At 70.0% G+C, this 56098-nt stretch carries 50 protein-coding genes and 1 pseudogene (2 of these 51 only partly in view); 34 read left to right on the forward strand and 17 right to left on the reverse strand.

The window, feature by feature from the left end:
• The 5 genes from typA to ACIQRL_RS19860 form a co-directional block, all read left to right on the forward strand.
• A protein-coding gene (typA, locus tag ACIQRL_RS19840) for a translational GTPase TypA (RefSeq protein WP_328553651.1) crosses the window boundary here: on the forward strand, nt 1-1852 show its 3' portion. The gene continues 62 nt to the left of window position 1, outside the view; only the last 1852 of its 1914 coding nucleotides appear in the window; its start codon lies beyond the left edge, outside the window; the stop codon is at nt 1850-1852.
• Nucleotides 1853-2610: 758 nt separating this feature from the next.
• A complete protein-coding gene (locus ACIQRL_RS19845; RefSeq protein WP_401332917.1) occupies nt 2611-3645 on the forward strand; it encodes an ABC transporter permease in 1035 nt (344 codons plus the stop codon).
• Nucleotides 3646-3793: 148 nt separating this feature from the next.
• Nucleotides 3794-5599, forward strand: a complete 1806-nt coding sequence (locus ACIQRL_RS19850; protein ID WP_401332919.1) for an ABC transporter substrate-binding protein — start codon at nt 3794-3796, stop codon at nt 5597-5599.
• A gap of 95 nt (nt 5600-5694) precedes the next feature.
• Nucleotides 5695-6675 (forward strand): ABC transporter permease, encoded by a 981-nt coding sequence (locus ACIQRL_RS19855; RefSeq protein WP_401332921.1) that lies wholly within the window; start codon nt 5695-5697, stop codon nt 6673-6675.
• Nucleotides 6676-6684: 9 nt separating this feature from the next.
• Nucleotides 6685-7746: an ABC transporter ATP-binding protein gene (locus tag ACIQRL_RS19860; protein WP_401332923.1), complete on the forward strand. Its 1062-nt coding sequence runs from the start codon at nt 6685-6687 to the stop codon at nt 7744-7746.
• A 30-nt stretch (nt 7747-7776) separates the two neighbouring features.
• On the opposite strand, the gene ACIQRL_RS19865 is transcribed toward ACIQRL_RS19860, so the two are convergent.
• Nucleotides 7777-8988, reverse strand: coding sequence for an RNA-guided endonuclease InsQ/TnpB family protein (locus ACIQRL_RS19865; RefSeq protein ID WP_401332925.1), 1212 nt, complete (start codon nt 8986-8988; stop codon nt 7777-7779).
• Between the two features lie 218 nt (nt 8989-9206).
• On the opposite strand from ACIQRL_RS19865, the gene ACIQRL_RS19870 reads away from it, so the two are divergent.
• Complete coding sequence (locus ACIQRL_RS19870) at nt 9207-10331, forward strand: ABC transporter ATP-binding protein (protein WP_401333384.1); 1125 nt, start codon at nt 9207-9209, stop codon at nt 10329-10331.
• 348 nt (nt 10332-10679) lie between these two features.
• Here the strand turns inward: ACIQRL_RS19870 and ACIQRL_RS19875 are convergent, their stop codons facing one another.
• Nucleotides 10680-11414: a class I SAM-dependent methyltransferase gene (locus tag ACIQRL_RS19875; RefSeq protein WP_401332927.1), complete on the reverse strand. Its 735-nt coding sequence runs from the start codon at nt 11412-11414 to the stop codon at nt 10680-10682.
• A gap of 149 nt (nt 11415-11563) precedes the next feature.
• On the opposite strand from ACIQRL_RS19875, the gene ACIQRL_RS19880 reads away from it, so the two are divergent.
• A complete protein-coding gene (locus ACIQRL_RS19880; RefSeq protein ID WP_401332929.1) occupies nt 11564-12001 on the forward strand; it encodes a VOC family protein in 438 nt (145 codons plus the stop codon).
• Here the strand turns inward: ACIQRL_RS19880 and ACIQRL_RS19885 are convergent.
• A complete protein-coding gene (locus ACIQRL_RS19885; protein ID WP_401332931.1) occupies nt 11991-13028 on the reverse strand; it encodes an amidohydrolase family protein in 1038 nt (345 codons plus the stop codon). The two genes, ACIQRL_RS19880 and ACIQRL_RS19885, sit on opposite strands and share 11 nt — an antisense overlap.
• Before the next feature lie 136 nt (nt 13029-13164).
• Between ACIQRL_RS19885 and ACIQRL_RS19890 the strand changes: the two genes are divergently transcribed.
• Both ACIQRL_RS19890 and ACIQRL_RS19895 read left to right on the forward strand, forming a co-directional pair.
• Nucleotides 13165-13677 carry a DinB family protein gene (locus ACIQRL_RS19890; protein WP_401332933.1) on the forward strand — a complete coding sequence of 171 codons (513 nt, stop codon included), beginning with the start codon at nt 13165-13167 and terminating at the stop codon, nt 13675-13677.
• Nucleotides 13678-13679: 2 nt separating this feature from the next.
• Complete coding sequence (locus tag ACIQRL_RS19895; RefSeq protein ID WP_401332934.1) at nt 13680-14078, forward strand: VOC family protein; 399 nt, start codon at nt 13680-13682, stop codon at nt 14076-14078.
• 160 nt (nt 14079-14238) lie between these two features.
• Here ACIQRL_RS19895 and ACIQRL_RS19900 read toward each other — a convergent pair whose 3' ends face one another.
• From ACIQRL_RS19900 to ACIQRL_RS19920, 5 genes are all read right to left on the reverse strand, one after another.
• Nucleotides 14239-15285 (reverse strand): ABC transporter ATP-binding protein, encoded by a 1047-nt coding sequence (locus ACIQRL_RS19900; RefSeq protein ID WP_401332935.1) that lies wholly within the window; start codon nt 15283-15285, stop codon nt 14239-14241.
• Between the two features lie 26 nt (nt 15286-15311).
• Nucleotides 15312-16349, reverse strand: coding sequence for an ABC transporter ATP-binding protein (locus tag ACIQRL_RS19905; RefSeq protein WP_401332936.1), 1038 nt, complete (start codon nt 16347-16349; stop codon nt 15312-15314).
• A gap of 72 nt (nt 16350-16421) precedes the next feature.
• Nucleotides 16422-17402, reverse strand: coding sequence for an ABC transporter permease (locus ACIQRL_RS19910; protein WP_401332938.1), 981 nt, complete (start codon nt 17400-17402; stop codon nt 16422-16424).
• Nucleotides 17403-17506: 104 nt separating this feature from the next.
• Entirely contained in the window at nt 17507-19267 is a 1761-nt protein-coding gene (locus ACIQRL_RS19915) for an ABC transporter substrate-binding protein (RefSeq protein ID WP_401332940.1), read from the reverse strand.
• 79 nt (nt 19268-19346) lie between these two features.
• On the reverse strand, nt 19347-20375 hold the full coding sequence (locus ACIQRL_RS19920) for an ABC transporter permease (RefSeq protein WP_401332942.1): 1029 nt from the start codon (nt 20373-20375) through the stop codon (nt 19347-19349).
• 526 nt (nt 20376-20901) lie between these two features.
• Here ACIQRL_RS19920 and ACIQRL_RS19925 point away from each other — a divergent pair.
• Genes ACIQRL_RS19925 through ACIQRL_RS19945 form a run of 5 tightly spaced genes read left to right on the forward strand, consistent with a single transcriptional unit; the run spans nt 20902 to nt 26554 of the window.
• Nucleotides 20902-22527 carry an ABC transporter substrate-binding protein gene (locus ACIQRL_RS19925; RefSeq protein ID WP_401332944.1) on the forward strand — a complete coding sequence of 542 codons (1626 nt, stop codon included), beginning with the start codon at nt 20902-20904 and terminating at the stop codon, nt 22525-22527.
• Between the two features lie 54 nt (nt 22528-22581).
• The gene (locus ACIQRL_RS19930) at nt 22582-23505 is read left to right on the forward strand and encodes an ABC transporter permease (RefSeq protein ID WP_401332946.1); all 924 of its coding nucleotides are present in this window, start codon (nt 22582-22584) and stop codon (nt 23503-23505) included.
• Nucleotides 23498-24520 (forward strand): ABC transporter permease, encoded by a 1023-nt coding sequence (locus ACIQRL_RS19935; protein ID WP_401332948.1) that lies wholly within the window; start codon nt 23498-23500, stop codon nt 24518-24520. The genes ACIQRL_RS19930 and ACIQRL_RS19935 overlap by 8 nt, the downstream gene beginning before the upstream one ends.
• A gap of 5 nt (nt 24521-24525) precedes the next feature.
• Nucleotides 24526-25512, forward strand: coding sequence for an ABC transporter ATP-binding protein (locus tag ACIQRL_RS19940; protein WP_401332950.1), 987 nt, complete (start codon nt 24526-24528; stop codon nt 25510-25512).
• Complete coding sequence (locus tag ACIQRL_RS19945) at nt 25493-26554, forward strand: ABC transporter ATP-binding protein (RefSeq protein ID WP_401332952.1); 1062 nt, start codon at nt 25493-25495, stop codon at nt 26552-26554. Before ACIQRL_RS19940 ends, ACIQRL_RS19945 begins: the two co-directional genes overlap by 20 nt.
• A 149-nt stretch (nt 26555-26703) precedes the next feature.
• Here the strand turns inward: ACIQRL_RS19945 and ACIQRL_RS19950 are convergent, their stop codons facing one another.
• A complete protein-coding gene (locus tag ACIQRL_RS19950; RefSeq protein ID WP_401332954.1) occupies nt 26704-28833 on the reverse strand; it encodes a prolyl oligopeptidase family serine peptidase in 2130 nt (709 codons plus the stop codon).
• 186 nt (nt 28834-29019) lie between these two features.
• Here ACIQRL_RS19950 and ACIQRL_RS19955 point away from each other — a divergent pair, with 186 nt between their 5' ends.
• The 8 genes from ACIQRL_RS19955 (at nt 29020) to ACIQRL_RS19990 (ending at nt 36805) form a co-directional block, all read left to right on the forward strand.
• Nucleotides 29020-29214, forward strand: a complete 195-nt coding sequence (locus ACIQRL_RS19955) for a hypothetical protein (protein ID WP_401332955.1) — start codon at nt 29020-29022, stop codon at nt 29212-29214.
• 79 nt (nt 29215-29293) lie between these two features.
• Complete coding sequence (mshB, locus tag ACIQRL_RS19960; RefSeq protein ID WP_401332957.1) at nt 29294-30205, forward strand: N-acetyl-1-D-myo-inositol-2-amino-2-deoxy-alpha-D-glucopyranoside deacetylase; 912 nt, start codon at nt 29294-29296, stop codon at nt 30203-30205.
• A 76-nt stretch (nt 30206-30281) separates the two neighbouring features.
• Nucleotides 30282-30704, forward strand: a complete 423-nt coding sequence (locus ACIQRL_RS19965; protein WP_401332959.1) for a DUF6113 family protein — start codon at nt 30282-30284, stop codon at nt 30702-30704.
• A 160-nt stretch (nt 30705-30864) separates the two neighbouring features.
• Nucleotides 30865-33039, forward strand: a complete 2175-nt coding sequence (locus tag ACIQRL_RS19970; protein ID WP_401332961.1) for a hypothetical protein — start codon at nt 30865-30867, stop codon at nt 33037-33039.
• A gap of 190 nt (nt 33040-33229) precedes the next feature.
• Nucleotides 33230-34228 carry an ABC transporter ATP-binding protein gene (locus ACIQRL_RS19975; protein WP_401332963.1) on the forward strand — a complete coding sequence of 333 codons (999 nt, stop codon included), beginning with the start codon at nt 33230-33232 and terminating at the stop codon, nt 34226-34228.
• Nucleotides 34225-34965, forward strand: a complete 741-nt coding sequence (locus tag ACIQRL_RS19980) for an ABC transporter permease (RefSeq protein WP_401332964.1) — start codon at nt 34225-34227, stop codon at nt 34963-34965. Before ACIQRL_RS19975 ends, ACIQRL_RS19980 begins: the two co-directional genes overlap by 4 nt.
• Nucleotides 34966-34970: 5 nt before the next feature.
• A complete protein-coding gene (locus tag ACIQRL_RS19985; protein WP_401333387.1) occupies nt 34971-36194 on the forward strand; it encodes a sensor histidine kinase in 1224 nt (407 codons plus the stop codon).
• A complete protein-coding gene (locus tag ACIQRL_RS19990) occupies nt 36191-36805 on the forward strand; it encodes a response regulator (RefSeq protein ID WP_401332966.1) in 615 nt (204 codons plus the stop codon). The genes ACIQRL_RS19985 and ACIQRL_RS19990 overlap by 4 nt, the downstream gene beginning before the upstream one ends.
• Before the next feature lie 21 nt (nt 36806-36826).
• Here the strand turns inward: ACIQRL_RS19990 and ACIQRL_RS19995 are convergent, their stop codons facing one another.
• Complete coding sequence (locus ACIQRL_RS19995) at nt 36827-37678, reverse strand: tetratricopeptide repeat protein (protein ID WP_401332968.1); 852 nt, start codon at nt 37676-37678, stop codon at nt 36827-36829.
• 326 nt (nt 37679-38004) lie between these two features.
• A pseudogene (locus tag ACIQRL_RS20000) lies at nt 38005-39051 on the reverse strand (GNAT family N-acetyltransferase); the annotation flags it as partial.
• 140 nt (nt 39052-39191) lie between these two features.
• Here ACIQRL_RS20000 and fdxA point away from each other — a divergent pair.
• Nucleotides 39192-39512 carry a ferredoxin gene (fdxA, locus tag ACIQRL_RS20005; RefSeq protein WP_127831304.1) on the forward strand — a complete coding sequence of 107 codons (321 nt, stop codon included), beginning with the start codon at nt 39192-39194 and terminating at the stop codon, nt 39510-39512.
• 163 nt (nt 39513-39675) lie between these two features.
• Complete coding sequence (locus tag ACIQRL_RS20010; RefSeq protein ID WP_401332970.1) at nt 39676-40770, forward strand: bifunctional succinyldiaminopimelate transaminase/glutamate-prephenate aminotransferase; 1095 nt, start codon at nt 39676-39678, stop codon at nt 40768-40770.
• A 175-nt stretch (nt 40771-40945) separates the two neighbouring features.
• On the opposite strand, the gene ACIQRL_RS20015 is transcribed toward ACIQRL_RS20010, so the two are convergent.
• Together ACIQRL_RS20015 and ACIQRL_RS20020 are read right to left on the reverse strand one after the other, a co-directional pair.
• Nucleotides 40946-41347, reverse strand: coding sequence for an ATP-binding protein (locus ACIQRL_RS20015; protein ID WP_401332972.1), 402 nt, complete (start codon nt 41345-41347; stop codon nt 40946-40948).
• Nucleotides 41348-41710: 363 nt separating this feature from the next.
• Nucleotides 41711-42700, reverse strand: coding sequence for a heavy metal transporter (locus tag ACIQRL_RS20020; RefSeq protein ID WP_401332974.1), 990 nt, complete (start codon nt 42698-42700; stop codon nt 41711-41713).
• A gap of 129 nt (nt 42701-42829) precedes the next feature.
• Here ACIQRL_RS20020 and dapE point away from each other — a divergent pair, with 129 nt between their 5' ends.
• Together dapE and ACIQRL_RS20030 are read left to right on the forward strand one after the other, a co-directional pair.
• A complete protein-coding gene (dapE, locus tag ACIQRL_RS20025) occupies nt 42830-43909 on the forward strand; it encodes a succinyl-diaminopimelate desuccinylase (protein ID WP_401332976.1) in 1080 nt (359 codons plus the stop codon).
• Between the two features lie 148 nt (nt 43910-44057).
• Complete coding sequence (locus ACIQRL_RS20030; RefSeq protein WP_401332978.1) at nt 44058-44819, forward strand: TIGR00730 family Rossman fold protein; 762 nt, start codon at nt 44058-44060, stop codon at nt 44817-44819.
• Between the two features lie 126 nt (nt 44820-44945).
• Here the strand turns inward: ACIQRL_RS20030 and folP are convergent, their stop codons facing one another.
• Entirely contained in the window at nt 44946-45806 is an 861-nt protein-coding gene (gene folP / locus ACIQRL_RS20035; RefSeq protein WP_401332979.1) for a dihydropteroate synthase, read from the reverse strand.
• Nucleotides 45807-45979: 173 nt separating this feature from the next.
• Between folP and ACIQRL_RS20040 the strand changes: the two genes are divergently transcribed.
• Nucleotides 45980-46330: a DivIVA domain-containing protein gene (locus tag ACIQRL_RS20040; protein ID WP_401332980.1), complete on the forward strand. Its 351-nt coding sequence runs from the start codon at nt 45980-45982 to the stop codon at nt 46328-46330.
• The gene (locus ACIQRL_RS20045; RefSeq protein ID WP_401332981.1) at nt 46327-46908 is read left to right on the forward strand and encodes a DNA-3-methyladenine glycosylase I; all 582 of its coding nucleotides are present in this window, start codon (nt 46327-46329) and stop codon (nt 46906-46908) included. The genes ACIQRL_RS20040 and ACIQRL_RS20045 overlap by 4 nt, the downstream gene beginning before the upstream one ends.
• Nucleotides 46909-47051: 143 nt before the next feature.
• Here ACIQRL_RS20045 and ACIQRL_RS20050 read toward each other — a convergent pair whose 3' ends face one another.
• Nucleotides 47052-47855, reverse strand: coding sequence for an enoyl-CoA hydratase/isomerase family protein (locus ACIQRL_RS20050; protein ID WP_401332982.1), 804 nt, complete (start codon nt 47853-47855; stop codon nt 47052-47054).
• Nucleotides 47856-48218: 363 nt separating this feature from the next.
• Here ACIQRL_RS20050 and ACIQRL_RS20055 point away from each other — a divergent pair, with 363 nt between their 5' ends.
• Nucleotides 48219-48386 carry a DUF3117 domain-containing protein gene (locus ACIQRL_RS20055; protein ID WP_003966491.1) on the forward strand — a complete coding sequence of 56 codons (168 nt, stop codon included), beginning with the start codon at nt 48219-48221 and terminating at the stop codon, nt 48384-48386.
• A gap of 189 nt (nt 48387-48575) precedes the next feature.
• On the opposite strand, the gene ACIQRL_RS20060 is transcribed toward ACIQRL_RS20055, so the two are convergent.
• The gene (locus ACIQRL_RS20060; RefSeq protein ID WP_401333389.1) at nt 48576-49277 is read right to left on the reverse strand and encodes an O-methyltransferase; all 702 of its coding nucleotides are present in this window, start codon (nt 49275-49277) and stop codon (nt 48576-48578) included.
• Nucleotides 49278-49504: 227 nt separating this feature from the next.
• Here ACIQRL_RS20060 and sigE point away from each other — a divergent pair, with 227 nt between their 5' ends.
• The 5 genes from sigE (at nt 49505) to ACIQRL_RS20085 (ending at nt 54811) form a co-directional block, all read left to right on the forward strand.
• The gene (sigE, locus tag ACIQRL_RS20065; RefSeq protein WP_401332983.1) at nt 49505-50203 is read left to right on the forward strand and encodes an RNA polymerase sigma factor SigE; all 699 of its coding nucleotides are present in this window, start codon (nt 49505-49507) and stop codon (nt 50201-50203) included.
• Complete coding sequence (locus ACIQRL_RS20070; protein ID WP_401332985.1) at nt 50200-51135, forward strand: anti-sigma factor family protein; 936 nt, start codon at nt 50200-50202, stop codon at nt 51133-51135. The genes sigE and ACIQRL_RS20070 overlap by 4 nt, the downstream gene beginning before the upstream one ends.
• A gap of 151 nt (nt 51136-51286) precedes the next feature.
• Nucleotides 51287-53182 carry a trypsin-like peptidase domain-containing protein gene (locus ACIQRL_RS20075; protein ID WP_401332987.1) on the forward strand — a complete coding sequence of 632 codons (1896 nt, stop codon included), beginning with the start codon at nt 51287-51289 and terminating at the stop codon, nt 53180-53182.
• Nucleotides 53183-53402: 220 nt separating this feature from the next.
• Complete coding sequence (locus ACIQRL_RS20080) at nt 53403-53852, forward strand: sec-independent translocase (protein ID WP_401332989.1); 450 nt, start codon at nt 53403-53405, stop codon at nt 53850-53852.
• 302 nt (nt 53853-54154) lie between these two features.
• The gene (locus tag ACIQRL_RS20085; RefSeq protein ID WP_401332990.1) at nt 54155-54811 is read left to right on the forward strand and encodes a hypothetical protein; all 657 of its coding nucleotides are present in this window, start codon (nt 54155-54157) and stop codon (nt 54809-54811) included.
• A 156-nt stretch (nt 54812-54967) separates the two neighbouring features.
• On the opposite strand, the gene ACIQRL_RS20090 is transcribed toward ACIQRL_RS20085, so the two are convergent.
• Nucleotides 54968-56098, reverse strand: partial view of an Mrp/NBP35 family ATP-binding protein gene (locus ACIQRL_RS20090; RefSeq protein ID WP_401332992.1) — the 3' portion only. It continues 3 nt past the right edge of the window; only the last 1131 of its 1134 coding nucleotides appear in the window; its start codon lies off the right edge, out of view — the gene reads right to left on this strand; it ends in the stop codon at nt 54968-54970.

Below are 56098 nucleotides of genomic sequence, written 5' to 3' on the forward strand. Positions count from 1 at the left end.
CACCTTGGTCGACGCCATGCTCAAGCAGGCCGGTGCCTTCGCCGCGCACGCCGCCGAGTCGCTCGACGACCGCATGATGGACTCGAACGACCTGGAACGTGAGAAGGGCATCACGATCCTGGCGAAGAACACGGCGGTCAAGTACCACCCGAAGGATGGCGGCGACGTCATCACGATCAACATCATCGACACCCCCGGCCACGCCGACTTCGGTGGTGAGGTCGAGCGCGGTCTGTCGATGGTGGACGCGGTCGTCCTGCTCGTCGACGCCTCCGAGGGCCCGCTGCCGCAGACCCGCTTCGTGCTGCGCAAGGCGCTGCAGCAGCGTCTGCCGGTCATCCTGTGCATCAACAAGACCGACCGCCCGGACTCCCGGATCGACGAGGTCGTCAACGAGACCTACGACCTCTTCCTGGACCTGGACGCCGACGAGGAGCAGATCGAGTTCCCGATCGTCTACGCGTGTGCGCGTGACGGCGTGGCCTCGCTGACCAAGCCGGAGGACGGCACCGTCCCGGCCGACAGCGACAGCCTGGAGCCGTTCTTCACCACGATCCTGGAGTCCGTTCCGGCCCCGTCCTTCGACGAGTCCGCGCCGCTCCAGGCCCACGTGACCAACCTGGACGCCGACAACTTCCTCGGCCGCATCGCGCTGCTCCGTGTCGAGCAGGGTGAGCTGCGCAAGGGCCAGACCGTCACGTGGATCAAGCGCGACGGCACGATGTCCAACGTGCGTATCACCGAGCTGCTGATGACCGAGGCGCTCACCCGCAAGCCCGCCGAGGTGGCCGGCCCCGGTGACATCTGCGCCGTCGCCGGTATCCCGGACATCATGATCGGCGAGACCCTGGCCGACCCGGAGAACCCGATCGCGCTGCCGCTGATCACGGTCGACGAGCCGGCGATCTCCATGACCATCGGCACGAACACCTCGCCGCTGGTCGGCCGTGGTGGCACGGGCAAGGGCGCGGACGCCAAGGCCGCGGTCAAGGACAAGGACCGCAAGGTCACCGCCCGCCAGGTCAAGGACCGCCTCGACCGCGAGCTGGTCGGCAACGTCTCCCTCCGCGTGCTCGACACCGAGCGCCCGGACGCCTGGGAGGTCCAGGGCCGCGGTGAGCTCGCGCTCGCCATCCTGGTCGAGCAGATGCGCCGCGAGGGCTTCGAGCTGACCATCGGCAAGCCGCAGGTCGTCACCCAGGTCATCGACGGCAAGGTGCACGAGCCCGTCGAGCGCATGACGATCGACGTCCCCGAGGAGCACATGGGGGCGGTCACGCAGCTCATGGGTGTCCGCAAGGGCCGCATGGACAACATGTCGAACCACGGCTCCGGCTGGGTCCGCCTGGAGTTCGTCGTTCCGTCCCGCGGCCTCATCGGCTTCCGGACCGAGTTCCTGACCGGTACGCGCGGCACGGGCATCGCCCACTCCATCCACGAGGGCCACGAGCCGTGGTTCGGCACCCTGACGACCCGTAACAACGGTTCGCTGGTCGCCGACCGCGCGGGCGCCGTCACCGCGTTCGCGATGACGAACCTCCAGGAGCGCGGTGTGCTGTTCACCGACCCCGGCACCGAGGTGTACGAGGGCATGATCGTCGGCGAGAACTCGCGCGCCGACGACATGGACGTGAACATCACCAAGGAGAAGAAGCTCACCAACATGCGTTCGGCCGCCGCCGACTCGTTCGAGGCGATCGTCCCGCCGCGCAAGCTCTCCCTGGAGCAGTCGCTGGAGTTCTGCCGCGACGACGAGTGCGTCGAGGTGACCCCGGAATCCGTTCGCATCCGCAAGCTCGTTCTCGACCAGAAGGAGCGCGGTCGCAGCGCCAGCCGCGCCAAGCACGGCTGATCCACGCCAAGCCAAGCACGGCTGATCCACGCCAAGCACGGCTGATCCACCGGCAGTCTGAGCCCGGGTGCCCCCTGAGTGGGGTGCCCGGGCTTTTTGCCACCCGTTTTCCGCCCTCTCGTGTCCGAAATGCGGTACGCCCCGACCGATACGCATGTAACACGTCCGTTTCGGGGGCTTCTCCGGCAGATCATTTTGTCCAGATTTTGGAAGATGTACGCGCCAGCTGTGATGGAACCGAGACCTAAAGGCTGTGGTCGGTTATCTGGCTCATGTCAGATAGTTAGCCGCGTAACGCTCGGGTCAATGGGTCATGCGCTGTGGGGACAGCGCCGACTCACGAGCACAGTGGGGTGCTTGATCCTCCGTCAGGGGTGTCGGAGGTCAATCAACCCCTCCTGTCCGTGCACTGGTTGAGTCATGAGGAGGTACCCATGTGCGGTGTCATCAGCACCATGTGGGTCACATCGTCCCCCGCGGTCCGCGACGACGGCGCGGAGTTCCGAGTCCGGGTCCGTGCCCGCGCGTACTGACGCCGAGGCCGGCGCCGAAGCCCGGCCAGACGGACCGCATCGTGGTTTCAACTACGCGCGTCCCGCTGGGGTTTCCGGGCGACTGCCGGGTAACTGACGTCTCTTCTGAACCGAACGGTGGCCGGGCACGCCAGGTGACGGCCGCCGACTCGGCACAGCCTCCTCCGCTCCGGCGGACCGGCGCTGTCGAGTACGGCACACCCACACTTGCGGAATGGGCGAATTGTGACGAGTCCTATCGAGACTGAGGACGGCGCGGAACCGGTCGTCGTGCACGGCGGGCAGGTGGCGACCGCGAAACCCGAGGGCGGGGAGCTCGTCGGCCGGTCTCCCGGGCAGTTGATGTGGCTCCGCTTCAAACGGGACCGCTCGGGGGTCATCTCCGCCTACGTCGTGGGGTTCTTCTTCCTGGTCGGGCTGGCCGCACCGCTGATCGCCAAGCTGTACGGCAAGAATCCGTACACGGTGTACGCGGACGAACGACCGGAACTCTTCGACAGCGCCGGCGTGCCGCTCCAGCCCAACGGCGGTATCAGCAGCGACTTCTGGTTCGGCCTGGAGCCCGGCAACGGCTACGACGTCTTCACCAAGCTGATCTTCGGCATCCGGACCTCGCTGATGATCTCCGTGGCGGTGACCATCACGGTCGTGCTCACCGGCATCCTGCTGGGAGTCACCGCCGGCTACATCGGCGGCAAGGTCGACTACGGCATCAGCCGCGTCATCGACTTCCTGCTGGCCTTCCCCTCGCAGCTCTTCTTCATCGCGAGCATGCCCGTGGTGGTCTCGCTCTTCGTGAGCCCGCGGGACGAGACACCGACCTATGTGCGCGTGCTCGCGCTGATCGCCGTCCAATGGGCCCTCGGCTGGATGAGTCTCGCCCGCATCCTGCGGGGAACGGCGCTCGCCCTGCGCGAGCGGGAGTTCATCGAAGCGGCCAGGGTGAGCGGGGCGTCCCCCTGGCGGATCATCCGCAAGGAAGTGCTGCCCAACGTGGTGACACCGCTCCTCGTGCAGGCCACCTACCTGCTCCCCAACTTCGTGACGATCGAGGCGGGCCTGTCCTTCCTCGGCGTCGGGATCGTCGAACCGACGCCCGACTGGGGGCAGATGTTCTCCAAGGCCTCGACGGAACTCGTCCTGCAGAACGACATCACCTACATGTTCTTCCCGGGTGTCTCGATGATCATTTTCGTCGTCGCGTTCAACCTGCTCGGGGATTCGGTCAGGGACGCCTTCGATCCCAAGACGGCTCGCTGACCACAGAGTTGTGGGCGCCTCGCCCCGCTTTCGAACGGCACTTCCACAGCACATCAACGGCACTTCACTGGTTCGAAGACCGCAACTCACCGGCAAGCAGGTGCACTTGTTCGCACCGGTGATACACAGATGGGTAGGAATCTGAGTGATGAGTAGGGGCGGACGCCACGCATACGCCGCGATCTCCGTGCTCGCGGCGGGAGCTCTCGTGCTCACCGGTTGCAGCAAGGGCGGCAGCGACAAGGGGAACGACAGCAAGGACAAGGAGAACGCGAAGCGCCAGCAGGCGTCGATCAAGTTCGGCACCGCCGCGGACTCCACCGGCCCCGCGGCCGAGGTCCCCGGCGCGAAGAGCGGCGGCACGATGGAGGTCCTCCAGCGTGACAGCTACGCGCACCTGGACCCGGGCCAGATCTACGTCTCCGACGAGGGCTCCCTCGCCACGCTGATCCACCGCGGTCTCACCGGATACAAGGCCACGAGCGACGACGGCTCCAAGCACGAGATCGTCGGCGACCTCGCCACCGACTCCGGCACCACGACGGACGGCGGCAAGACCTGGAAGTACACGCTCAAGGACGGCATCAAGTTCGAGGACGGTACGGCGATCACGTCCACGGACGTCCGCCAGACCGTCGAGCGTCTCTTCGCCCCCTTCATCAACCAGGGCCCGCCCTACCTCCAGCAGTGGCTCGCCAACACCCCCGGCGCCGACTACCGCAAGCTGCTGAAGGACGGCCCCTACAAGGGCAAGCACCTGCCGGACAGCATCCTTCAGACGCCGGACGCCAAGACCATCGTCTTCAAGTTCAAGACACCGCACCCCGACCTGCCGTACGCCCTCGCCATGGCGGGCTACGCGGTGGTGTCCGCGAAGGGTGACACCAAGACGAAGTACGACCGGGCACCCGTGACGACCGGCCCGTACAAGATCCAGTCGTTCAAGTCCGGCAAGTCGATGGTCCTCGTGAAGAACACCAACTGGGACCCGAAGACCGACCCGATCCGTCACCAGTACGTGGACCAGTTCAACATCACGTTCAACCAGCAGTACGAGACGTCCACCAAGACGCTGCTGGCGGACACCGGCGCCGACCAGGCCGGCATCAGCTTCAACAACCAGGTCGACGCGGGCAACCTCTCCAAGGTCCTCGCCGACCCGAAGATGAAGGCCCGTACGGTCTCGGGCTTCCAGCCCTACGTCGGCCAGATGAACATCAACCTGAGCCACCCGGCCCTCAAGGACAAGACGATCCGCGAGGCCATCGCCTACGCCCTGCCGATCACGCCGTTCGTGCGTGCCTACGGCGGCACCGACGCGATGGAGGTCGCCGGCGGCCTCATCAGCCCGACCGTCAGCGGCTACGACGCGTCCTTCGACCCGTTCGGCAAGAAGAAGAAGCCGGCCGGTGACCCCGTCAAGGCCAAGGCCCTGCTGAAGAAGGCCGGCAAGGTGGGCATGAAGCTGACCTTCGGCTACATCAACACCCCCGAGGGCCAGCAGTACTCCACCGCCATGGCGGCGGGCCTGCAGAAGGCCGGCTTCAACGTCCAGCGCCAGGAGATCCCGGCCGAGACCTATTACGACCAGGTCAGCAAGCTGGACAACAACTACGACATCTTCCACACCGCGTGGGGTGCCGACTGGCCGTCCGCCTCGACCGTGATCCCGCCGCTGTACGACGGCCGCGCGATCGCCGACGGCGCGCAGAACTACTCGCAGGTCAACGACCCCAAGGTGAACGCGGACATCGACCGCATCAACAAGATCACCGACCCGGTCAAGGCCGCGGCCGAGTGGGAGAAGGTCGACCAGTACCTGGTCAAGGACGTCGTCAACGAGGTCCCGACCGGCTACTACAAGCAGACCCAGATCGCCGGAACCAAGGTCGGCGGCATGGTCTACGACGACGTGATCGGTGGCGTCGACCCGCGTCGCCTGTTCGTCAAGTAACCGTCGCTCTGACGGGGCCCGGTGCGCTCGCCGCCAGCGAGGCGGACGCGCCGGGCCCCGCTGGGCCCCGCTGACGTCTGAGAGCTGCCCCTGCCATGCTGCGCTTCCTCATTCGCCGCTCACTCGGCGCCGTCGTCATTCTCTTCCTGCTGAGTATCGTCGCGTTCTTGCTGTTCTTCGGGATGCCGAGGGACCCGGGGTTGCTGATGTGCGGCAAGACATGCACGCCCGCCAACCTCGCGAACATCCACCACGTGCTCGGCCTCGACAAGTCGATTCCGGAGCAGTACGGGATCTTCCTGCACAACCTCGTGCTGGGCAGCAACGGCTTCGACCAAGGTCCGTGCCCCGCCCCCTGCTTCGGGTACTCGTACCACACGAACGAGCAGGTCTGGGGCACGCTGATGGACCGGCTGCCCACCACCGTCTCACTGACGCTGGGTGCCGCCGTCTTCTTCCTGATCGTCGGCCTCGGCACGGGCATGCTCTCCGCCTGGAAGCGGGGCACGATCCTGGACAAGACGGTGACGGCCGGGGCGATGGTCCTCAGCTCGATGCAGATCTACTTCCTCGGCCCGCTGGCGCTGGCCGCCCTTGTCTACCAGAGCCACCTCTTCGACAAGCCCGCCTACAACGACTTCACCGCGAACCCGGGTAGCTGGTTCACCGGGCTGATCATCCCGTGGGTGATCCTGTCCACGATCTTCGCCTCGCAGTACACGCGTATGGCGCGCTCGTCGATGATCGAGCAGCTCCAGGAGGAACACGTCCGCACCGCGCGAGCGAAGGGCATGTCGCGCAAGTACGTCTTCTTCCGCTACGCCTGGCGCGGTTCCCTGATCCCCATCGTCACCATCTTCGGCATCGACCTCGGCTCGCTGCTGGGCGGCGCGATCATCACCGAGTACACGTTCGGACTCCCGGGCCTCGGTCAACTCGCCGTACAGGCCGTCTTCTTCAGCGATCTTCCGCTGCTGCTGGGCGTGATGCTCTTCTCCGCCGCCATGATCCTGCTGTTCAACATCATCGTGGATGCCTGCTACGCCTTCATCGACCCGCGCGTGCGGCTGTCCTAGGAGCAATCCGTGACCACTCTGACCAAGGAATCGGGCGCCGGTGCCCCGGCGGACTCGGGTGCCTTCCTGTCGGTGCGCGACCTGTACGTCCGGTTCAAGACCGAGGACGGCGTCGTCAAAGCCGTCGACGGGCTCTCCTTCGACCTCGAACGGGGCAAGACCCTCGGCATCGTGGGGGAGTCGGGCTCCGGCAAGTCGGTGACCAACCTGACCATCCTCGGCCTGCACAACCCGATGTTCACGACCATCGAGGGCGAGATCGTGCTCGACGGCCAGGAGCTGATCACGGCCCGGGAGCGGGAGCTGGAGAAGGTGCGCGGCAACAAGGCCGCGATGATCTTCCAGGACCCGCTGACGGCGCTCTCCCCGTACTACACGGTGGGCCGGCAGATCGCAGAGCCGTTCTGGAAGCACACCGGGGCCTCGAAGAAGGCCGCCTGGGACCGGGCGGTGGAGATGCTCGGCAAGGTCGGCATCCCCAACCCCAAGGAGCGGGCGAAGGACTACCCGCACCAGTTCTCCGGCGGTATGCGCCAGCGCGCGATGATCGCGATGGCACTGGTCTGCGACCCCGACCTGCTGATCGCGGACGAACCGACCACCGCACTCGACGTCACCGTGCAGGCCCAGATCCTCGACCTCCTGAAGGACCTCCAGCAGGAGTTCGGCTCGGCGATCATCTTCATCACCCACGACCTGGGCGTGATCGCGGACATGGCCGACGACATCATGGTGATGTACGCGGGCGGGGCGGTGGAACGCGGCACGGTGAACGAGGTGCTCCGCTCACCCCAGCATCCCTACACCTGGGGCCTGCTGAACTCGATGCCACGGCTGGACTCGGACCTCGATACGCCGCTGGCCCCCATCCCCGGCGCGCCGCCCTCCCTGCTGAGGCCGCCGTCGGGCTGCCGGTTCCACCCGCGCTGCACCTTCCAGGGCGAGGTCGGGGGCGCGCGGTGCGTGGACGAACTCCCGTTGCTGCCGGCGGGCCGGGGAGGCGCGTGTCACCTCACGGCCGAGCAGAAGCAGTCCATTTTCGTCGAGCAGATCAAGCCCCGGCTGCGGTAGGGAGAACAGCGCCTTGGCATCCTCCCTCGCCTAAGGGCGGGGGATTCCAGCGGTCGCCCGCTGGGGTTCCTGCTTCATCGACGACCGCCCCGTCCGGGAGGACTCCCGTTGAGGTCTTACACCGTCTCCACAGGCAGACACGGCCAGCCCGGCCGCGAGAACGTTCTTCGCCGCATTCCCGTCGCGGTCCTGCACCACGCCGCAGTCGCAGGTCCACTCGCGGACGTTCAGCGGCAGCTTCGCCCGGATCGTGCCGCAGGCCCCGCACAGCTTGCTGGAGGGGAACCAGCGGTCGACCACGACGAGGTCGCGCCCGTACCAGGCGCACTTGTACTCCAGCATCATCCGCAGCTCACACCAGGCCGCATCCGAAATGGCCCGGGCGAGCCTGCCGTTCTTGACCATGCTGCGGACGGTCAGGTCCTCGATCACGACCGTTTGGTTCTCACGGACGAGTCGAGACGAGAGCTTGTGCAGGTGGTCGCGGCGCCGGTCGGCGATCCGGGCGTGGATTCTGGCGACCTTGCGGCACGCCTTGGCCCGGTTCGCGCCGTCACCCTCGGCCTTGCGGGACAGCTCCCGCTGAGCCTTCGCGAGACGACCGCGGTCACGGCGTTCGTGCCGGGGGTTGGTGATCTTCTCGCCTGTGGACAGGGTTACCAGGGAGGTGATCCCCGCGTCGATCCCGACCGCGTGCGTGGTGGCCGGTGCCTGGGTGATCGTGTCGTCGCAGAGCAGCGACACGAACCAGCGTCCGGCCGCGTCCTGGGACACGGTCACCGTGGACGGCTGTGTGCCGTCGGGGAGCGGCCGGGACCACACGATGTCCAGCGGCTCGCGCATCTTGGCGAGCGCGAGCCTGCCGTCGCGGTAGCGGAACGCCGAGCTGGTGTACTCCGCCGAACGGCGGGACTTCTTGCGCGACTTGAACCGCGGGTACTTCGCCCGTCCCTCGAAGAAACCGGTGAACGCCCCTTGCAGATGCCGCAGACACTGCTGCAACGGCACCGAGGACACTTCGGACAGGTAGGCGAGCTCTTCGGTCTTCTTCCACGTGGTGAGCATCGCCGAGGTCGCGTTGTAGTTGGCCCTCTCCCGCCGCTGGTACCACGCGACGGTACGGGCCTCGAGAGCCAGGTTGTAGACCTTCCGCACACATCCGAATGTCCGCGACAGCTCTGCCGCCTGCGCATCCGTCGGATAGAAGCGGAACTTGAACGCCCGCTTCACGTGAGTGGTCATGGTTCACAAACCACTACAACAGATTGTGACTGCCTGCGGACTGGTGGTGATGATCAACGATCCGCCCCGGCGAATCCCTTTCCCCTGACCTGCCCTGCAGGAGTACGTTTCTCCCCCGCAAGCGGGAGGTACTCCCACCCCGGCCCGAAGGCCGGGGCATCCACGGAGGAATCCCGATGAAGGAAGACGTCGCGAAGGATGTCACGACGGGTGACACCATGACCGGTGATGCCACGCTGCCCGCCCCGCGCGCGGCCACCGGCGACAGCTCCGCCGAACCGTTGCTGGTGGTCGAGAATCTGGTCAAGCACTTCCCGGTCAAGGGCGGCTTCCCGATCCGGCGCACCATCGGCGCGGTGCAGGCCGTGGACGGCATCGACCTGACGGTGCACGTGGGCGAGAGCTTCGGCCTGGTGGGGGAGTCGGGCTGCGGCAAGTCGACGACCGGACGCCTGATCACCCGCCTCCTGGAACCGACCGGCGGCACGATCTCGTACCGCGGTCAGGACATCAGCCACGCCAGCCGCAAGCAGCTCAAGCCGGTCCGCTCCGAGATCCAGATGATCTTCCAGGACCCGTACTCCTCGCTGAATCCGCGGCAGACGGTCGGCAAGATCATCTCGGCTCCGATGGAGATCAACGGGATCGCCCCGGCAGGGGGCCGGGAGAAGCGGGTCCGCGAACTGCTGGAGATCGTCGGACTGAGCCCCGAGCACTACAACCGCTTCCCGCACGAGTTCTCCGGCGGTCAGCGCCAGCGCATCGGCGTGGCCCGCGCACTGGCGTCGGAGCCGAAGCTGATCGTCGCGGACGAGCCGGTCTCCGCCCTGGACGTCTCCATCCAGGCGCAGGTCGTCAACCTCCTCCAGGAGGTGCAGAAAGAACTGGGCATCGCGTTCCTCTTCATCGCCCACGACCTGGCGGTCGTACGGCACTTCTCGCAGCGTGTCGCGGTCATGTACCTCGGCAAGGTGATCGAGGTCGGCGACCGGGAGTCGATCTACACCCGGCCCCGGCACCCGTACACCCACGCCCTGCTCTCCGCGGTCCCCGAGGTCGAGCTGAACGAGTCGGGCAAGGTCCGGCGGGAGCGGATCCGGCTCGCGGGCGACGTGCCGTCACCCATCTCCCCGCCCTCCGGCTGCCGCTTCCGCACCCGCTGCTGGAAGGCGCAGGACAAGTGCGCCCAGGAGGAGCCGCCGCTGGTCCGGATCTCCGGCAACCACGACGGCCACCTGACGGCCTGCCACTTCCCGGAGGACCCGACCACCGAGGGCCGCGACGAGGACATCGTGCTGGACCCGGCACTGGTGGCCCTGGAGGACGCGTCGGAGGGCCTGTAGGCGACCTGTCGGACATGGGGGCCCGCGCGACGGCAGCGGGCCCCCATGTCCTTTGGGAGAGGTGGGGTGCCGCCGCGCGGGCCCGTGTCTCTTGGTGAGGCGGGGTGCCGCCGCGGGCTCGGCCCAGGGGGCCCTGCCGGCCGCCGCCGTGCGGGCGCTGTCTCCGGGGCTCGTGGCGGGCTGCCGCCGTGCGGGTTCGCCTCCGGGGTCTCTCGCCGACGGCCGCCCGCAGGGTTTGTGCCCGTGTTCCCTGGTCGCCTGCCCGCTCTACGGGGCTGCTCCTTTCGGCGTGGTCCGCCACCTCCGGTGGCCGGGTCCGTCACCTTCGCGCGGGCGCGCTCGCTCGGGTCAGGCCGGCCCGGCGACCGTGATGATCTCGGGGGCCGTGGCGGAGACGGGCTCCCGCCCCCAGTCGCCGTACTGCTCGTGCACGACGAGTCCGGCCTCGCCGAGGAACTCCCCGAGCGCGTCCGCCTCAAGGAACCGCAGGGTGCTGCGACTCACCTTCGGCCGTTCCCAGTGCGCGTGCTCGAACGTCTCGCTGAACGTCACGCGGTCCCCGAGCACCGGCGTCTCGACCTCGTGCCGGACCCGTACGGCGTCCCCGTGCTCGTCGCTCACCTCGCGCGCCCGCTCGGGCCGCCAGGTCTCCCACGCCCGGACGGCGGGATTGCGGGTCTCGAAGACGAACCGCCCGCCGTCGCCGAGAGCCTGCCGCACCGAGGCCAGCGCGGAGCGCACCTCCTCGTCGCCGACGAGCACCTGAAACGCGTGCCCCGTCATCACGACGAGGTCGAACTCCCTTTCCCAGCGCACCGATCCGAGATCCCCGAGCACCCACTCGACACCGGCCTGCCGACGCGCCTGCACCAGCATGGCCGCGGCGGGATCGAGCCCGCACAACCGCCCCTCGTGACCGGACTCCCGGGCCCGCGCCAACAGCCGTCCCGTCCCGCATCCGACATCGAGCACGGACCGCGCGGACATCACCAGGTCCAGGTAGAAGTCGTCGCTCGGGCCCCATGGATTCAACGTGTCGTACAGGGCGGCGAGCGAGACGTCACTGAACGAACGATCAGCCATCGCAGCAGTCTCTCAGCCCGCGCGGCCATCCGAAACCACTGATCGGAAAGGATCGGGTGAGCAAGTGGGCCAAAACAGTGGCAGGTTGAACGGGCCGACCGGGAGCCGGGGACACAGGCTCCGACATCGCTCGCGAGAATCGGGACGAGATGCTGCATCACGTCGAACTGTGGGTGCCGGACCTGGGGCGGGCCGTACGCTCCTGGGGCTGGCTGCTGGAGCGCCTCGGGTACGCGCCGTACCAGGACTGGCCGGACGGCCGGAGCTGGCGGCTGGGGGAGACCTACCTCGTGTTCGAGCAGTCGCCCGCCCTGACCGCGGACCACCACGACCGGCTGCGCCCGGGGCTCAACCACCTCGCCTTCCACGTCACGAGCCGCGCCGAACTCGACACGCTCGTCGAGGAGGCACCCGCGTACGGCTGGACGCTCCTGTTCCCGGACCGTCATCCCTACGCGGGCGGCTCCGGACACCGGGCCGCCTACCTGGAGAACACCGACGGCTTCGAGGCCGAACTCGTGGTCAGGGAGCACGGGGGAGTGGACGAAGGCGAGGACGATGGGGAGGGGGAGGAGGTCAGCGGATGATCCGGCCGCGCAGCACGATGCGGCGCGGGTGCCGCAGGACGTCCGGTTCGCGGCGGGGGTCCGTGTCGTAGACGGTGACGTCGGCCAGGGCGCCCTCGGCCAGCAGGGGCAGACCCAGGAAGGCACGGGCGGTCCAACTGGCCGCGCCGACCGCGGCCTCGGCGGGCAGCCCGGCCTCGACGAGGTGCCCGACCTCGACGGCGACGTTGCCGTGGGGTGCCGAGTCCGTGCCCGCGAGGACGGTGACACCGGCGTCGTACGCCTCCCGGACCCGGCGGATCATCGTGCGGTGCCCCGCGCGCCAGAGCCGGCCCCGGGCGTTGTCCTTGATCCGGGTGGCGCTGCGCGCGAAGGCGGTGAGCGTCGGGACGTACGCGCTGCCGTGCCCGGCCATCAACTCCACGCACTCCTGAGGCATCCCCATGCCGTGCTCGATCGAGTCGACCCCGGCGCGCGCCGCGCCCAGCACCCCCGCCGCGGACTGGCAGTGCGCAGCGACCCGGCCACCCGCCGCGTGCACGCCGTCGACCACCGCGCGCAGCAGCTCGTACGGCACCGGCGGCGCCTCGAAGTCCCAGTCGCCCAGGAGCTTGCACCACCCGTCATGGGCCTTCGCCTCGGCCACCGCCACGGCGACCAGGTCGTCGGTCACCGTGTGGAAACCGGCGCTGCGGGACAGCCCCGCCCAGGCCAGCCAGCGTCCCGCCGTGATCATGCGGGGCGAGCCGGGGGCCTCCCGCAGCTCGTCGGGGATCTCACCCAGCAGCCCCGGAAAGCGCAGGGCCGCGACCCCCGCGTCCCGGTGCGCGGCGATCTGTTCGGCGAAGACCTCCGGATCGAAGTCCGTGTCGTCCCCGGCGGTACCCGGGTGCGTGTGTACGTCCACGAGGCCGGGCAGCAGGAATCCGCCGTCGGCGACGGTGTCCGCCGGGACGGAGGGGCGCTGGAAGGTGATCCGGTCGCCGACCGTCCAGAGGTCGCGTACGACACCGTCGGGCAGCACGGTTCCGCGCAGGTGGAAGGGCATGACGCGACAGTGTGCCCGTGGTCGCCGGACGGGGACAACTCGCCCTGCGTGTGGGCCCTTTGGTCGATGTCTGTCGCTTCTCGGCCGCTTCTAAATAGTTCGACATCGATCGGCCCGACCGGGATGCTTCACCCCGATGACTTCACAGCCACGTACGGACATGCCCCCCGCCTGGGACGAGCGCACCCAGCTGGCCACCTTCCTCGACTACGCCCGCGCCACCGTCCGCGCCAAATGCGAGGGCGTGTCCGCGGAGGACGCCCGCAAGGCCCCGCTGCCGGGCTCCCCGCTGATGACCCTCAGCGGGCTCGTCAACCATCTCCGCTGGGTCGAGTACTACTGGTTCCAGGTGGTCTTCCTGGGCGAGGAGGACAACGGGCCCTGGACGGACGAGGACCCCGACCGCGAGATGCGGATCGCCGTCGACTTCCCGCTGCCGCGGCTCCTCGACGAGTACGACGAACAGAGCGCCCGCTACCGCACGTTGGTGGCCGGGCGCGACCTCGACGCCAAGGCCGAGCGGCCGGGCCGCGACGGCACCCGGGTCGACCTCCGATGGATCGTCCTCCACCTCGTGGAGGAGACGGCCCGCCACAACGGCCACCTCGACATCCTGCGCGAACTGGCCGACGGCCGGACGGGAGACTGACCATGGCAGAGGCTCCGTTGTCGCACCCCACCATCCGCACGATCACCTTCGACTGCGCCGGCGATCCGTACGATGTCGGGCTGTTCTGGAGCCGGCTGCTCGGCCGGCCGCTGCACGACGACGACAAGCCCGGTGACCCGGAAGCGGTGATCGAGGACCCGGCCGGGGGCCCGACCCTCCTGTTCGTGCGGGTCCCCGAGGACAAGACGGTCAAGAACCGCGTCCACCTCGACCTGACCCCGCACGGCCGTACCCGCGACGAGGAGGTCGAACACGCCCTGTCCCTCGGTGCCCGCCGAGTCGCGGACCACATCCGCCCCGACGGCAGCGGCTGGGTCCTCCTCGCGGACCCGGAGGGCAATGAATTCTGCATGGAACGCGGGCCGTTGGAGATGGGCTAGGGCCCGTCGCCGAGAGGGGGAGGACTGCGCCGCTCCACGAGAGAAGGCCCGCACCGAGACGGTGCGGGCCTTCGTTCCCCTGGAACCGGCGTTCATGGGCTCGGGTCAATGGGCCGGGAAAGTCGGTTCCTGAAGGGGGCGGCTGACGGAAAGGGGTGTGTCAGACCGCCGCCTCGGGGTCCTTGGAGAGACGCTGGGCCGGAATGGTCTCCTTCGTCTCCGGGTAGTGGCACGCCGTCAGGTGACCGTCGCTGCTGCCCGAGAGCTGCACCAGCGGCGGAGCCTCGGTGGCGCACTTCTCCGTCGCCTTCCAGCAGCGGGTGCGGAAGCGGCAGCCCGACGGCGGGTTCAGCGGGGAGGGCACGTCACCCGTGAGCAGGATGCGCTCGCGGGCCGGGACGTCGTCCGCGGTCGCCTCGGGAACGGCGGACATCAGCGCCCGCGTGTACGGGTGGCGCGGGTTCTCGTACAGGTCCTCGCGGTTGGCGATCTCGACGATCTTGCCGAGGTACATGACCGCGACGCGCTGCGAGAAGTGCCGCACGATCGCGAGGTCGTGGGCGATGAACAGGAACGCGATGCCCAGGTCCCGCTGGAGTTCCTGGAGCAGGTTCACGACCTGCGCCTGGATGGAGACGTCGAGCGCCGAGACCGGCTCGTCCGCCACGATCAGCTTCGGCGAGAGCGCCAGCGCCCGGGCCACACCGATGCGCTGCCGCTGACCGCCGGAGAATTCGTGCGGGAAGCGGTTGTAGTGCTCCGGGTTGAGACCGACCGTCTCCAACAGTTCACGGACGCGCTTCTCGTGGCCGCCGGGCGGGGTGATCCCGTTGATCTCCATCGGGCCCGAGATGATCTTGCCGACCGTCTGCCGCGGGTTCAGCGAGGCGTACGGGTCCTGGAAGATCATCTGGATCTCGGACCGGATCGGCGCCAGCTGCTTGCGGCCCGCGTGGGTGATGTCCTGGCCGCGGTAGCTGATCTTGCCGCCGGTGGGTTCGAGCAGACGCGTGATCAGCCGGCCCGTCGTCGACTTGCCACAGCCGGACTCGCCGACCAGGCCGAGGCTCTCGCCCTCGGCGACCTGGAAGTCGAGACCGTCCACGGCCTGGACCGCGCCGATCTTCCGCTTGAAGGGGAAGCCGCCCATCACCGGGAAGTGCTTGGTCAGTCCGGTGACGTCCAGGAGGGGGTTCGTGTTGCTCATGATCGTGAAGTCCCGTCTCAGTTACGTCAGTGCGACCGCGTCGCGGCGTAGTCGGCGAAGAAGTCGCGGCGCTGGTCCGCCGTGAGGTGGCAGGCGGCACCGCGCCCGTCGGTGATCTCCAGGAGCGGCTGCTCGCTCGCGCAGAGACCGCCCACGATCTTCTCCGTGAAGGTGCACCGCGGGTGGAAGCGGCAGCCGGTCGGCGGGTTGAGGAGGGAGGGCGGTGAGCCGGGGATCGGGGTCAGCGGCACGTCGACCGGTCCGTCCAGACTCGGCATCGAGCCCAGCAGGCCCCAGGTGTACGGGTGCTGCGGCGCGCGCAGCACCTCCTTCTTGGTGCCCCGCTCGACGCACCGGCCGCCGTACATCACCAGGACGTCGTCCGCGATGTCGGCGATGACACCGAGGTCGTGGGTGATGAAGATGATCGCCGTGCCGAACTCCTGCTGGAGGTCCTTGAGCAGGTCCATGATCTGGGCCTGCACGGTCACGTCGAGCGCGGTGGTCGGTTCGTCCGCGATCAGCAGCTCGGGGTCGCAGACCAGGGCCATCGCGATCATCGCGCGCTGGCGCATACCGCCGGAGAACTGGTGCGGGTAGTCGTCCACCCGGACGTCCGGCTGCGGGATGCCGACGCGCCGGAGCATCTCGATCGCCCGCGTCCGGGCCTCCTTCTTGGAGGCGCCGGTGTGCTTGCGGTACGTCTCGCCGATCTGCTTGCCGATGGTGTGGTACGGCGACAGCGAGGCCAGCGCGTCCTGGAAGATCATCGACATCTTGTTGCCGCGAAGCTTCTCCAGCTCCCGCTCGGTGGCGGTCAGCAGCTCCTTGCCGTCGAGCAGGATCTCGCCGTCGATGGCGGTGCGGTCGCGGTCGTGCAGGCCGAGGATCGTCAGGTTCGTGACGGACTTGCCCGAGCCCGACTCGCCCACGATGCCGAGCGTCTTGCCCTTGGCCAGGTCGAAGGTGAGACCGTCGACGGCCTTGACGACGCCGTCTTCGGTGGAGAAGTGGACCTTCAGATCCCTGACGGACAGGAAGGGCTGCTGATCGGTGCTCGTCACGGGGACGCTCCTGGGGGTGATGCGAGGGGTAGCTTGCGGGTCGGCGGGTGGACGGCGGCGGGGCGCCGGGGGTCAGGCGAGCCGGATCCGCGGGTCGATGAGGGCGTAGACGGCGTCGACGATGATGTTGAAGATCACGATCGCGCCGGCTGACAGGACGGTGACGCCGAGCAGCATGGGCAGGTCGCTCTTGTAGACGGAGTCCACCGCGAGGCGACCGACGCCCTGGAGGCTGAAGACCGACTCGGTGATGATGGCGCCACCGATCAGTGTGCCCAGGTCGATGCCGAAGACCGTGACGATCGGGCCCATCGCGCCGCGCCAGGCGAACCGGAAGAAGACGTTCGCACGGGACAGGCCCTTGGCTCGGGCGGTGCGGACGTAGTCCTCGCTGAGCTGTTCGACGAGCTGCGAGCGGGTCATTCGGGTGTAGTTGGCGGTGAAGATGATCGCCAGCGTCAGCCAGGGCAGCAGCAGACCGGAGAACCAGGCGACCGGGTCGTCGGTGAAGGGCGTGTACGACGGCTGCGCGAACAGGCCCAGCTTGGAGACCAGGAAGAACATCGCGACATAGCCCACGAAGTAGATCTGCAGCGAGGAACCGAACAGCGAGGCGGAGCTGGCGAACTTGTCCAGGAACTTGCCCTGCTTGAGGGCGGCCAGCATGCCGGCGCCGACACCGAAGATCAGGAAGACGATGGCCGCGCCGAGCGCGAGCGAGAGGGTCGTCGGCAGGCGGTCCAGGATCGTGCCGAGAACGGGCTCGCGGTTGGCGAAGGAGTAGCCGAGACAGGGGGCGGGGCAGTTGCCGAAGCCGGGGTAGTCGCGCCCGACGAATACGCCCTTCAGCCAGTACCAGAACTGCACAGGTACCGGGTGGTCGATGCCCAGGTTGTGCCGGATCCGCGCGAGCATGTCGGGCGTGCAGTTCTTGCCGCAGGACATCATCGCCGGGTCACGCGGGATGGCGTAGAAGAGGCCGAAGGTGATGGCACTGATGATCAGCAGGATGACCAGTGCGCCGAGGACTCGGCGGATGAGAAAGCGGGGCATGGGGGCGTGACTTTCCGGACGGGGCGCCGTCGCCGGGGGCGTGAAGGGGGGAGGGCCTGTGGGGGGCGGCCGGGCGAACGGCCACCCCCCTTGGGTCGTACGGCTTACTTCATCGCGTAGAGCTTGCAGAGCGCGACGCAGGTGTTGCCGCTGTCGTAGATGACGTTTCCGACCTTGGAACCGTGCATCCAGTTACGGATCGAGTGGTAGTCCGGGACCACGGCGGACGTCTCCATGATCTGGCGGTCGATGTCGCCCCAGGCCTTGTTCGCGGCCTTGGTGTCCGTGATCTTGGCGGCGGCGTCGATGGCCTTGTTGATGCTCGGGTCGTTCAGCTGGGCGTAGTTGCTGCGGCCGTCGCCGATGTTCTTGCCGCTCCAGCAGGGGTAGAAGACGGAGTAGCCGTTCGGCCAGTCCGGGCTCCAGCCCGCGGCGAACAGGTCGAAGTGGTTGTCGACCTTGCCGATCTGGGTGTAGAAGGTCGACTTGTCGATCTGCTGGTTGACGACCGTGAAGCCGGCGGCCTCCAGCGCGTTCTTGATCGCGACGGCCTGCTTCTGGGCGTTGTCCGACTGCTGGTAGGCGATGACCAGCTTCTGGCCGACCTTGCCGGCCTCCTTCAGCAGGGCCTTGGCCTTGACCGGGTCGCCACCGGGCTTCGTGGCCACGCCGTACAGGTCGAACTTCTGGTAACCCGGGGTCACCGGGGAGAGGACCGTGGTGGCCAGCTCGCTGGTGGAGGCGCCGCCGCGGATCGTCTGGAGCTGCTGGTGCGGCCAGGCCCAGTTGATGGCCTGGCGGACCTTGACGTCCTTGATGCGGGTCATGTTGATCGGCCAGTAGTACGTGACCGTGTCGACCTCGGTGAGGACGCGCTTCTTCAGCGTGGCGTTGGTGAGCACCTGGGCGATGCGCTCCGGGGCGACCTCGTTGAAGATCGCCATCGCGTACTGGTCCTTGCCCGAGTCCGCGATGAAGCGGTCCGTGGCGGCCAGCGGCTGGAAGCCGAACTGGAAGACGTACTGGTCCGGGTAGTTGTTGCGGATCGAGTCGGTCGCCGGGTCCCAGTGCTCGTTGCGCACGTAGGTGAGCGACTTGCCGATGCTACGGCTGCCGATCTTGTACGGGCCGGAGGAGAAGGGACGCTTGTCGTACTTCTCCTTGGTGTCGTGCTTCTTGTTCACCAGTCCGTAGCCGGGCATGGCGAGCGTGAAGTTGAAGTCGGCGCGCGCCTCGTTGAGGTGGAACGTGATGGTCTTGCCGTCGACCTCGATGGAGTCGAGCTTCTTGCCGCTGTAGGGGCCCGTGTACTTGTCGCCGCCGACCAGCCACTGCTGGACGTAGCGGGGACCCTCGGTGACGAAGGAGGCGAAGAGGCGCTCGAAGGTGTGGCGGAGGTCGTCCGCGGAGATGTCCGAGCCGTCCTCCCACTTCAGACCGTCCTTCATGGTGAAGGTCCAGGTCTTGCCGCCGTCCTTCGTGGCACCGGCGTCCGTGGCCGCGTCGCCGACCAGCGTGGCGCCGCCCTTGTCGTCGATCTTGTAGCCGGTGAGGCCACGCAGGATCGGCCGGGTGATGGCGCCCTCGGTGGAGACGTAGATCTGCGCCGGGTCCAGGTGGTCCATGTCGAACTGGTCGAGCGAGTAGATCGTCCCGCCCTTGACCGCTCCCGGGACCTCCGGCGCAGGGCCGGTCGAGTCGGCCTTGGTGCCGACCAGGATCTCCTGGGTCTTGGAACCGCTGACCGTGGGGACCTTGCGGCTTGACTTGCTGTCGCTGCCGCTGCCGCCGCAGGCCGTCAGCACGGACGACGAGGCCGCGACCACACCAGTGGCTATCAGGAAGTTTCTACGGGAGAAAGACATGGAGAATCCTGCCTTATAGGACGATCGGGACGGATGGCGCCGGCCGTACGACACGTGACCGGCCGGGTGGAGCTGGTGGCTACCGCTTGGACTTCGGGTCGAGCGCGTCGCGCACCGAATCGCCGAGCAGGTTGAAGGCGAGGACGAAGATCACCATGGACAGGCCCGGGAAGAGCATGAAGGTGAGGTCCTCGGTGTAGAACTCGGCGCCGCGCTGGATCATGACGCCCCAGTCCGGGGTCGGGTCGATGATGCCGACTCCGAGGAAGGCCAGACCGGCTTCCGCGGTCACGTACGCCGGGAGCATCAGCGTGGACTGGATGATGATCGGCGTCCACAGGTTGGGCAGCAGTTCCTTGAACACGATGCGCCGTGAGGAAGCGCCGGTGACCTTGGCCGCCTCGATGTACTCGCGCTCCCGCAGGCCGAGGACCTGGCCGCGCAGCAGACGGGCGATGGAGGCCCAGCCGAAGCCGGAGAGGACCACGATCAGGGAGATGGCCCGCAGCGAGGTGGGGATGTTGTCGTCGGGCGCGACGAACAGCCCGTACACCACCGGCATGAAGGCGATGAAGAACAGGGTCGAGGGGAACGACAGCAGAATGTCGATGACCCGGCCGACGAAGTAGTCCGTACGGCCGCCCAGATAGCCCGCCGTGATGCCGACGATCACGCCGACGAAGGTGGTCAGCAGGGTGGCGGCCACGGCGATGCCCAGGGAGGTGCGGATGCCGTACAGCAGGAACGTGAAGACGTCCCGGCCCAGCTGCGGCTCGATGCCGAACCAGAACTCCGAGCTCATCCCGCCGTTGGGGCCGGACGGGTAGGAGAAGGCGTCGAGGAGTTCCGGTCGCTGGCTGGCGTAGGTCGTGTACGGGTCCTTCCCGTACAGCTTCGCTATGAGCGGGGCCAGGATCGCGACCGCGAAGAAGAAGATCACGATATACGCGGAGATGACGCCGGTGCGGTCACGCTTGAACCGCTTCCAGGCGAGTCGTCCCGGGGAGCGACTCTCCGAGCCCTTGGGGTTGGAAGACGAATCCGGGATCGATCCGATCTCGTCGGTCACCTCAAGCGATGCGGCCGCGGAAGGAGTGGGGAGGGTCATGGTGCTCCAGGCCCGTGGGGTCAACGGCGTCCGCAGGGCGCTCCCTACGGGCTACGCCGGACTTTTTCAACGCAATTCATGCAAGGTCAATAAAATCTCGGTCGCCTTGGTCCTCTCTTTACTTTCTTGACCTTAGCTTGACCTTAGCGTAACTACGCGTGTAGCGCACCGTGGCCGTTCTGTGTCCGGATTCGGACCAACTTCGCGAAACGGGCAATGAGTTCGTTATCCGGACGCCGGAGTCTCGGAATGCGTACATCTAGTGCACTGGAATCAACGGTTCCGCATCGAAGTGCGGGGATCTGTTGCGTCGACGGTCAAGATCCTCTTTGTCGAGGGTCAAGATCCTCTGACGACACATCCGGAGTTCCTCCTTCCGGATGAGCCGACACCCGGAAGGGTGGGGTAAATGTGCGATGCACCCCGTATGGACGGATATTGGGCCCCAAAGGCACAACGCACCGGAGCCGGACGTCCGACCCCGACCCGGCGCCGGCGGCACAGCGCACTCTTGAGGAGGCACTCCATGCGTGGAGCCACGCACGCCAAATGGGCCGCATGCGCGGTGGCGGTAGCCCTCGCGGCGTCCGCATGTGGGGGCGGGGGAGGCGGCAGCAGCAGCGGCTCCGGCACCGTCAGCGCCTCCTGGGGCGACCCGCAGAACCCGCTGGAGCCCTCCAACACCAACGAGGTGCAGGGCGGCAAGGTCCTCGACATGATCTTCCGCGGGCTGAAGCGGTACAACGCCAAGACCGGCGCCGCCGAGGACATGCTCGCCCAGAAGATCGACACCACGGACTCGCAGAACTTCACGATCACCGTCAAGAGCGGCTGGAAGTTCAGCAACGGCGAGGCCGTCACCGCGCAGTCCTTCGTCGACGCCTGGAACTACGGCGCCAGCCTGAAGAACAATCAGAAGAACGCGTACTTCTTCGGGTACATCCAGGGCTACGACAAGGTGCACCCCGACACGGGCAGCCAGACCGCCGACACCCTGTCCGGCCTCAAGGTGACCGGCACGGACACCTTCACGGTCGCGCTCACCCAGAAGTTCTCGACCTTCCCGGACACCCTCGGCTACGCGGCCTTCTCGCCGCTGCCCAAGTCGTTCTTCAGCGACCACGCGGCCTGGGTGCAGAAGCCCGTCGGCAACGGCCCGTACACCATCGACTCCTACACCAAGGGCTCCCAGATGTCCCTGGTGAAGTGGGACGGCTACCCCGGTGACGACAAGGCGCAGAACGCCGGTGTGACCCTCAAGGTCTACACGGACAACAACACCGCCTACAACGACCTCCTGGCCGGAAACCTCGACCTCGTCGACGACGTGCCCGCGGCCCAGCTCAAGAACGCGAAGACGGACCTGAACGGCCGGTACATCAACACCCCGGCCGGCATCATCCAGACCCTCGCCTTCCCGTTCTACGACCCGAAGTGGAACACCAGCGGCGCGACGAAGGTCCGTCAGGGACTGTCCATGGCGATCAACCGCCAGCAGATCACCGACACGATCTTCCAGAAGACGCGCACGCCCGCGAGCGACTGGACCTCACCGGTGCTCGGCCAGAAGGGCGGGTTCCAGGAAGGCCTGTGCGGCAAGTCCTGCGAGTACAACCCGACCGAGGCCAAGAAGCTGGTCCAGGAGGGCGGAGGTCTGCCCGGCGGCCAGGTCAAGATCTCGTACAACGCGGACACCGGCTCCCACAAGGAATGGGTCGACGCCGTCTGCAACTCCATCAACAACGCGCTCGGCAACAACACGGCCTGCGTCGGCAACCCGATCGGCACCTTCGCCGACTTCCGCAACCAGATCGGGCAGCACAAGATGCCCGGTCCGTTCCGGGCCGGCTGGCAGATGGACTACCCGCTGATCCAGAACTTCCTCCAGCCGCTGTACTACACGAACGCCTCCTCCAACGACGGCCAGTGGTCGAACAAGCAGTTCGACAGCCTCGTCAACCAGGCGAACGCGGAGACCGACACCACCAAGGCCATCCAGCTCTTCCAGCAGGCCGAAGGGGTCGTACGGGACAACATGGCCGCCATCCCGCTCTGGTACCAGAACGGCAGCGCCGGCTATTCGGACAAGGTCTCGAACGTGGCGCTCAACCAGTTCAGCGTCCCGGTCTACAACGAGATCACCGTCAACTGAGCCGCCCGGGGCGGACCCGCCACCACGGCCCGCCCCTCTAACTCCGGAGCACTCATGGGACGGTACGTCGTCCGGCGTCTGCTGCAGATGATCCCGGTCTTCTTCGGCGCCACCATTCTCATCTTCCTGATGGTGAACGTGATGGGTGACCCCATCGCGGGCCTGTGCGGTGAACGACAGTGCGACCCCGCCACGGCCGCCCAGCTGCGCGCGGAGTTCGGCCTCGACAAACCCCTGTGGCAGCAGTACCTGACCTACATCGGCCACATCTTCACCGGCGACTTCGGCACCGCGTTCAACGGACAGCCGGTCACCGAGCTGATGGCCTCCGCCTTCCCGGTCACCATCCGGCTGACGATCGTCGCGATCTTCTTCGAGATCATCATCGGCATCACGCTCGGTGTCATCACCGGTCTGCGCCGCGGCCGGCCCGTCGACACAGGCGTCCTCCTGCTCACCCTCGTGGTCATCTCCGTGCCGACCTTCGTCACCGGTCTGCTGGCCCAGCTGCTGCTCGGCGTCAAATGGGGCTGGATCAAACCGTCGGTCTCCGCGGACGCCACCTTCGGCGAGCTGATCGTGCCGGGCCTGGTGCTGGCCTCGGTCTCCCTCGCCTACGTGACCCGGCTGACCCGGACCTCCATCGCGGAGAACAAGCGGTCCGACTACGTCCGCACGGCCGTCGCCAAGGGCCTGCCGCGGCGCCGGGTGACCATCCGGCACCTGCTGCGCAACTCGCTGATCCCCGTGATCACCTTCATCGGCACCGACGTCGGCGCGCTGATGGGCGGCGCGATCGTCACCGAGCGGATCTTCAACATCCACGGTGTCGGCTATCAGCTCTACCAGGGGATCGTGCGCCAGAACACCCAGACCGTCGTCGGCTTCGTGACCATCCTCGTCCTCGTCTTCCTGGTCGCCAATCTGCTCGTCGACCTCCTGTACGCCGTACTCGACCCGAGGATCCGCTATGCCTGAGCAGCCGCCGTACGAGGAAGAGGAATTTCACCACGGCCCCGAAGGTCCGCCGCCGGAGGACCTCGCGATCGCTCCGACCGGCTTCGGCGGCACCATGGACCTCGGATCGAGCGAGGCGGAGACCCTGGAGCGGACGCCGGGGGGACCGGAGGGCACGGGTCCGCGGGAGAAGCCGCGCTCCCTGTGGTCCGACGCCTGGCGGGACCTGCGCCGCAACCCGGTCTTCATCATCTCCGGACTCGTCATCCTCTTCCTGGTCGTCATCTCGATCTGGCCCGGGCTGATCACCTCCCAGAGCCCGCTCCAGTGCGACCTGTCCAAGGCCCAGGAGGGTTCCCAGCCCGGACACCCCTTCGGCTACGACGGACAGGGCTGCGACGTCTACACACGGACCGTGTACGGGACCCGGATCTCGATCAGCGTCGGTGTGCTCGCCACGATCGGGGTCGCACTCCTCGGTTCGTTCCTCGGCGGTCTGGCCGGTTTCTACGGCGGGGTGGGTGATTCGGTCCTGTCCCGGATCACCGACATCTTCTTCGCCATCCCCGTCGTGCTCGGCGGTCTGGTCCTCCTCTCCGTGGTGACCAGCAACACGATCTGGCCGGTCGTCGGGTTCATGGTGCTGCTCGGCTGGCCGCAGGTCTCCCGTATCGCGCGCGGCTCGGTGATCACCACCAAGGAGAACGACTACGTCCACGCGGCCCGCGCGCTGGGCGCCTCCAACTCCCGGATGATGCTGCGGCACATCACCCCGAACGCGGTCGCGCCGGTGATCGTCGTCGCGACCATCGCGCTCGGTACCTACATCTCGCTGGAGGCGACGCTGTCGTACCTGGGCGTCGGTCTGAAGCCCCCGAGGGTCAGCTGGGGCATCGACATCTCCTCGGCGTCCGCGTACATCCGCCAGGCCCCGCACATGCTGCTGTGGCCGGCCGGCGCGCTCGCGATCACCGTGCTCGCGTTCATCATGCTCGGCGACGCGGTGCGCGACGCCCTCGACCCGAAGCTGAGGTGACCGCCGTGCTGCTGGAAGTGCGCGATCTGCAGGTGGAGTTCAGGACCAGGGACGGTGTCGCCAAGGCCGTCAACGGGGTCACGTACAGCGTGGACGAGGGCGAGACGCTCGCCGTGCTCGGCGAGTCCGGTTCCGGCAAGTCGGTGACCGCCCAGGCCGTGATGGGCATTCTCGACATGCCGCCCGGGAAGATCACCGGCGGCGAGATCCTCTTCCAGGGCAAGGACCTGCTGAAGTTCAAGGAGGAGGAGCGGCGCAAGGTGCGGGGCGCCGAGATGGCGATGATCTTCCAGGACGCGCTGTCCTCCCTGAACCCCGTGATCAGCGTCGGCGACCAGCTCGGCGAGATGTTCATCGTCCATCGCGGGATGAAGCGCAAGGAAGCCCGCGCCAAGGCGATCGAGCTGATGGAGCACGTGCGCATCCCGGGGGCAGCCGAGCGCGTGCGCGACTATCCGCACCAGTTCTCCGGCGGTATGCGCCAGCGCATCATGATCGCCATGGCGCTGGCCCTGGAGCCCGCCCTGATCATCGCCGACGAGCCGACCACCGCGCTCGACGTCACCGTGCAGGCCCAGGTCATGGACCTGCTCGCGGAACTCCAGCGCGAGCTCCACATGGGGCTCATCCTCATCACCCACGACCTCGGCGTGGTCGCGGACGTCGCCGACAGGATCGCGGTGATGTACGCGGGCCGGATCGTCGAGACGGCGCCGGTCCACGACATCTACAAGGCGCCGGCCCACCCCTACACGAAGGGCCTGCTGCACTCGATCCCCCGGCTCGACCAGAAGGGCCAGGAGCTGTACGCGATCAAGGGGCTGCCGCCCAACCTGATGCACATCCCGCCGGGCTGCGCCTTCAACCCGCGCTGCCCGATGGCCCAGGACATCTGCCGCAGCGAGGTGCCGCCGCTCGCGGAGGTCGACGCGGACCGCAGGAGCGCCTGCTTCTTCTGGAGGGAGTGCCTCGATGACACAAGCAGCAACTGAGCCGCTGCTGGAGGTCAGCGGACTGGTCAAGCACTACCCGCTCACCCAGGGCATCCTGTTCAAGAAGCAGGTCGGGGCCGTCAAGGCCGTGGACGGCGTCGACTTCCACCTCGGCCGCGGCGAGACCCTCGGCATCGTCGGCGAGTCCGGCTGCGGCAAGTCGACGGTCGCCAAGATGCTGGTCAACCTGGAGAAGCCGACCGAGGGAGCGATCAAGTACAAGGGCGAGGACATCACCCGGCTGTCCGGCAAGGCGCTGAAGGCCGTACGCCGCAACATCCAGATGGTCTTCCAGGACCCGTACACCTCGCTCAACCCGCGGATGACCGTCGGCGACATCATCGGGGAGCCGTACGACATCCACCCCGAGGTCGCGCCGAAGGGCGACCGGCGGCGCAGGGTCCAGGACCTGCTGGACGTGGTCGGGCTCAACCCGGAGTACATCAACCGCTATCCGCACCAGTTCTCCGGCGGCCAGCGCCAGCGCATCGGCATCGCGCGGGGCCTGGCGCTGCGGCCCGAGATCATCGTCGCCGACGAGCCGGTCTCCGCGCTCGACGTCTCCGTGCAGGCGCAGGTGATCAACCTGCTGGACAGGCTCCAGTCCGAGTTCGAGCTCAGTTACGTCTTCATCGCGCACGACCTGTCGATCGTGCGGCATATCTCCGACCGGGTCGGGGTGATGTACCTCGGGCGGATCGTGGAGACCGGCAGGGACGTCGAGATCTACGACCATCCGACGCACCCCTACACCCAGGCGCTGCTGTCCGCCGTGCCCGTGCCGGACCCCGAGGCCCGGGAGCACCGGGAGCGGATCATCCTTCACGGGGACGTGCCCTCGCCCGCGCACATCCCGTCCGGCTGCCGGTTCCGCACCCGCTGCTGGAAGGCGCAGGAGCGCTGCACGCTGGAGGTGCCGCTGCTCGCGATCCCCGCCGAGTTCCGGCTCATCGAGGGTCCGGCGGCCCATGACTCGGCCTGTCACTTCGCGGAGGAGAAGCAGGTCGTGCCCCCGGAGGAGCCGTCCGGCGGGGCCGCATAACATCACAAATGTGAGCGAACTTCGTTAACACACAGGCAACTTGGTGGAAGCGGTACCGATATACGGACGCGCCAAGGTGAACACCGTACGGCCGTGCGGGTGCCGTAAACGAGCCGGGGTGCGCCATGTCACCCCGGCTCGTTGCCGTGTCAGGCCAGATCGAGGGCGCGCCGCAGGAAGTCCACCTGGAGCAGGAGCAGGTTCTCGGCGACCGTCTCCTGCGGGGTCATGTGCGTGACCCCCGAGAGCGGCAGCACCTCGTGCGGGCGGCCGGTGGCCAGCAGCGCCGAGGACAGCCGCAGGGTGTGCGCCACCACCACGTTGTCGTCCGCCAGGCCGTGCACGATCATCAGCGGCCGGTGCTGTTCGGCGGGCGCCGAGAGCCCCTCGTCGGTGACCAGCGAGCTCTTCGCGTACGTCGCCGGGCTCGCCGTCGGATCGCCGAGGTACCGCTCCGTGTAGTGGGTGTCGTACAGCCGCCAGTCCGCGACCGGGGCGCCCGCGATGCCCGCGTGGAAGACGTCGGGGCGGCGCAGTACGGCGAGTCCCGCGAGCCAGCCGCCGTACGACCAGCCGCGGATGGCGACCCGGGACAGATCGAGCGGGAACCGCTCCGCGAGCCCGTGCAGCGCCTCCACCTGGTCGTCGAGGGAGAGCGTGAGGTCGTCACGGATCGCCTTCTCCCAGGCGGGGGAGCGCCCCGGGGTGCCGCGTCCGTCGGCGACGACCACCGCGAAGCCCTGGTCGGCGAACCACTGCGAGGTCAGGTGCGCGTTGTGCGCGGCCAGCACTCGGGGGCCGTGCGGACCGCCGTAGGGGTCCAGCAGGACCGGCAGGGGAGTGTCACCGTCGTAGTCGGTAGGCATAAGCACGGCGCATGGGATTTTCTGTGCGCCCCCCTGTGTGAGCGTCACGCGCGGGGACAAACCGGGGTGTTCGGCGTACGAGGTGATGGCCGCGACCTGCTTCCCCTCCCGCAGCACCTGCACCTGGGCTCCCGGTTGATCGAGCACCGAGGACACGAGCACGGTCACGCCCCCGGCGCGCACGGCCGAGTGCACGCCGGGCTCCTGCGAGACGCGCTCCAGGCCGAGTTCGTTCACCCGGTACACATGGACTTCGCCTGTTTCCGGCGCGTTCGCCCCCTCGCCCGCCGAGGCCGCGATCAGTACGTCGTCGGACGACACGTCGAGCACCGCCCGGACATGCAACTGGTCGCCGGTCAGGGGGCGTTCGCCGAACGCCAGGACCCGCGCGCCGCCCTCGTCGGCGATCCGGACGAGCTGTCCGCCGGGGCTCCAGCACGGCACTCCGGGGAAAAGATCAAGCCAAGTTGGATCTTCGTCGGCGTGCACCATACGGGTCGCCCCGGAGTCCGGGTCCACGGCCAGGAAGAGCTGGCTGCGCTGGTCCCGAGCCTGCACCAGGATCAGTGGCGCACCCGCCGCTGACCAGTGCGCATGCGCCAGATAGGGGTAGCGCGTCCGGTCCCAGGAGACCTCCGTGCGCACCCCGTCGAGCCCGAACACGAAGAGCCGCACTTCCGCGTTGGCGCTGCCCGCCACCGGGTAGGCGACCCGCTGCGGATCGGCTTCCGGATGCGCCGGATCGGAGATCCACCAGCGCTGTACGGGCGTGTCGTCGACCCGCGCGACGAGCAGCCGGTCCCCTTCGGGTGACCACCAGAAGCCGCGCGAACGCCCCATCTCCTCGGCCGCGATGAACTCGGCCAGTCCATAGGAAACCGAACCGTGAGCCGCCGCCGGCTCCGGCTCCGCGAGCGCCCGGTCACCCTCGCCCTCGGATCCCACGACCCGCAGCGCGCCCCCGGAGACGTACGCCACGAGCGTGCCGTCGGGGGAGGGGCGCGGGTCGATCACCGGTCCGGGGACCGGGAGTTCACGCGCCGTGCCGGCCCGCAGCTCCGCCGTGAACAGTCGCCCTGACAAGGTGAAACAGGCCAACTCGGCGGCTGTGTCAGTGGCATATCCGACGATCCCCGCTCCGCCCTCGCGGCTGCGCTCGCGGCGCGCCCGTTCCTCGGGGGAGAGATGTTCGGTGGCGCCGCCGAGCAGGGCCGCGGGGTCGGCGGCGACCCGTTCCCGGCCCTCCGGCACATCGAGAACCCACAGTTGGTTCGCCCGCTCCCTGCCGGAGGGGGACCGCAGGAACACCACACGGGAACCGTCGGGGGACACGGTGAACGCGCGCGGCGCGCCGGAGGTGAACCGCTGGGTGCGGGCGTACCGGCGCGGGAAGGAGAGAGGCTCGTTCGTCATGCCTCGACCATATTGGCCATGCGCCCCCTTGTGCGGCCGTGCGCCGATCGATGCGCGCGTACGGATAGTTATGATCACTAGCGCTGCGTGGGTAGGAACCTGCTGGCTGCTGTATGGATTTACCGACCCCCCATGTCCGACCCGTACCGGACCCCAAGTCCCTGGGAACTTTGGAGGTGAGCCGCCGTGGCACTCTCGATTTCGGCGGTGGTGCTGCTGGCGATCATCGTCTTTCTTCTGATCAAGAAGTCAGGACTGAAAGGCGGGCACGCGGTCGTCTGCATGCTGCTCGGCTTCTATCTCGCCTCCTCCACCATCGCGCCGACGATCAGCGATCTGACCACGAACATCGCGGGGATGATCGGCAGCCTGAAGTTCTGAGCCGCGCCGGCCGGGCGAGCGCGCCCGTGGTGCCTGACGGGGGACCCACGGGCGACCGGTGCCTCGTAGGGTGGGCCCCATGACGGAACTGCCCGACCGGCGTCTGCTCCTGGTGCACGCGCACCCGGACGACGAGTCGATCAACAATGGCGCGACCATGGCCCGCTACGCGGCCGAGGGCGCCCATGTGACGCTGGTGACCTGCACCCTCGGCGAGGAGGGCGAGGTCATCCCGCCCGGACTCGCCCATCTCGCCCCCGACCGCGACGGCGGACTCGGCCCGTACCGGACCGGTGAGCTGAGCGCCGCCATGAAGGAACTGGGCGTCGCCGACCACCGCTTCCTGGGCGGACCCGGGCGGTTCCGCGACTCCGGGATGATGGGCGCCGAGCAGAACCACCGCCCGGGCGCCTTCTGGTCCGCGGACCTCGACGAGGCCGCCGACTGCCTCGTGGAGGTGATCCGCGAGGTACGCCCCCAGGTGCTCGTCACCTATGACCCCCAGGGGGGCTACGGGCACCCGGACCACATCCAGGCCCACCGCGTGGCCACCCGCGCCGCCGAACTGGCCGCGGAGCCCACCCATCGCCCCGACCTCGGCGACGCCTGGCGCATCACCAAGACCTACTGGAACCGGGTGCCGCGCCCGGTCGCCGAGGAGGCGTTCGCCCGGCTGCGCGCGGCCCTCCCGGAGCTGCCGTTCGACCGCGTGGCCGCCGTCGACGACGTACCGGGCGTGGTCGACGAGGCGACGGTCACCACCGAGATCGACGGGACCGCGTACGCCGCCGCCAAGGCCGCCGCGATGCGGGCGCACGCCACCCAGATCACCGTGGACGGGCCCTGGTTCGTCCTCTCGAACGAGCTGGCACAGCCGCTCTTCACCACCGAGTACTACGAACTGGTCGGCACCCGCCGGCCCGCGACGCGCGAGAGCGACCTCTTCGCGGGGACCGACGGCACCGGGACGATCGACGGAGCCGACCGGTGAGGGGCGCGGGGATGACGAGGGCGAAGACGGGGACGAGGGCGAGGACGATGACGACGTGGTCAGGGGCGGATCTGCGATGAGTACCAACGGACAGCGCGGCGGCAGCGTGCTCGCCCAGCCGCTGACCCGGCCCTCGGGCGGGCGGATCGCCGCCTACCTGGGCCTCTTCCTGCTCGGTGCCGTGGTCGGCGTCGCCGGGGCGCTGGTGCAGCCGGGCTGGTTCCCGCTCGGGCTGCTGCTCGCGCTGGCGGGCGCGGCCGGCCTCTTCCTGGGCGGCGCGCGGGCGACCGGGTCCCGCGCCGGGGCCGTCGCCCCCGCGGCGGGCTGGATGGTCACCGTCGTCCTGCTCACCGCCAGCCGCCCGGAAGGGGACTTCCTCTTCGGCGTGGGGGTCGTCTCGTACCTCTTCCTGCTCGGAGGCATGGCCCTGGCTGTGATGTGCGCCACCCTCGGCCAGGGGCGGCAATCAGGCCCTTCCGGCGCCCGACTTGGCAAGTGACGTACCACTTCGCCGTATCGGTCCCGTGCGGGTCCCGTGCGAGATTCCTGGACGGCCGAGGTTTGCGGGCCGTACATGGCCAGTATGGTGGTGCGCGCCGCCGAGCTGCCCGAGATGAGGTCGAGTAAACGGGCGGCGGAGCCAACCGGGAGAACCTGCCTTGAGTCGTGAAACTGACAGTTCGTCCTCCGGGCCCAACGGGCGCGGTGGAGCCGCGTACCCGTCGGGGACGCCGCCGTACGGCACCCCCGCGGCTTCCGAAAGCGGTGCCGACGCGGGCCGTTCGGCCGCCGGCAAGCCGCCTGAGGAGCGCAAGACCGAGACCACGCTGACGACACGGATCCGGATCAACATCCCCGGGTCGCGGCCCATCCCGCCCGTGGTCGTCCGTACCCCCGTCGCCGACGCCGACGTGTCGCCCGAGGGCGGCGACGGCGCGCACGCCGGGACACAGGCGCCGCAGGGCATGAGCGCGCCCGCGGGCGCCTCCGCCCCGGCCGCCGCCGCGGCCCCCTCCGCACCGGCACCCGCCCCCGGGGACCAGCCCGCGGCGGCCGAGGACAAGACGAGCGACTGGTTCGCGCCCCGCAAGGCCGGCACGCCCCCCAAGGGCGGACCGGGAGGCGGCTCGACCAATGGCGCGGGCCTGCCCGGCGGTTCGGCTCCGGCCGGCCCGGCGGGTTCCGCGGGCGCGCCGGGCGGGGGACGGCCGATGCCGTCCACCGGTGCCGGTCCGCTGGGCATCACCGGCGGCGTGCGGCCCGGCGGTACGAACGGCGCCGGACTCCCCGGTGCCACCGGTGCCGGACCCGTGGCCCCCGGCCACGGCGGCGGCACGGGCTCCTTCGACGTCTCCGGGGCGCTGCGCGACACCGGCTCCTTCCCGGCCATCGGTCCGGCCGGCGGGTCGGGCGAACCGCGCCGCGACGACCTCCCGTACTTCTCCGAGGGCGGCAGGGGCGGCCCTGCCGGTCCCACGAGCGGTCCCACCACCGGTGACGGCCCGCTGCTGCCCCCGGCCGGTGCGGGCGCGGCTCCCGGCAGCCTGGCCGCGTCGCCCCGCTCGGGCCCCGGCAACCGGAACACGGGCACGGGCTACCCCGGCCCGGGCAACGGCTCGCGCGGCGGCCTGAGCGGCGGTCTCAGCGACGACACCGCGATCCTCACCCCGCAGAAGCCGGCGCCCGACCCGGGTCCCGGCGGCTACGGCGCGCCCGTGGAGAACGTCTCCGGTCACACCCTGACCAGTGGCATCCCCGTCGTGACGCCCAGCCAGAACTTCGCGTACGACGCGGGGACGCGGAACGACGGACCCCGGTCGCGCACCGCGCCCAGGCTTCCCGAGCCGGTCCAGCAGCCGTCCGCCTCGTCGAAGCCGGCGAAGAAGAAGGGCCGCAACAAGCCGGCGCTCCTCGGCGCCCTCGTCGTGGTGCTCGTCGGTGGCGCCTACGGCGCGGGCCTGCTCATGAACCACTCGGACGTGCCCAAGGGCACCACCGTGCTCGGCGTCGACATCGGCGGCGGCACCCGTGACGACGCCGTCAAGAAGCTCGACGACGCCTTCGGCACGCGGACGAACAAGCCGCTCACGCTGTCCGTCGACGGCGACACGGTCCAGCTCCGGCCCGACCAGGCCGGACTCCAGCTCGACAGCCAGGCCACCGTCCGCGCCGCCGCCGGCAGCGACTACAACCCGATCTCGGTGATCGGCTCGCTGTTCGGCCAGGAGCGTGTGGTCGAGCCCGTGATGCCGGTCGACAAGGAGAAGCTGCAGGCCGCCCTGGAGCGCGCCGCGAGCGGTGCCGGTTCGGCGAGCGACGGCACGATCAAGTTCCAGCCGGGCAAGGCCGTCGCCGTCTACGGCAAGGAGGGCAAGGGCATCGACGTCGGCCCCTCGGTGCAGGCCGTCGAGGACGCGTACCGCGCCCAGGTGGAGACCGACGCGACCACTCCGGTCAAGGTCGCCACGACGACCCGCCAGCCGACGGTCAGCAAGGCCGAGGTGGACCGGAAGATGTCGACGTTCGCGACGGTCGCCATGTCGGCGAACATCGTCATCCGTACGGACGCCACCCACTTCGTCCGCTTCAGCCCGCAGAAGTCCATCTGGAAGTTCCTGAGCGTCACGCCGGTCCAGGGCAAGCTGGTCGAGCACTACGACCTCAACGTGCTCCAGGGGCTGTACGGCCATGCCTTCGACGGTGTGACGATCACCAAGGGCGACGGCAGCAAGAAGGCCGTGAGCCCGCAGGACGTCGCCTCCGCCATAGGAAGGGCGCTCGTGGGGAAGACGGCCGTCGCACGCGACGTGACCATCCCCACCAACCCCAACTAACGGGCGCACCAAGGCGCACCACGCGCGTCGAGGGCATCCGGCCGGGTTCTCCCCGGCCGGGTGCCCTCTTGCCGTGTCGCACGGTCGGCCGCGAGGCGCGGGCGCGGTCCGCCGGCATGACATCTGTCATCCGCGACGGAGGACACACCGCACTGCCGCGGGCACCCCCTTCTCCCCCACGATGGACGACATGACAACGACTGCGCGGACCACCACCCCATCGGTGGTCCGGTTCGAATCGGTGACCAAGAGCTACGGGAACGTCCGGGCCGTGGACGGGCTGACGCTCGAACTGCACCCCGGCGAGACCGTCGCCCTGCTGGGCCCCAACGGCGCGGGCAAGTCCACGACGCTGGACCTGCTGCTCGGCCTCAAGAACGCCGACAGCGGGACGGTCCGGGTGTTCGACTCCGGCCCGCGCGAGGCGATCGTCGCCGGCCGGGTGGGCGCCATGCTCCAGAGCGGCGGGCTGATGGACGAGGTCACCGTCGCCGAACTGGTCAGGCTCGCCTGCGATCTGCACCCGAAGGCGTACCGCGTCGGCGACGTCCTCGCCCGCGCCGGTATCACCCAGATCGCCGACCGCAAGGTCAACAAGCTCTCCGGCGGCCAGGCACAGCGCGTCCGCTTCGCCCTCGCCACGGCCGGCGACAGCGACCTGATCGTCCTCGACGAGCCCACCACCGGCATGGACGTCACCGCCCGGCAGGCCTTCTGGGCCACCATGCGCGAGCAGGCCGAACAGGGCCGTACGGTCCTGTTCGCCACGCACTACCTGGAGGAGGCCGACGCCATAGCGGACCGCGTGCTCGTCCTGCACCGGGGACGGCTGCTGGCCGACGGCACCGCCGCCGAGATCAAGGCCAAGGCAGGCGCCCGCCGCGTCGCCTTCGACCTGGAGGGCGCGATCGAGGAGGCCCCGCTGCGCGCGCTGCCGTTCCTCACCTCGATCGACGTGTCCGGGCAGACCGTCCGCATCCAGTCCTCCGACGCGGACGCGACCGTCCACGCGCTGTACGGACTCGGCGTCTACCCGCGCAACCTCGAAGTCGCCGGGCTCGGTCTCGAGCAGGCCTTCGTCGCCATCACCGCGGCCGAGGAGGCCACCCGCACCGCGGCCGAGGCCACCGACCCCAGCACCGCCGAAGACGCCGACCGCAGCGCCGCCGAGGAGGCCACGTCCAAGTGAACAGTCTCATCAAGCTGGAGATCACCCGCGCCCTGCGCAACCGCAAGTTCCTGTTCTTCTCGGTGATCTACCCCTCGGCCCTGTTCCTGCTGATCGCGGGCAGCGCCGACAGCACCACGAAGGTGGACGGCACCGGTCTCACCCTGCCGACCTTCTTCATGGTCTCCATGGCCTCCTTCGGCGCCCTGACCGCGGTCCTGATGGGCAACAGCGAGCGCATCGCCAAGGAGCGGGAGAGCGGCTGGGTACGGCAGTTGAGGCTCACCACGCTGCCGGGCCGCGGTTATGTGTTCGCCAAGACGGCCAGTGCCGCCGTGATCAGCCTGCCGTCGATCGTGATCGTCTTCGTGGTCGCCGCGGTGGTGAAGGACGTACGCCTGGACGCCTGGCAGTGGCTCGCGCTCACCGGCGTGATCTGGGCCGGCAGCCTGGTGTTCGCCGCGCTCGGCGTCGCCATCGGCTATCTCGCCAGCGGCGACGCGGTCCGCCCGATCACGATGATCGTCTACTTCGGTCTGTCGATGCTCGGCGGTCTGTGGATGCCGACGACGACCTTCCCCGACTGGCTGCAGAACATAGCGAAGTGGCTGCCCACGCACGCGTACGCTGCCCTGGGGCAGGCCATCGAGCTGGGGAACGCCCCGCACGCGAAGGACATCGCCATCCTCGCCGTCTCCTTCGCCCTCTTCGCGGGCGGCGCGGCCTGGCTGTACCGGAAGGACACGCTGAAGGCGTGAGTGCCATGACGGAAGACCCGCTGCCCGACGCGGCCCGCACGGAGCGGCTGCTGCGGATGGGAGAGTCCCCGCGCACCATCCGCGAGGCCCTGCGCAAGTCGGTGTGGATCGTCATCTGGCTGGTGTTCCTCAGCTCACCGGTCCACGACCTCGCCGCCGGCCACCACACAACCGCGGCCACCGCGGCCGGCTGGGTGGGCCTCGCGGCCTTCGTCGCGGTCTATCTGACGCTGGTCTTCCGGCACATGGGCAGGGCCTTCACGGGCACCCTGGCCGTCACCCTCATGGTCGTCGCCCTCGGCGCGCTGGCCGTCGTGCTGTGCCTGACGCTCGGCGCGCCCTGGCTCGGCCTGTTCGTGTACGTCTCGGTCGCCTGCGGGACGACGTTCCCGCTGCGCGTCTCGTACTGGACCATCCCGCTCACCGCCGTCGTGATGCTGCTCGTCGGCCTGCACGGCGGCGAGCGGGACGCGCGCGACCTCGTCCTGCTCGTCGTCCTCATCGGCTTCGCGATGACCGGAGTACGGCAGCTCGTCCTGACGACCGTGGAGCTGCGCAAGGCACGGGCCACCGTCGCCCAGCTCGCCGCGAACGAGGAGCGCCTGCGGCTGGCCAGGGACCTGCACGACCTGCTCGGCCACTCGCTCTCGCTGATCACGCTGAAGAGCGAACTGGCCGGGCGGATGCTCCCCGACCACCCCGACAGGGCGGCCCAGCAGGTCGCCGACATCGAACAGGTCAGCAGGCAGGCCCTGGTGGACGTACGCGAGGCGGTCACCGGTTACCGGCGGCCCCGGCTGGCCGGTGAACTCGCGGGTGTGCAGGTCGCGTTGACCGCTGCCGGCATCGTCGCCGACCTGCCGGCCGAACCCGGCCTCGACGGTGTTCCCGAGGAGAGCGAGTCCGCGCTGGCCTGGGCGCTGCGCGAGGCGGTCACCAACGTCGTACGGCACAGCGGCGCCCGGCGCTGCGCGGTGGAACTCGTCCGACGCCAGACCCTGGACGGCCAGGTGCTCGAACTGACGGTGGAGGACGACGGCTCGGGCGGCCCCGCGGGCGCCGCCCCCGGCAACGGCCTCACGGGACTGACCGAACGACTGGAGAAGGCGGGCGGGTCGCTGGAGGCGGGCCGCGTCCGGCACGGGTTCCGGCTGGTCGCCCGCGTCCCCCTCACGGGCACTCGGGAACCTGTGGACGCGGCGGACGACCCCGTAGGATCCGGTGCATGAGCCGCACGATCAAGGTCCTGCTCGCCGAGGACCAGTCGATGGTCCGCGAGGCGCTGGCCGCCCTGCTGGGACTGGAGCCGGACATCGAGGTGATCGCCCAAGTGGCCCGCGGGGACGAGGTGCTGGCGGCGGCCCGCGCCCATGACGTGGACGTGGCGCTCCTCGACATCGAGATGCCGGGCATGACGGGCATAGAGGCCGCGGCCGGACTCCACAAGGAGTTCCCCGCGCTGAAACTGGTCATCCTCACGACCTTCGGCCGCCCCGGATACCTCCGCAGCGCCATGGAGTCCGGCGCCGACGCCTTCCTGGTCAAGGACGCCCCGGCCGCCCAACTCGCCGCGGCCGTACGCAAGGTGCTGGCCGGGGAGCGGGTCATCGACCCCACTCTCGCGGCCGCCGCGCTGGCCGGGGGCGCCAACCCCCTCACCGACCGGGAACGTGAGATCCTCCGCGCCGCCGCGGACGGCTCCACCAACGCCGAACTGGCGAAGGCCCTGCACCTGTCCCAGGGCACGGTCCGCAACTACCTCTCGACAGCGATCCAGAAACTCGCGGTCCGCAACAGGGCCGAGGCGGTACGGATCGCGCGGGAGAAGGGGTGGCTGTGAACCGCACGGCCGGCCGGTACCTCAGTTGAGCATCGACCGTGCCGCGTGGGCCTGTTGGCGTACTCGGGCTGCGGCAGGTTCGTCCACTGCCGCCACCACGTCCGCGTAGGCGTCGAGTTCGGTCGCTCCGGTCAGGAAGTCACCGCGCTGGACGAGGAGTTGGGCGCGCTCGTAGCGCAGGCTCGCCGGGTGCGAGGGCAGCAGCAGGAAGAGCTCCACCGACCACAGGGCCACGTCGGAGCGTTCGGGCCGGGTGGCGGCCCAGGCGCGGATGTTGTTCAGGATGCGCACCACGACGTCGAGCGGATCGGCGGGGGTGAGCATCGACGGGTCGAGCGGGGCACCGGTCGCGCCCACGACGAGGAGTTCCGCGTCGGAGCCGGTCAGGACGCGCCCGCCGTCGAAGGGATCGGCCAGCACCTGCTGCTCGGGCGGTCCGAAGCCGACCACGAAGTGACCGGGCAGCGCGACCCCGTAGACCGGCGCGCCGGCCCGCCGGGCCACCTCCATCCACACCACCGACAGCAGGATGGGCAGCCCGCGCCGCCGCCGCAGCACCGCGTGCAGCAGGGAGGACTCCAGCCGCTGGTAGTCGGCCGGTGAGCCCCGGTACCCGCAGCGCCCGCCGAGGAGTTCGGCGAGGGCGGCCGCCCAGGAGCGGGGGCCGCCCGGACGGAAGGGCAGCCGGCCCGCCAGCTCGTCCAGCTCGATCTGCGCCGCTTCCATCCCGGCCTCGTCCAGCGTCCCGTCCGCCGCGGCGCCCACCAGCAGGCACAGCGCCGCCAGATCGGGCCGCTCGGCCCGCGCCTCGTCGGCGAACCGCCGCCGTACCTCGTCGGCTCGCTCCGGCTGCGGGGGACGGGGGGAAGGCATGGCCGGCTCCTGCCCCTTCACGTCGATCGATACGGCTCGGCGCCCGGCCGGACACCCGGATCGGCACTCGGTGCCGCACCCTGCCCGGCCCGGGCGGAACGACCGTCCGACCCGCTGCCGTCCGCCGTGTCGGCGCTCGTGCCGGAGCCGTCTGCCGTGTGGTCGCTCGTGTCGGAGCCGTCCGCCGTGCCGCCGCTCGTGCCGGAGCCGTCTGCCGTGTGGTCGCTCGTGTCGGAGCCGTCCGCCGTGCCGCCGCTCGTGCCGGACCCGTTCGCCGTGTCGGCGCTCGTGCCGGTACCCGCCGTACCGGCGTCCGCGAAGGCGTCGGTCCCGGCTTCCGAGGGCCACCGGTAGTGGTGGTACGCGTGGTGCGGGCCGAAGCCCATCCGGGCGTACAGCTCCCGTGCCCCGGTGTTGTCCGCCTCCACCTGGAGCCAGGCGGCCGAGGCGCCCTCCTCCAGGGCCCGGCCGGCCAGGGCGGCCATGACGGCGGTGGCGAGGCCCCGGCGGCGGTGGGCCGGGTCGACCTCGACCGCGGCGAAACCGGCCCAGCGGCCGTCCACCACACACCGTCCGATCGCGGCCGGAGGCGCGTCCGCGGCGCCGGGCACCGTCGCGAACCACACCGAGGGGCCGCCGCCCAGCACCTTCAGGGCCACACCGCTCAGGCCCTTGCGCTGGTAGCGGCCGAGCCACGCTTCATCGGCCGTGCGGGAGAGTGTCACCTCGGAAGCCTCGGGAGCCACAGAAGTCTCGGGAGTGGCGGGAGCCGCGGGTGTCCGACGGTCCGCGACCGGCGCGAGCGGGCCGATCCACAGCTCGGCGGTCACCTCACGCGTCCAGCCGCGCGCCTCCAGCTCCGCGCAGAGCGGCTCCTGCGTGCCCTCGGCACCGGTGGCGGTCTGGACGTACGCGGGCAGGTCACGGGCGGCGTACCAGTCCCGGACGTACGTCAGCGCCCCGTCGAGCGGCACGCCCGGGTCGCCCAGCGGCAGCACGGAGTTGGCGCGCCGGGTGAACCCGCCCGCCGCCCGCAGCTCCCAGCCGCCGAGCCGCTCGCTCTCCACCGGCGGCCAGGCCCGCGCGGAGACGCGCGCCAGCTCCTCGTACGACGCCGAGGGGCCGCGCCGTCGTGCCGGGGCGGACGGTACGACCTTGGCCGCGACCAGCGAGGATTCCGCGATCCGGACACGTTCGCCGGTCCGTCGTGTGATCAGCAGCACACCGTCGTCCCATGATGTGAGAACACCGACCGTATCGGTGAACTTCTCCACCGTGTCTCCATCGTCGATCATGCGTCGCACCGAGACGCGTTTTCCCACGTCAGCAGCGGTGATCCGGACCTCAAGGCGGCCGGAAGCAGAGATTTCCACAGGTCAGTTCACCCCTCCTGTTCGGATCATGCCCAAGAACGGAGATACTAGGGGCGGGCATCGACGACGCCGCGCTCCCGCGCGCCAGGCGGCGGAGCCTACGGAGGCCCGCCAGCGCCCTATCGAGGAGGAACGACAGCGTGACCTACGTCATCGCGCAGCCTTGTGTCGACGTCAAGGACAAGGCGTGCATCGAGGAGTGCCCGGTCGACTGCATCTACGAGGGCTCCCGGTCCTTGTACATCCACCCGGACGAATGCGTCGACTGCGGAGCCTGTGAGCCGGTGTGCCCGGTCGAGGCGATCTTCTACGAGGACGACACTCCGGAAGAGTGGAAGGACTACTACAAGGCGAACGTCGAGTTCTTCGATGAGCTCGGCTCGCCCGGCGGCGCCAGCAAGCTCGGTCTGATCGAGCGCGACCACCCCTTCATCGCAGCGCTGTCGCCGCAGAACCAGTAAGCGGCCCGCATACGCGCCGCCTCGGTCCCGTACCGCTGATCGCTCCGATCGCCGTACGGGACCGAGGCATTTGCCGTATCGGCCCCGCAGCGGTCCGTGCAGCAGCCCGTGTCCGGTTTTCCGCCGGTACGGGTCGTACGTACGAGAAAGTGAGCCCGATCCCGTGTCCGCAGTCTCCGACCGGCTTCCCACCTTCCCCTGGGACAAGCTGGAGCCCTACAAGGCGACCGCCGCCGCTCACCCGGGCGGCATCGTCGACCTGTCCGTCGGCACGCCGGTCGACCCGGTGCCCGAGCTGATCCAGAAAGCACTGGTCGCGGCCGCGGACTCGCCCGGTTATCCCACGGTGTGGGGCACGCCCGAGCTGCGGGACGCGCTCACGGGCTGGGTGGAGCGACGGCTCGGCGCGCGGGACGTCACCCACCGCCATGTGCTGCCCGTCGTCGGCTCCAAGGAACTGGTCGCCTGGCTGCCGACCCAGCTCGGTCTCGGCCCCGGAGACAAGGTCGCGTACCCGCGGCTCGCGTACCCGACGTACGAGGTCGGCGCGCGGCTCGCACGGGCGGACCACGTGGTCTACGACGACCCGACGGACCTCGACCCGACGGACCTGAAGCTGCTGTGGCTGAACTCGCCGTCGAACCCGACCGGCCGGGTCCTGTCCGCCGCGGAACTCGCCCGGATCGTCGCCTGGGCCCGCGAGCACGGCATCCTCGTCTTCTCCGACGAGTGCTACCTCGAGCTGGGCTGGGAGGCCGACCCGGTCTCGGTGCTGCACCCCGACGTCTGCGGCGGCTCCTACGAGGGGATCGTCTCGGTCCACTCGCTCTCCAAGCGCTCGAACCTGGCCGGCTACCGCGCGGCGTTCCTCGCGGGCGACCCCGCCGTCCTGGGTGAGCTCCTCGCGATCCGCAAGCACGGCGGCATGATGACCTCGGCGCCGACCCAGGCCGCCGTGGTCGCCGCGCTCTCGGACGACACGCACGTCCGCGAGCAGCGCGAGCGCTACGCCGCGCGCCGAACCGCCCTGCGCGACGCCCTCGTGAACCACGGCTTCCGTATCGAGCACAGCGAGGCGAGCCTCTACCTCTGGGCCACCCGGGACGAGTCCTGCTGGTCCACGGTGGCCCGTCTGGCCGACCTGGGCATCCTGGTGGCGCCGGGCGACTTCTACGGCGAGGCGGGCGAGAAGTTCGTCCGCGTGGCCCTCACCGCCTCGGACGAGCGCGTGGCGGCGGCGGTGGAACGCCTGCGGTAGGCACGCGGAGCCGAATGAAGCGAAACGGGGGTCCGGGGAAGCGCGTTCCCCGGACCCCCGTCGTCGTACGCCCCCGCGGGGACCACGACGTGTCCTGCCGATCATGTCGCAGACGCGGGGTCTGGCACTGGCACGGCGCCGTCGCCTTCCTGCGGCCTGATCGGCCGGACAGGTCCTAGCCCAACGGCAGGCCCTTCACCGGCAGCTGTCCCGTCGGCAGGCCGCCGTGGGTCACCGCGTCCGTCGGCAGGCCGCGGCCGGACGCGGTCCTGGCGGTGTCGCCGAGGAGGCCGCCGGCCTGTCCGGCCGCGCCCCCGGCCACTTTCCGCGCGGCGGGCGTGGCCTTCTTGGCGACCTTCCCGCCGGCCGTGCCGGCGGTCCCGGTGACGTTCTGCGCCGCTCCGTCGACGGTGTTGCCGACGTTCGCCCCGTCCAGGGCGGTCAGGCCGCCGAGAGCAGGGGTGGCCGGCAGGTCGGCCGCCGCGCAGGCGGAGCCGGCCGCGCCGACCACGGGCGCCGCTCCGGCCGCGACGAGCAGCACGACACGGGCGATCCGGCGGGTCAGGGAGAGGGACATGGTGCTCCTTAGACGGAAGGGAACGGGGAAGTGTCCTGCCGCGCCCGGCGATCGACCGGCTGGCTGCCGACCGACCGCGTCACCGGACGCCGACCGCCCGAGGTGATCGTTCCGGGCTCGGACGCACTGACTACCGCTCGAAGTCCGCGAAGGTTGCGGTGGCCCGCCGCAAAGAGTTGGCAATGCGTCGCATTATCGGCTGTGGATAAAAACGGGCAAACGGCACCCGGTCTGAGAGCCCGCGGAATCCCCATGGCCCTTTGTTCCCAAGGGATTTCCCGGATGCCGGAGTGAGTGCCCGAAAGCGTGCGCACATCGCCGGCCCGCCGAGGGCCGGGTCCTTCCCACGGGTGAGGGCCCGTACTACTGCCCGGTCAGGATCCGGACCTCGGCCGCGGCCTTCCCGGTTCCCGAACCGCTCTTCTCGTCGGCCGTGCGCCACGAGCCCTGCGAGGTCCCCGCGGTCCACTCGCGCCCCGCGTACGACACCCGCTCGATGTGCAGGGCCGAGGAGTTGGCCACGGCCCAGTGCGCCAGCTCCCAGCCGCGGCGGACCACGCCGGTCCCGGCGGTGGAGTCCTCGCGCACGGGGACCGTCACGGTCCGGCCGGCGGCCTTCGTGGCGGCCGGGGAGGCCGGGGAGTCCGGCTTCGGCGACGCGGAGGAACCCGCCGTGCTCACGGTGGCGCCCGCCTCCTGGAGCACATCGCGCCCGAAGTCCCGTGCGAGCGCCGCCCGCACCGGGGCCGGGCCGCCCGCCGGGGTCGCGGCCGGGCGCCCCTGGCAGGTCAGCGTGGCCGCCGCGCGGCCGGTCAGGGCGGCGGCGAGCAGTGTGGCGTCCTGCTCGTGCTTCGCGTACGCCTGTGGAAAGCCGCTGTGCTGCACCCGCTGCGCGGCGACGGTGAGCGGCAGCCGCGAGTAGGCGGTCACCTTGGCCAGGTGCTCGTAGAAGACGCCCGCCGCGTACGTCGGGTCCATGATCTGCTTCCGCGTGCCCCAGCCCTGCGAGGGCCGCTGCTGGAACAGGCCGAGGGAGTCCCGGTCGCCGTGCTGGATGTTGCGCAGCCCCGACTCCTGGATCGCCGTCGCGAGGGCGATGGCCACCGCGCGCTCGGGCATGCCGCGGGAGGTGCCGATGGCCGAGATCGTCGCCGCGTTCGCCGCCTGCTCGGGGGTGAACTCGTACGACGCGCCGTCGCCGTTGCCGGACACGACCTTGCACCGGGGTGCGCCCACGCCGCCCGTGAGGTACTGCACGCCGAGATAGCCCGCGATCGCGAACAGGACCACGAGGGCCCCTCCGAAGCGAAGGAGGCGGCGGCGCCGGACAGGAGTGGGGGACGGCTCAGACACGCGTACAAGGTACTGGAGACCGCTGTCGGTCATCTGTGGGGCTGTGGACAACGGGAGCGCGGCCGGGGGATACGACCGCATCCGGCTGCTTTTTCGGGGCCCCCGACCGGGCGCGCTAGGGTCGACGGCATGGCCGACACCCCGCTTGACCTCACCCTGGACGCAGCCGAGCTCACCGCGCGGCTGGTCGACTTCCGCTCGGAGAGCGGGGACGAGAAGCCGCTCGCGGACGCGATCGAGGCCGCCCTGCGGGCGCTGCCGCATCTCAGGGTCGACCGGTACGGCAACAACGTCGTGGCCCGCACCGAGCTGGGCCGGGCGGAGCGGGTGATCCTCGCCGGGCACATCGACACCGTGCCGATCGCGGACAACGTGCCCTCCCGCCTCGACGAGAACGGCGTGCTGTGGGGCTGCGGCACCTGCGACATGAAGTCGGGCGTCGCCGTCCAGCTCCGTGTCGCGGCCACCGTCCCCGAACCCAACCGGGACCTCACCTTCGTCTTCTACGACAACGAAGAGGTCGCCGCCCATCTGAACGGCCTGAAGCATGTGGCCGAGGCCCACCCCGAGTGGCTGCGGGGCGACTTCGCGGTCCTCCTGGAGCCCTCCGACGGACAGGTCGAGGGCGGCTGCCAGGGCACGCTGCGGGTGCTGCTGAAGACCAAGGGCGAGCGGGCCCACTCCGCCCGCAGCTGGATGGGCTCGAACGCGATCCACGCGGCCGCCCCGATCCTGGCCGCGCTGGCCGCGTACGAGCCGCGCCACCCGGTGATCGACGGCCTGGAGTACCGCGAGGGCCTGAACGCGGTGGGCATCTCGGGCGGTGTCGCCGGGAACGTGATCCCCGACGAGTGCGTCGTCACCGTCAATTTCCGCTACGCGCCCGACCGCACCGAGGAGGAGGCGGTCGAGCACGTCCGCGAGGTCTTCGCCGACTGCGGTGTGGCCGAGTTCGTGATCGACGACCACAGCGGCGCCGCCCTCCCGGGTCTCTCCCACCCGGCCGCCGCCGCGTTCATCGAGGCGGTGGGCGGCACCCCGCAGCCCAAGTACGGCTGGACGGACGTCTCCCGCTTCAGCGCCCTCGGCATCCCGGCGGTCAACTACGGCCCCGGCGATCCCCACCTGGCCCACAAGCGGGACGAACGGGTGGAAACGGCCAAGATCCTCGCGGGTGAGCGGCGGCTGCGCGACTGGCTCACCGTCTGAGGGCACGCACGTACCTGTCGGCGGTTCATGGCGGACATGCCGACGTCCCCCCGCCGTAACCAGCGGAGATCTACGCTGGGGCGGAACGACCTTCCCCCGCCCCGGCCTCGGCCGGAGCGGGGGAGATCCGTACGCGGAGGGAGTGGGCATGGCTACTGGCGACCCGAGGGGAAAGAAGCGGCCACCTGAGGAGCAGCGGCTGGGTCCGGTGCTGCGCAGGCGGGACCAGGTGCAGGCGAGCACCACGGACCAGCGGCTGCTGGACGCGGGCGGCCCATCGGACTGGGTGCACACCGATCCCTGGCGGGTCCTGCGCATCCAGTCGGAGTTCATCGAAGGCTTCGGCACGCTGGCCGAACTCCCGCCCGCGATCAGTGTGTTCGGCTCGGCCCGGACGCCGGTGGACTCGCCCGAGTACGAGGCCGGAGTCGCCCTCGGCCGCGGTCTGGTCGAGGCCGGGTTCGCGGTGATCACCGGTGGTGGACCGGGTGCCATGGAGGCCGCGAACAAGGGTGCCTGCGAGGCGAAGGGCATCTCCGTCGGCCTCGGCATCGAGCTCCCCTTCGAGCAGGGGCTGAACCAGTACGTCGACATCGGCCTGAACTTCCGGTACTTCTTCGTCCGGAAGATGATGTTCGTCAAGTACGCGCAGGGTTTCGTGGTCCTGCCCGGCGGCCTCGGCACCCTCGACGAACTCTTCGAGGCGCTCACCCTGGTCCAGACCCAGAAGGTCACCCGCTTCCCCATCGTGCTGTTCGGCACGCAGTACTGGGGCGGCCTCGTCGACTGGCTCAAGAACACCCTCATCGCCCAGGGCAAGGCGTCCGAGAAGGACCTGATGCTGTTCCACCTGACCGACGAGGTGGACGAAGCGGTGGCACTGGTGTCGAAGGAGGCGGGCCCCCGCTAGAGGCTTTCTCCCGCGGTTCCATGGGCGGTCCCAGGGCGATCCTGCGGGCGGTTCTGCCGGCCGTGGGGCACGGGAGACGGGCCGACGAGTCGGCCCGTCTCCCGTGCGGCCCGCGCAGGGCGTCCGCTAGGCCAGCCCGCGCCTGGCCACCGTCGGCGGCCGGTGCCCGGCGATCGACGCCACCATGTCCAGCACCTGACGGGTCTCCGCGACCTCGTGGACGCGGTACACCTGCGCACCCAGCCACGCCGAGACGGCGGTCGTCGCCAGCGTTCCGAGGACCCGCTCCTTGACCGGCTTGTCGAGCGTCTCGCCCACGAAGTCCTTGTTGGAGAGGGAGACGAGGACCGGCCACCCGGTGGAGACCATCTCCCCGAGCCGCCGCGTCGCCTCCAGACTGTGCCGGGTGTTCTTCCCGAAGTCGTGCCCGGGATCGATGAGCACCGACTCGCGGGGCACCCCGAGGGCCACCGCGCGCTCCGCCAGCCCGAGCGTGACCCGCAGGATGTCGGCCATCACGTCGTCGTACACGACCCGGTGCGGGCGCGTCCGCGGCTCCGACTCCCCGGCGTGCGTGCACACGAGCCCCACCCCGTACCGGGCGGCCACCTCGGCCAGCCGCGGATCGACGCCGCCCCAGGCGTCGTTGAGCAGATCGGCACCCGCCTCGCAGACCGCCTCGCCGACCTCGTGCCGCCAGGTGTCGACGCTGATGATCACGTCGGGGAAGCGGCGGCGGACCTCGGCGACGAAGCCGACCGTCCGGCGTGCCTCCTCCTCGGCGGTGACCTCCTCGCCAGGGCCGGCCTTGACCCCGCCGATGTCGATGATGGCGGCACCCTCGGACACCGCCCGCTCCACGCGCGCGAGGGCGGGCTCGTCGCGGAAGGTGGCTCCTTGGTCGTAGAAGGAGTCCGGGGTCCGGTTCACGATCGCCATGATCACCGGCTCGTGCGCGTCGAATTCGCGCCTGCCCAGCCTGAGCATCCCCTGTGACCTCTCCCGGTAAGTCGCACTGATAAGCCGCCTGCGACCTTAACTGCCAGACTCGCATGGCACGATCGGAGCCTGACACTTCCGTCGTCAGACTGCTTTCGCCAGCACCAGTACTTTCGCGCCGACGCGACCCGCGCCGGCACCAGAGCGTGGGGACCTCAGCGATGTTCATGTTCTTGTTCCTGGTCGTCGCACTCGCCGTCGTGGTCGCCGCGGTCACCCTGTCCGTGGTGGGCGGCGGAGAGAGCGCCCCCCTTCCCGACGCCGAGCCCGAGCGGCTGCGCGATCCGCTGCCGTACGACCGTCCGGTGCACCAGGGGGACGTGGACGCGCTGCGCTTCGCCGTCACCGTGCGCGGTTACCGCATGGCGGACGTCGACGACGCACTCGGCCGGCTGGGCGCCGAGATCGGCGAGCGGGACGCCCGGATCGCCGACCTGGAGGCCGCGCTCGCGGGTGCCCGCGCGGCGAGCCACCCCACTTCGCTGCGCAAGCACCCGGAGGACGAGCAGTGAGCGACGCGCTCGCCGGGCCCGACGGCGTACCGCGCTGCCCCTGGGCGCTGTCCACCGAGGACTACGTGGCGTACCACGACGAGGAGTGGGGCCGGGCGGTCCACGGCGACGACGCCCTCTACGAGCGGTTGTGCCTGGAGGCGTTCCAGTCGGGGCTGTCCTGGATCACCATCCTGCGCCGCAGGTCCGGCTTCCGTGCCGCCTTCGCGGACTTCGAGATCGCCCGGGTCGCGACGTTCACGGAGGCCGACGAGGAGCGGCTGCTCGCCGATCCGGGGATCATCCGCAACGGCGCCAAGATCCGGGCGACCGTCTCCAACGCGCGCGTGCTGGCCGGCTGGGCCCCGGGCGAGCTGGACGAGCTGATCTGGTCGTTCGCGCCGGACCCCGCCTCCCGTCCGGCCCCGGAGAAGCTCTCCGACGTACCGGCCGTCACCGACGGGTCGACCGCCCTCTCCAAGGCCCTCAAGAAGCGCGGCATCCGCTTCGTGGGCCCGACGACGGCGTACGCCCTGATGCAGGCGTGCGGCCTGGTGAACGACCACCTGGCGGACTGCGCGGTGCGCGACGCCGCGTGACCGGGGTGCCCCTCCAGGGGCGCGGGAGGCGGCGCTACGGGCCGCGAGGAGTACGGAGCCGGAGGGAATCCCGGGAACTGCGCCGCGGGCGACGGACGACCCGCGGCGCACGCTCCTGGTCCGTTCCCGGTCCGCTCGGTCCGTCAGCGTCCCAGGTACTTCGGCTTCTCCTTGTTCACGAACGCCTGGACCGCGATGGTGTGGTCCTCGGACGCGCCGGCCCGCGCCTGGAGCTCGTCCTCCTTCTCCAGGGTCTCGTCCAGCGAGTGGGTGAGCCCGAACGCGAGGGACTCCTTCAGCGCGGCATACGCCAGCGTCGGCCCGGAGGCCAGCGCCCGCGCCACCTTCTCCGCCTCCGCGTGCAGCTCGCCGACCGGAACCAGCCGGTTCGCGATACCCAGCTCGTACGCCTCCTGGGCGGTGATGCTGCGCGGAAAGAGCAGCAGATCGGCGGCGCGGCTCGGGCCGACGACCCGGGGCAGCGTCCAGGAGACCCCGGAGTCGGCGGTCAGCGCGACGCCGGCGAAGGACGTGTTGAAGGCGGCCGTGTCGGCGACCACGCGATAGTCCGCGGCGAGCGCGAAACCGAACCCGGCCCCGGCGGCGACGCCGTTGACCCCGGCGACCACGGGCTTCGCCGCACCGGTCAGCGCCCGCACGATGGGGTTGTAGTGCTCGCGCACGGTGCTCATGGTCCGGCCCGACCCCGACTGCTTGTCGGCGGCCAGCAGCCCGATGTGCTCCTTGAGGTCCTGCCCGACGCAGAACGCCCGGTCACCGGCGGCGGTCAGCAGGATCGCCCGTACGGCGTCGTCCGCGGCGGCTGCCTGCGCCGCGTCCCGGAAGGCGACCTTGGTCTCGGTGTTCATCGCGTTCATCGCCTCGGGGCGGTTCAGCGTGATCGTCGCGAGTCCGTCGCTCACCTCGTAGAGCACGGTGTCGGCCATGGTGGGTCCCTTCCGGGGTCGCGGCTCGTCGTACCGGCCGGTACGTCCTGTGTCCGATGACAGCATGGCGGAGATCACCGGCGGTGGCGCGGGGCCCACATGTGACCTGCATCAAAGAATTCCGCCTCGTGGAAGTCCATGCGGCGGCGCAGTATCGCAGCCACATCGCCGAAATGAGTGGTTTTGCTCAAGCGCGTTGCGCAAGCGATGCCGACTGATGTTGGTCATCGGGTCCTGAGATGCGGGATAATGGCCTGGAAGCAATGTGTTCGATGCCGGTGACGTGTGTCCTATGAGGGGACGTGCGTGCCCTCCGAGGGGGCCGTCGGCGACGATGAGCTGGTTTCAGGAAGGGGAACGAGCATGGCGGCCATGAAGCCGCGGACGGGCGATGGCCCGCTCGAGGTGACCAAGGAGGGGCGGGGCATCGTCATGCGCGTTCCGCTCGAAGGCGGCGGTCGGCTCGTCGTCGAGCTGACCCCTGACGAGGCCGACGCGCTCGGCGACGCCCTCAAGAAGGTCGTCGGCTGACGCGGAACGCGACCCACACCTCTTCGGCTTCCCCGGCACCGCACATGGTGCCGGGGAAGTTGTCTTTTCCGGATGTACGGGGCTGCCGCGCCGCTCCGTCGGCAGCGCTCGGTGAGGTATACGGCCTGCTCAGAGGCGTGTCAGCGGCGTCTCAGAGGTGTTTGGCGGGACGCGTGCCGGGCGGCTCGGTCAGCGCTTGACCGCGCACAGCAGGCCGTCGCCCACCGGCAGCAGGGACGGCACCAGCTCCTGGCTCTCGCGGACCGCGCGCAGGAGTTCGCGCAGCCGGCTCACCTCCACGGGCTGCGGTCCCGAGTCCACGGTGCGGCCGTCCGCGAAGACGCCCTCGAACGCCACGAGCCCGCCCGGACGCAGCAGGCGCAACGATTCAGCGAGGTAGTCGAGGCTCTCCAGACGGTCGCCGTCGCAGAACACGAGGTCGTAGCCGGCGTCCGCGAGACGGGGCAGGACGTCCAGTGCACGGCCCGGGATGAAACGCGCGCGATTGCTCGCGAACCCCGCGGCGCGGAAGGCCTGGCGGGCGAACTGCTGGCGCTCCGGCTCCTGATCCACCGTGGTCAGTACCCCGTCCGGCCGCATGCCGTGCAGAAGATGAATTCCGGAGACGCCGGTCCCGGTACCGATCTCGGCGACCGCTTTCGCGTCGAGGGTGCCGGCGAGCAGGCGCAGCGCGGCGCCCGTGCCGGGCGACACCGAGCGCAGGCCGGACTCGTGGGCTCGGTCCCGGGCCCAGCGCAGCGCCTCGTCCTCGGCGACAAAGGCGTCGGCGAACGCCGCCCAGCTCGTCTGCCGGTTGCCGGTAATGACCCTCTCCTGTCCCCGTGATTGCCTGGGCGTGACTGTATCCGTTGGTGCCGGGAACCTGCGGATGGGACCGGGCGTTTAGAAGGGTGCGGACACCTGGCGGGGGGAAGTCGATGGATCGGTACACGGAGCGGGACGGCGGGCGACGGTCGGCGCGCCCATATGAGCCCGTATCAAATTCTCGTAAAACCGCTTATCCGGAGCTAACGGGCGAGGTGGCTATGGTAGGGGCTCCACTGGACACCACCAGAGCCGACAGGGGAGGTGCGGCTGCGCCTGTGGATCGGGGAGGGGTGCTGCGGCGCCTACTCAGATCAGCGGGTGAGCCGAAATCCGTGACCGAGAACGCTGACCAGTTCCACGTTGCTGCCCCGGCGCAGACCGCGACGTTCACCACCGACGCGGAGTCGCAGGCGTGGACTCCGCCCACCTGGGAGGAGATCGTCAGCACGCACAGCGGTCGCGTCTACCGTCTGGCCTACCGCCTCACGGGCAACCAGCACGACGCCGAGGACCTCACCCAGGAAGTCTTCGTCCGCGTTTTCCGCTCGCTGTCGACCTACACGCCCGGCACCTTCGAGGGCTGGCTGCACCGCATCACCACGAACCTCTTCCTCGACATGGTCCGGCGCAAGCAGCGCATCCGCTTCGACGCCCTCGGCGAGGACGCGGCCGAGCGGCTGCCCAGCCGTGAGCCCTCCCCGCAGCAGGTCTTCAACGACGCGCACTTCGACGCCGACGTCCAGCAGGCGCTGGACACCCTCGCGCCCGAGTTCCGCGCCGCCGTCGTCCTGTGCGACATCGAGGGACTGTCCTACGAGGAGATCGCCGCGACCCTGGGCGTCAAGCTCGGCACGGTCCGCTCCCGGATCCACCGCGGCCGCTCCCAGCTGCGCAAGGCCCTGGCACACCGGTCTCCCGAGGCCCGCGCCGAGCGACGCTCGTTCGCGGCCCGTGTGCCCGTGCTGGGGGGAGGGGGCGCGACCGCGTGAGTGGAACCCGTCCCACCCCTGCCGAGCAGCACCTCGGGGACCGACTTTCCGCCCTGGTGGACGGAGAGCTCGGTCATGAGTCGCGCGACCGCGTCCTGGCCCACCTCGCCACCTGCTCGAAGTGCAAGGCCGAGGCCGACGCCCAGCGCCGACTGAAGAGCGTCTTCGCGGAAATGGCCCCGCCACCGCCCTCCGAAAGCTTCCTGGCCCGTCTCCAGGGCCTTCCCGGCGGAGGCGATTCCGACAGCTCGCGGCTGGGCGGCGGAGGCTTCGGCGGCGGCAGACTCCCCGGCGGCTCCACCGGCCCCGGCCTGCCCGGCGTCTTCGGCATGCGCGGCGAACCCTTCGGGTACGTGCCGGCCGGACCGCACGCCGATGTGCTGCCCCCCGCTCCTGGGCGCGGTTTCCGCATCCATGACGTCAGCCGTCACGAGGCCGAGCGGTCGGCCTCGCGCGGGCTGCGGTTCGCCTTCGCCGCGGCGGGCGCGGTGTCGCTGGCCGCCGTCGCGCTCGGCGGGGTGTCCACCGGAGTGCCCGGAGACACCCCGGACGCACGCGGAGGGGCCGGCGCCGGAAGCAATGTGACGCCGTCCCGTTCCCAGGGCACGGGGGCCGCCGCGACTCCCGAGTCGCAGCGCCGCCGGTCCGTCGGACCGCTGTTCGCCCAGGGCGAGCGGGCGCTCGGCAACGGTCCGGTGGCGCCCACCGGGGTGTCCGCCCCGCTGCTGCCCGGAGTCCCCGCTCCGGCGGGCCGCGGCGAGGACGTCGTGCACACACTGACCACACCCGTGGTCGCCGGTGCCGCCGCGATGTCCCCGCTCATACGTCCCCTCACCAACGCCCAGCCGCTCGCGCTGACCCCGGCTCCGGGACTGCTCGCCGCCCCCGACGTCACACCGTCCCCCACCTCGTCCCCGACCCCCACCCCTTAGGGGCGTTCGCCGACCCCGCCCTCTGCGCACCGGCCCGTGAACCTGGTTGAATCCGGGGTGGGCCGCGTCCGCGGGAGGGTTGACGGGCGCGGAGTCGACAAGTGTGCGGTGCCGTCGGCGAGTCGTGCCGCGGGCCAGGTGTGGGGAGAGCATGAACGAGGGCAGGCCCACGAAGGCGAAGTGGTGGAGTCGGCCCCGGGCCGAGGGCACGGAGGCCGACACCGCACCGGCTCACCTCACGGAACCGGGTTCCCCGCACCCTGGCGGCCCTTCGGAGAGCGCGGAGGGCGGCCCGGGTCCGAGCGTGCCGACGGCGCGGGCGCACCCCGGCGGGGCCCGCGAGGGCGACACCGGTGGCGACTACGAGCCGGACCGGCCCCCCGGCATCCCCGGTCCGAGGGGAGAGGAGGTCTCCACCGGCTCCGGGTCCGTCTTCCCCGCCGGCGTTCGCGCGGACGCCGGGGGCGAGGGTGTCGGCGATGGCGATGGCGATGGCGACGGCGACTTCGAGCTGGAGCGGCCCGCTCCCCGGCGCCCCGAGCCCCTGCACGCCCCCGACCCCCACGGCACCCCGCCCCACGGCGGCCCGGGCCCGTGGGCACCGGCCCCGCCTGTCGAGCACCCGACAACCGCACAGGCGCGGGGCCCGCAGGAGTTGGGCCCGCACGAGCAAGGCACGCACGAGCAAGGCCCGCACGAGCTGGGCCCGCTGACACAGAGTCCGCTGACACAGAGTCCGCTGACACAGAGCCCGCAGACGCGGGGCCCGTTCGCGCAGGGTTCCGATGCTGCACCGGCCGAGCCCGCTGTCCCCGACCCCTGGCAGAACTACGACCCCTGGGCCGTGTCCGCCTCTCTCCAGCAGAACGGTCCCCTCCAGCACGACGGTCCCCTCCAGCAGAACGGGAGCGCCGTGCCCACCGTGGCGGAGCGGCGCAGGAGGGCGAGGAAGGCCCTGGTGCTCGGGGCCGTCGCGCTGGCGCTCGTGTCCGGGGGAGTGGGCGGCGCCGTAGGGGCGTATCTGGAGCGGAACGGGGGGCTGACGGACATCGAGCTGCCGCAGGCCGCCAAGGAGGCTCCCGGGCGTGCAGCGGACAGCGTCGCCGGGATCGCGGCGCACGCGCTGCCCAGCGTCGTCACGCTGCATGTGCGCGGGAGCGAGGAAGACGGAACCGGCACCGGCTTCGTGCTCGACGCCGAGGGACACATCCTCACCAACAACCATGTGATCGCACCGGCCGGTGCGGGCGGCACGATATCCGTGACGTTCAGCGGCGGTGAGACCGCGAAGGCCGAGGTCGTCGGACACGACAGCGGCTACGACCTCGCCGTGGTCAAGGTCTCGGGCGTGCACGGTCTCGCCCCCATACCGCTGGGCAACTCGGACAGCGTCCAGGTCGGCGACCCCGTCGTCGCCATCGGCGCCCCCTTCGACCTCGCCAACACCGTCACCTCCGGGATCATCAGCGCCAAGGAGCGGCCCATCACGGCGGGCGGCGAGAAGGGCGACGGCACCGACGTCTCGTACGTGGACGCTCTCCAGACGGACGCGCCGATCAACCCCGGCAACTCGGGCGGTCCCCTGCTCGACTCCCGGGCCCGTGTCATCGGCATCAACAGCGCCATCCGCTCCGCCGACAGCGGCTCCGACCCGGCGACCGGTCAGGCCGGTTCCATCGGGCTCGGCTTCGCCATCCCGGTCAACCAGGCCAAGCGGGTCGCCGAAGAGCTCATCAACACCGGCCGGGCCACCCACCCTGTGATCGGTGTCACGCTCGACATGAACTACGCGGGTGACGGCGCCCGGGTCGGCACCAAGGCCGCCGGGGGCGGTCCTTCCGTCGCCGCCGGCGGTCCCGGCGCGAAGGCGGGCCTCAGGGCGGGTGACGTCATCACCGAGGTCGACGGCGGGCGGGTCCACTCCGGCGAGGAGCTCATCGTGAGGACCCGCGCCCACCGGCCGGGCGACCGGCTCCGGCTGACCGTCGGACGGGGCGGCACGCGGAAGACGGTCACCCTGGTCCTCGGTTCCGCGGACGGTGACTGAGCGCCCGAGGGCCGCGGCCCGTGAGTGACACGAACCTCACAGTCGAGCATGATGGCGCAGCTCCGGACGGCAAACATCATGGAAAACCAGCGGTGTACATGAAGTCGGAAGCCCCGGGACAGTTCCGGACGGACAGGAACGCCGGGTACCGTTGGACCCGGCCCGGACCACGGAACATGCCCGAGGGCCGAGGACCGAGGACATCGCAAGGAGCTATCAGGTGTTCAATGACGTAGGACCGCTTGAGCTGGTGACGCTGGTCGTCCTGGCCGTGCTCGTCTTCGGTCCCGACAAGCTCCCGAAGATGATTCAGGACGTCACGCGCACGATCCGCAAGATCCGTGAGTTCTCGGAGAGCGCCAAGGCGGACATCCGCGATGAACTCGGCCCGGAGTTCAAGGACTTCGAGTTCGAGGACCTCAACCCCAAGACGTTCATACGCAAGCAGCTGGACAATGACGAGCTGGGGCTCAAGGAGATCCGTAACGGCTTCGACCTGAAGAAGGAGATGGCCGAGGTCACGGACGTGGTGCACGGCCGAGAGTCCGACTCCTCCGATTCCTCCGGGCCCTCCTCCAACGGCACGGCCGGCGGTTCCGTCGACATGACGAAGAAGCGCGAGAAGCTCGACGACGACGAGCGCCCGCCCTACGACGCCGACGCCACCTGAGCCGTACGGAGTACCGCGGCGGCCCGCCGCCCAAAAGCCCGCGCGACCGGGCATCCACAGCCCTCCCGGGCCCGACGGCCCTGCCGCCCGGCCCGGCGGGTCGGCCTGAAAGCGTGTTCGTCCGCGGGCCGCGGACCTGCCCCGCGCGGTCCGAACACGCCGTCCACGCGCCTTACGCGCCGGGCGCTTTCGCCGCTGCTCGCAGCGGTGTGGCTATGCTGCCCAGTTGTTGTGCGGACCGACAAGGACGCCCGAGGGGGGCGGGCCACCCGGTCCGACGAGAGCGAGGAGGCGTCCGGCAGATGGAGACGACAAGTCGGGTAGGCGCACAGGCGCCGGCCGCGGAGGGCGGACAACAGGTCCCCTCCGTCCGGCGTACGGTCGACGGCTACCTGCTGGCGCACTTCCCCTGGTACGGCCTCGACGAGGCCTTCACGGGGCCGCACTGGCTGATGCAGGTGGGCACCTCGGCGGACGGCGCCGTCGAGCACGGTTCGATCGGGCACGGTGACGAACCCTCGGTGCGTCCCGAACCCGGCGAGGACAAGGAGCGGTTCGCGGTGGTGGTCACGGTCGCCGCCAGCCCAGTACGGCGCAGCGCGGACGGCACGGGACTGCTGGAGGCCACCTCGGTGTCCTCGGCGGCGTGGCTGGCCGGTGTGGGGCTGCTGTCCTTCACCTGGCCCGGCCAGATGGACCACACCCTGCGCGACGACTGGCTGGACCAGCAGACCGAGACCGCGTGGGTGCTCGCCGACGACCTGGACGGTCCGGACTGGTCCACCCTGTCCCTCCCCGTGGACGGCGTCCCCACGACCTTCCACTACCGCGAGTCCGAGTTCGGCTGGGTGCTCGCGGGTTCCACCCGGGAAGGTGTCCACGTGGGCGCGTACGGCCGGGGAATGAGCGCGTACGGGCTGGGCTTCGCGATGATCAAGGACATCGCGGCCTACGCCTAGGAGAGACCCTGGCAGCGGCTACAGGGCCCGACGGCCGGGGCAAGGTCCTGGCAGCCGCTACGAGGAAGGGGGCGCCGTCCGTGCGGACGGCGCCCCCTCCTTCGTACGGACGGCGCTGGAGCTTCGCCGGCTTCGCTCAGGAAGCGGTGGGAAGCCTCAGAACTTGTTGCGCGGGGTGATTCCCAGTGACATGCCCGACAGGCCGCGCTGACGGCCGCCCAGCTTGCCCGCGATGGCACGCAGGGCCGCGCCGGCCGGGGAGTCGGGGTCGGTCAGGACGACCGGCTTGCCCTCGTCGCCGCCCTCGCGCAGGCGGACGTCGATCGGGATGGAGCCGAGGACCGGGACGGTCGCGCCCGTGGTGCGGGTCAGGCCGTCGGCGACCGACTGTCCGCCACCGGTGCCGAACACGTCGACCATCTCGTCGCAGTGCGGGCAGGGCAGCCCCGCCATGTTCTCGACGACGCCCACGATCTTCTGGTGGGTCTGCACGGCGATGGAGCCGGCCCGCTCGGCCACCTCGGCCGCCGCCTGCTGCGGGGTCGTGACGACCAGGATCTCGGCGTTCGGGACGAGCTGGGCGACGGAGATCGCGATGTCGCCCGTACCCGGCGGGAGGTCGAGGAGCAGGACGTCCAGGTCGCCCCAGTACACGTCCGCCAGGAACTGCTGGAGGGCGCGGTGCAGCATCGGGCCGCGCCAGACCACCGGCGCGTTGCCCGGGGTGAACATGCCGATGGAGATGACCTTCACGCCGTGCGCGGACGGCGGCATGATCATGTTCTCGACCTGGGTCGGCCGGCCCTCCGCGCCGAGCATGCGCGGCACCGAGTGGCCGTAGATGTCGGCGTCCACGACACCGACCTTGAGTCCGTCGGCGGCCATCGCGGCCGCCAGGTTCACGGTGACCGAGGACTTGCCGACGCCGCCCTTGCCGGAGGCCACCGCGTACACGCGGGTGAGCGAGCCGGGCTTGGCGAAGGGGACCTCGCGCTCGGCCGTACCGCCCTTGAGCGCGGTCGCCAGTTCGCGGCGCTGTTCGTCGCTCATCACGTCGAGCTCGACGTCGACACCGGTGACACCCTCGACCCGCGAGACCGCCTCCGTCACCCGCTGGGTGATCGTGTCGCGCATCGGGCAGCCGGAGACCGTCAGGTACACGGCGACCGCGACCACGCCATCCGCACCGATCTGGACCGATTTGACCATCCCCAGTTCGGTGATGGGTCGGTTGATCTCGGGGTCGTTCACCGTCGCCAGTGCTTCACGCACCGCGTCTTCCGTAGC

It is taken from the genome of Streptomyces sp. NPDC091209 (genome assembly GCF_044757755.1).
Lineage (GTDB): Bacteria > Actinomycetota > Actinomycetes > Streptomycetales > Streptomycetaceae > Streptomyces.

What these genes read in the sequence shown, in the direction of transcription:
- ACIQRL_RS20040 (WP_401332980.1), top strand. Translation starts at nt 45,980, where the DNA reads ATGTTCATGTTCTTGTTCCTGGTCGTCGCACTCGCCGTCGTGGTCGCC.
- ACIQRL_RS19975 (WP_401332963.1), top strand. Translation starts at nt 33,230, where the DNA reads ATGACAACGACTGCGCGGACCACCACCCCATCGGTGGTCCGGTTCGAA.
- ACIQRL_RS19910 (WP_401332938.1), bottom strand. Translation starts at nt 17,402, where the DNA reads ATGCCCCGCTTTCTCATCCGCCGAGTCCTCGGCGCACTGGTCATCCTG.
- ACIQRL_RS19890 (WP_401332933.1), top strand. Translation starts at nt 13,165, where the DNA reads ATGACTTCACAGCCACGTACGGACATGCCCCCCGCCTGGGACGAGCGC.
- ACIQRL_RS19850 (WP_401332919.1), top strand. Translation starts at nt 3,794, where the DNA reads ATGAGTAGGGGCGGACGCCACGCATACGCCGCGATCTCCGTGCTCGCG.
- ACIQRL_RS19930 (WP_401332946.1), top strand. Translation starts at nt 22,582, where the DNA reads ATGGGACGGTACGTCGTCCGGCGTCTGCTGCAGATGATCCCGGTCTTC.
- folP (WP_401332979.1), bottom strand. Translation starts at nt 45,806, where the DNA reads ATGCTCAGGCTGGGCAGGCGCGAATTCGACGCGCACGAGCCGGTGATC.
- ACIQRL_RS19855 (WP_401332921.1), top strand. Translation starts at nt 5,695, where the DNA reads ATGCTGCGCTTCCTCATTCGCCGCTCACTCGGCGCCGTCGTCATTCTC.
- ACIQRL_RS19895 (WP_401332934.1), top strand. Translation starts at nt 13,680, where the DNA reads ATGGCAGAGGCTCCGTTGTCGCACCCCACCATCCGCACGATCACCTTC.
- ACIQRL_RS19875 (WP_401332927.1), bottom strand. Translation starts at nt 11,414, where the DNA reads ATGGCTGATCGTTCGTTCAGTGACGTCTCGCTCGCCGCCCTGTACGAC.
- ACIQRL_RS19920 (WP_401332942.1), bottom strand. Translation starts at nt 20,375, where the DNA reads ATGACCCTCCCCACTCCTTCCGCGGCCGCATCGCTTGAGGTGACCGAC.
- ACIQRL_RS19935 (WP_401332948.1), top strand. Translation starts at nt 23,498, where the DNA reads ATGCCTGAGCAGCCGCCGTACGAGGAAGAGGAATTTCACCACGGCCCC.
- ACIQRL_RS19885 (WP_401332931.1), bottom strand. Translation starts at nt 13,028, where the DNA reads ATGCCCTTCCACCTGCGCGGAACCGTGCTGCCCGACGGTGTCGTACGC.
- ACIQRL_RS19945 (WP_401332952.1), top strand. Translation starts at nt 25,493, where the DNA reads ATGACACAAGCAGCAACTGAGCCGCTGCTGGAGGTCAGCGGACTGGTC.
- ACIQRL_RS20055 (WP_003966491.1), top strand. Translation starts at nt 48,219, where the DNA reads ATGGCGGCCATGAAGCCGCGGACGGGCGATGGCCCGCTCGAGGTGACC.
- dapE (WP_401332976.1), top strand. Translation starts at nt 42,830, where the DNA reads ATGGCCGACACCCCGCTTGACCTCACCCTGGACGCAGCCGAGCTCACC.
- ACIQRL_RS20050 (WP_401332982.1), bottom strand. Translation starts at nt 47,855, where the DNA reads ATGGCCGACACCGTGCTCTACGAGGTGAGCGACGGACTCGCGACGATC.
- ACIQRL_RS19985 (WP_401333387.1), top strand. Translation starts at nt 34,971, where the DNA reads ATGACGGAAGACCCGCTGCCCGACGCGGCCCGCACGGAGCGGCTGCTG.
- ACIQRL_RS19925 (WP_401332944.1), top strand. Translation starts at nt 20,902, where the DNA reads ATGCGTGGAGCCACGCACGCCAAATGGGCCGCATGCGCGGTGGCGGTA.
- ACIQRL_RS19950 (WP_401332954.1), bottom strand. Translation starts at nt 28,833, where the DNA reads ATGACGAACGAGCCTCTCTCCTTCCCGCGCCGGTACGCCCGCACCCAG.
- ACIQRL_RS19965 (WP_401332959.1), top strand. Translation starts at nt 30,282, where the DNA reads ATGAGTACCAACGGACAGCGCGGCGGCAGCGTGCTCGCCCAGCCGCTG.
- ACIQRL_RS20075 (WP_401332987.1), top strand. Translation starts at nt 51,287, where the DNA reads ATGAACGAGGGCAGGCCCACGAAGGCGAAGTGGTGGAGTCGGCCCCGG.
- ACIQRL_RS19870 (WP_401333384.1), top strand. Translation starts at nt 9,207, where the DNA reads ATGACCGGTGATGCCACGCTGCCCGCCCCGCGCGCGGCCACCGGCGAC.
- ACIQRL_RS20085 (WP_401332990.1), top strand. Translation starts at nt 54,155, where the DNA reads ATGGAGACGACAAGTCGGGTAGGCGCACAGGCGCCGGCCGCGGAGGGC.
- ACIQRL_RS19915 (WP_401332940.1), bottom strand. Translation starts at nt 19,267, where the DNA reads ATGTCTTTCTCCCGTAGAAACTTCCTGATAGCCACTGGTGTGGTCGCG.
- ACIQRL_RS19995 (WP_401332968.1), bottom strand. Translation starts at nt 37,678, where the DNA reads ATGCCTTCCCCCCGTCCCCCGCAGCCGGAGCGAGCCGACGAGGTACGG.
- ACIQRL_RS20015 (WP_401332972.1), bottom strand. Translation starts at nt 41,347, where the DNA reads ATGTCCCTCTCCCTGACCCGCCGGATCGCCCGTGTCGTGCTGCTCGTC.
- ACIQRL_RS19990 (WP_401332966.1), top strand. Translation starts at nt 36,191, where the DNA reads ATGAGCCGCACGATCAAGGTCCTGCTCGCCGAGGACCAGTCGATGGTC.
- ACIQRL_RS19865 (WP_401332925.1), bottom strand. Translation starts at nt 8,988, where the DNA reads ATGACCACTCACGTGAAGCGGGCGTTCAAGTTCCGCTTCTATCCGACG.
- mshB (WP_401332957.1), top strand. Translation starts at nt 29,294, where the DNA reads ATGACGGAACTGCCCGACCGGCGTCTGCTCCTGGTGCACGCGCACCCG.
- ACIQRL_RS19880 (WP_401332929.1), top strand. Translation starts at nt 11,564, where the DNA reads ATGCTGCATCACGTCGAACTGTGGGTGCCGGACCTGGGGCGGGCCGTA.
- ACIQRL_RS19900 (WP_401332935.1), bottom strand. Translation starts at nt 15,285, where the DNA reads ATGAGCAACACGAACCCCCTCCTGGACGTCACCGGACTGACCAAGCAC.
- ACIQRL_RS20030 (WP_401332978.1), top strand. Translation starts at nt 44,058, where the DNA reads ATGGCTACTGGCGACCCGAGGGGAAAGAAGCGGCCACCTGAGGAGCAG.